Below are 55,256 nucleotides of genomic sequence, written 5' to 3'. Positions count from 1 at the left end.
CGTCCACCAAGGTGATGGCCGTGACCTTGGCCACTTCAACGGCTGGGGCCCTGCCGCCGCCCGCAGGCGCGGCCACGGTGGGTTGATCCACCGAAGCGGGGCGCTGAAACCACCAGGCTGCACCTGAAGCCACGCACACACCGACCACAGCGATCAGGGCATATTTCTTTTGATAAGCCATTGCAAAAATCCCACATCAATGAAACGCAAACAGTTTCCGAATGTAACAGTCTGCCCCTCCAGGCTCACGAGGGAAAACGACAGGCTTGGCGTGCAAACAACGCCCAAAACCAGGATTTACACAGCGTTAACAAGAGGCGCCATCAACGGCCCAAGGCCTTGTCTACACCCTTGTTGGCCAAGGCATCGGCCCGTTCATTGCCAGGATCGCCGGCATGGCCCTTGACCCAGCGCCACTCGATTTGGTGTCCCGCACTGGACACCACATGATCCAGTGCCTGCCAAAGCTCGACGTTTTTGACCGGTTGTTTGGAGGCTGTGCGCCAACCCTTGGCTTTCCAACCGTGGATCCATTCCGTGATGCCCTTGCGCACGTATTCGCTGTCCAAGAACAGCGTGACCTGGCAAGGGCGCTTGAGGGCCTTGAGCCCTTCGATCACTGCCGTGAGCTCCATGCGGTTGTTGGTGGTGCCCAATTCGCCACCAAAAAGCTCGTGCACATGCTGGCCCGATTGGAGCCGAACGCCCCAGCCGCCAGGGCCTGGGTTTCCTTTGCAGGCGCCATCGGTGTGGATAACAACGTGATTCAAGAAATGTCTTTCGAGGCCGATTGAGGGCCGATGGGAGAGTCTGAGCGGGCCAATGGCACCGCCGTTGCAGCGGGCGATCGTACCGTGCGCCAGCGGCGGCCATCGAGCAAGCGGCCTCCCGGCACTCTTTTGGTGGCCAAGATCAGGTACACCCCACCCAAGATGGGCCACCAGCGCTCGCCCCAAGCGTCCAGGCCATCGAGCCGCTGCATCCAGCGCTCGCTGCGCAAAGCGGGGGTCCAGCCCGCAAAGCGGCTGACCTGCACCTCAAAACCCAAAAGGCGCAGCCAGTCACGCAGCCTGCGGTAACCGATCAAGTGGGCCGATTTGTCTTTTTGGTGGCGCTGCGCATGGTCGTATTGCCAGCCCCAAAAGCTCAAGGGGTTCAAGCCGGTGATGAGCACCTGCCCTTCAGGAATCAAAACCCTCGCAACTTCGCGCAAACAAGCATGGGGATCGGCCGAGCGTTCCAGCACATGGGGCAAAACCACCAAGTCGAGGCTGTCTGCAGGCCAAGGCCAGGCTCGGCTGTCAAAATGCAGATGGGCAGGCTCTGCTGCTTCCTGGTTGGCGGTTGCCTCCAGCGCTTGGGGTTCAAACTCGGGCTGTGCCAGCCAGCGATGGGGCATGCGGTTGCTGCGCAAGCCTTGCAAAGCATCCCAGCCCACTTGCAAGGCATGGTAGCCAAACACATCCGCCAGCAAGGTGTCCGCTTGCGCTTGTTCCCAAGCCAGCACGCGATCGACCACTGGCTGACCCAAATGGCCCAACCACGGTGCGTCTGAATACTTGCTTTCTATAATCGGGGACTCCATGAAACTCATCCCATTGCCCGCATTCACAGACAACTACATTTGGTTGTTGCACGATGACCACCATGCCTTGGTGGTGGACCCGGGCGATGCGGCCGTGGTGATGTCTTGGCTTGCCCAAAACCCCCACATCCAACTCGACACCATTCTAGTCACGCACCACCACGCGGACCACACGGGCGGCTTGCGGGCGTTGACCGAACAAACCGCAGCCAAAGTCTATGGCCCCGCCATGGAAGTCATGCCCCTGCCGGTTGAAGGCCTGCAAGGCGGCGACACCCTGCCTTGGCAGGGTCTGAGCTTTGAGGTGATCGAGGTGCCTGGACACACAGCAGGCCACATCGCCTTTTGGGCGGCAATCCCAGGCCAGTCACCGGTTCTTTTTTGTGGTGACACCTTGTTTTCTGGTGGGTGCGGTCGCTTGTTTGAAGGCACGCCCGCCCAAATGCTCGACTCACTGGACCGATTGGCCGCGTTGCCAGAAGACACCCAAGTCTGCCCAGCCCACGAATACACCCTGTCGAATTTGAAGTTCGCTTTGGCCGTTGACCCCGCCAATGCAGCGCTGACCGCCTACCACCAGGCTTGCACCCAACTGCGCCTCAAGGGTTTGCCCACCTTGCCCTCTCGCATCTCGACCGAGCAGGCCATCAACCCCTTTTTGCGAAGCCGCAGCCCGGCCGTCAGCGCGGCAGTTCAAGGGCGGGATGCTCAGGCACAAGACGAAGTCTCCACCTTTGCCGCTTTGCGGGCCTGGAAAAACGGATTCCAATGAACCACCCCACATCCTTGCGATCCATTCGCCGAGCTGTTTTGTTCACAGCTTGGCTGGTCTTGAGCGGGGTCCTGGCTGGCTGCGCCACGCCACCTGCACCAACACCGCCGGGCCCTTCAGCCTCAGCAAAAAAATGGGAGCCAGCCATCGAAGTGCCTTCGGCTGTCACGCTGGACGATGGCCGAGCCGTGTCCCTCAAGCCCAGCAGCAGCTTGGGGCTGACGCCGCCCACCGACATTTGGGAGCGGATTCGCCGCGGTTTTGCAATGCCTGACTTGGACGACGAGTTTGTTCGCAACCGCGAGCAGTGGTATGCCAGCCGCCCCGATTACATCTTGCGCATGACCGAACGTTCGCGCCCCTACCTCTTTCACATCGTTGAAGAGTTGGAGCGTCGCAACATGCCCACCGAGTTGGCACTGCTGCCCTTCATCGAATCGGCATTCAACCCGAATGCCGTGTCTTCGGCCAAAGCAGCCGGCATGTGGCAATTCATGCCCGCCACAGGCAAATACTTCGACTTGAAGCAAAACCTGTTTCGTGACGAGCGTCGCGACGTGCTGGAATCCACCCGTGCGGCACTGGACTATCTGCAAAAACTCTACGGCATGTTTGGCGACTGGCACTTGGCGCTGGCGGCCTACAACTGGGGGGAAGGCAGTGTCGGCCGCGCCATCGCGCGCAACAAGGCCCAAGGCAAACCCACCAATTACAGCGATCTGAACATGCCCAATGAGACACGCTACTACGTGCCCAAATTGCAGGCGGTCAAGAACATCGTGGCCCAGCCCGAAGCCTTCAACACCCAATTGCCGCTGATTCAGAACCACCCTTTCTTCAGGAGTGTGTCCATTGACCGTGACATCGATGTGGCCATGGCCGCGCGTTTGGCGGGCATCAGTGTGGAAGATTTCAAAACCCTCAACCCCTCGATGAACCGTCCCGTCATCTTGGCAGCCGGCACGCCTCAGGTTTTGCTGCCCTGGGACAATGCCACCAGCTTTGAAATCAACCTGCAAAACCATGCCAATCAAAAATTGGCCAGTTGGACGGCGTGGCAAGCGCCCCGCACCATGAAAGTCGATGAAGCGGCCAATTTGGTGAACATGCCGGTGGATCAATTGCGTGCGGCCAATGGCATACCGCCCAACATGCTGGTCAAGGCTGGCTCCACCTTGCTGGTGCACCGCAAAGGCCCACTGGACAGCGATGTGACAGAGCGCGTGGCGGACAATGCGCAACTGGCCTTTGCCCCGGAAATTGTTTTGCGCCGCATCTTGGTGACCGCCCGCAAGGGTGACACCCTGGCCAGCCTGGCGGCAAGGCATGGGGTGAGCGCAGCCAGCATGGCCACATGGAACAAACTCGGCCCCCAATTCAACCTGAAACCTGGTCAAAGTTTGGCCGTTCTGGTGCCCACATCTCAATCCCCCAGACTGAGCCCCAAAGCTGTGCCTCACAAGAAAACTTCGCCCACTGCGGCGCAGCGTCCAGCCCCCAAAGCTGTCAAGCGCTGACCGTTCTCAAGCGGCAAATTTGATTTTGGATTTGCTGGCAAAAGCGTTGGTGTACAAACGTTCCAACGCAAGGCGCCCCATCGGTCCGTACCCCTTCAGGCGGGCCTGAGCTCGCCAAGCATTGAGCACAGGATCGACATCGAACAGGCCGTCTGTGGCATAAGATTCGCGCAGTTTTTCGAACGCACCGAGGTAAATCGCCCTGTCACCCAGCCAATAGGCCGGGGGAGCGGTGCGCAAGATGTCTGCAGGGCCTGCTGTTTGCAACCATTTGAGCGCGTGGACAACTCCATCACTGAGGGCTTGCGCGATCTCGGGTTGACGTTGCAAAAATTCGCTGCGGGCCAACAAACACGCCCCCGGTACATCGCCCGTCATCACCTTTCGTGTGGCAGCCAAGGATCGCGCCTCACCCAAAACGCGCACCTCATTTTTTTGTTCCAGCCAATGCATGACAGGATCCGGGTTGCACAAAGCATCGACCGTGCCATGGCGCAAGGCCTCCACAACACCTGTCGAGGTGCCCACCTCCACAAAGCTCACATCCTCGGGCAGAAGGCCGTTTTGCAACAACCATTGACAGGCCATCCAATGGGTGGCCGAGTCCAGCGCAGAAACGCCAATGAGCGCCCCTTTGAGCTCCATGACCGAGCGCATATGGCTGCCCTTGCGCGTGGACACCCCCAAGGCGATTTGGGGCGTGCGACCAAACTGGACAAAGCCCTGATAGCTCACGCCTTTTTGCTGCAAGCCAAAAAGATGCTCAAACGCACCGGCCACCACATCGGCCTGTCCGCTCAAGGCGGATCCCAAGGCCTTGGAGCCCCCTTCTTGGGGCAGCCATTCCACGGTCAGCCCCGCTTGCCTGAAGTAACCCAACTGCTCGGCCAAGGTCAAGGGCAAGTGGTAAAGACTTTGACGAGCCGCCAAAGCAATGGTGACCCGCGCAGACGACCGCGTAGTCTCTGCAGCAGAGGACAAACCACTGGTCAGCGCGCCCAAAGACGCCAACACAAAGCAACGTCGATCACTCTTGAGCCCGGCCAAAAAACTCTCCACTTGAACATCTGAAATTGGATGCCTCAAGCTTAAATGTGCCGCGTCAAAACCGCATCGGGATCAATCCCGAGCGGGTTTTCACGTAATGGATAGCAAGTATGGGGGGAGGCAAAAATCAGCGACGATCGACCAGCGCATGGGCGATGGTGCCCAAGTCGACGTATTCCAGTTCACTGCCCGCTGGCACGCCACGCGCCAAGCGAGTGACCTGCAGCCCTTGCTGGCGAATCATTTCCGAAATGACATGCGCGGTGGCCTCACCTTCGGCCGTGAAGTTGGTGGCCAAAATCACTTCGCGCACCCAACCATCACTCACCCGTTGTTTGAGTTTGGACAAGCCGATGTCGTGGGGGCCAATCCCGTCCAATGGACTGAGTTTGCCCATCAAAACGAAATACAAACCACGGTAAGTGCCCGTGCGCTCGATGGCCGATTGGTCTGCCGGCGTCTCGACCACACACAGCTGCGTGCGATCGCGTGCGTCGTCCAGGCAGGTGTCACACAGCTCGGCTTCGGTGAAGGTGTGGCAACACGCGCAGTGGCGCACGTTGTCCACCGCGTTTTGCAAAGCGGCGGCCAATTGACGCGCAGTGGCACGGTCGTTTTGCAAAAGCTGAAAAGCCATGCGCTGGGCCGACTTGATGCCCACCCCTGGCAAGCCTTTGAGGGCTTGGACCAAAGTGGCAAGTGCGTGGGTATCAGCCATCTGCGCGTGTGCTGCTCAAAACCATCAGAAAGGCAGCTTCATGCCTGGCGGCAACCCGGCGGTGAGTTTGCCCATTTTTTGCTGGGACACCTCTTCAGCTTGGCGCACGGCATCGTTGAATGCGGCGGCCACCAAGTCCTCCAGCATGTCCTTGTCATCGGCCAACAAGCTCGGGTCGATGGTCACGCGGCGCACATTGTGCTTGCAGGTCATCAAGACCTTGACCATGCCCGAACCCGCTTGGCCTTCGACTTCGACGAAGGCCAGCTCGTCCTGGGCCTTTTTCAAGTTGTCTTGCATGGCTTGGGCTTGTTTCATCAAGCCGGCAAGTTGTCCTTTGTTGAACATGTTGGTTCCTTTGCTAGAAGTGTGAACTGAAGAAAAGGTCAGATCACCTGAAGACTGCCGGGCACAATGCGTGCCCCGAAATCGCGCATCAGGCTCTGGACCATGGGGTCGTTTTCGATCAAGGCCTGTGCGGCCACCATTTTGGCGGCAGCGGCAACGGCCATGCGTTTGGCAGGGCAATCGGCCACGGGACCCTGCTCCACTTGCAAACGCACATTGCCGTGGCCTGCGGCTGCCAGTGCATTTTGCAAGCGCTCCCGACTGGCCGGGTGGTTGAGCGATTCGCGTTCGATGCGCAGCAGCCACTGATCCGCATCGCGGACCATGAGTTGAGACTGCAATGCCAACTCACGCACCAGCGCGGTGATGGCTTCCTGCACCAGCAAGCCTTGCACGATGCCAAACCACACATCGCCTTCAGCGGTGGTCTGCAATGGTGTTGAAGCGGGCGCCTTGGGCACATCCACCCGCGCAGAATCCGATGCCTCGCGCACAGGCAAAGCACGCAAGGCCGCAGGCGGCGCAGACAACACAGGCTCCGGCAAACTGGCTTCGAAAGCGTCGGCGGCGTCATCGCTGGCGTAGTCGCGGGTGTCGGGCAAGTCTTCCCAAGGCGGCGGCTCGGACGCGGCTTGTTGGGGTGAAATCGCCTTGGGTGCAGATGCCACCGGCGTGACAGCCACGGGCTGTGCAATGGCGATCGGTTGGGCAAGAGGCGCGGAGACAGGCGAAGGCGCCTGAACGGCTGCAGGGGTCTTGGCAGGCGCGACGTCAGCTAGCGCTCGCTGGCTGGTTCGCGGACTTTTTTTTTCAGCCGATCCTGCTGGAGGTTTGAAGGCCAGCAAACGCAACAAGACCATGGTCAGTGCCGCATACTCATCGGGGGCCAAGCCCAGCTCGGTCCGCCCATGCAGGCACAGGCTGTAGAGCAATTGGGTTTCTTCTGCCGGCATGGCTTGTGCCAAATCGGCCAAGCCCTGGGTGTCTGGGTCTTCGCCGTCTTGTGCCATGCCAGGCACCATCTGCATCACGGCCATGCGCTGCAAGAGCATGGCCATGTCTTCAAGCGTGGCGGCTGCAGAGACACCCTGCAAGCGCAAAGCATTGACCTGCGCCACCACGGTTGCGCCATCGCCTTCGGCCAGCGCACGGATCAATTGCAAGACGTGACTGCGGTCAACGCTGCCCAGCATCTGCCGCACGCCCGCTTCTTGCAGCTGTCCATTGCCAAATGCAATGGCCTGATCGGTCAAGCTCAAGGCATCGCGCATGGAGCCGCGCGCTGCGCGGGCCAACAAACGCAAGGCTTGTGGCTCGGCACTCAATTGCTCGGTGGCCAGCACGCGGGTCAGGTGCTCGAAGACCGTCTCCGGGGCCATGGGGCGCAAATTGAACTGCAGGCAACGCGACAGCACCGTCACGGGCACTTTTTGCGGATCGGTGGTGGCCAACACGAACTTCAAATACTCGGGCGGCTCTTCCAAAGTCTTCAACATCGCGTTGAACGCGGTGTTGGTGAGCATGTGCACCTCGTCGATCATGAAGACCTTGAAGCGCCCTTGAACGGGTTTGTAAACCGCCTGTTCCAGCAAGCTTTGCACCTCGTCCACGCCACGGTTGGAGGCGGCATCCAGCTCGGTGTAGTCGACAAAACGGCCCGCATCGATGTCGCGGCAAGCTTGGCAAACACCACAAGGCTCGGCCGTGATGCCGCCTTGGCCATCTGCTCCTTGGCAGTTGAGGGACTTGGCCAAAATCCGCGACACGGTGGTTTTGCCCACCCCGCGAGTGCCCGTGAAAAGATAAGCATGGTGCAAACGCTGCTGCACCAAGGCATTGGTCAAAGCCTGCACGACATGCTCCTGGCCCACCATTTCGGTGAAATTGCGTGGGCGGTATTTGCGCGCGAGGACAAGGTATGACATGCAACCGATTCTATCGGGCCGCACAGCGATTCGAAGGCCTACCCGAAGAAAGCTTAAAGACCGCTCAAACCAAGGAAAAAGTCAAAGACCGCACAGAATGCGCCCGCTCCTCGCCTACAATCAGGCCTGACGGGCCTTCCCGCATGGTGAAGCGGCCAACCGGGTCAGGTGGGGAACCAAGCAGCCCTAACTGTGGAGCCAGTGCCGGGGTCAAGGCTCGTCAACTTACACCCTGGTCGTGAGTCATTTTTGTCCACCTTGCTGGCAAGTTGTGATTCACAAGCACCATGACAAAAGGCGCCCACTTGGACGCCTTTTCTTTTGGGTTTCACATCCAGCCGAAGAGGCCAAACGTTTGTTCCGGATGGTCAAGCCATGCGGCGACGCAGCGAGGGGAACGGCAAAGCCTTGACCTTGTTGGAGCTGACCAAACGAGGCGCTTGAGGCGCTGCACGCAGCAACTCGGCCACCAGGGCATCGGCATTCGCATGCGGGCCAACGCGGTTGGATTCAAAGGCCAAACGGGTTTGTTGGGCCATCTGGATCACAAAATTCTGAGGGTAATCCCGAACCGCGAAACCACGCAGGGCCATCACTTTCATGAAGGCATTGGCAGCCTCCTCAACGGCACACTGGTATTCCTTGGAAGTATCTGGCGTCATGTCGACCTCGTTCATTGGATGAAGTTACTCACACATCCTCAACGCGGCTGAATAAGAATCGGAATACACCGAACTCAACTTTTTTTGAAAATATTTTCCAAAACAGCCTGGGCAGCCCTTTTGCCACTGGCCAAACAGGCCGTCAAAAGGTAACCACCCGTCGGGGCTTCCCAATCCAACATCTCGCCAGCGCAGTAAACACTTGGCAGATTTTGGAGCATCAAACCTGAGGTCAGGCCCTCCAAAGCCACGCCACCGGCCGTGCTGATCGCCTCGTCCATGGGCCGGGTCGCTTTGAGCGGCACAGGCAAATTTTTAATCAACTCGGCCAGCTTCTCCGGGGCCGAGAGGGTTTCAGGCGCGCACAGCTCGTACAAAAGCCCCATTTTGACCCCGTCTAAACCCAATCTGCTTTTGAGGTGACTGGACAGGCTGCGGCTGCCTCGGGGCCATTTCAAAGCCGCAAGCACCTGATCTGCCGACTTGTCTGGCAACAAGTCCAAGCACAACTGAGCCTGCCCGTGCGCCAACAAATCGTCGCGCAGCAAGGCCGAAGCGGCATAGACCAAACTCCCCTCAAGGCCGCTTTGCGTGACCACGAACTCACCTTTGCGCTCCAAACGGGCTTGACCTGCCTGCGACGATGGCACCGTGATGGCCACGGATTTGATCGGATGTCCAGCAAATTTGCCCTGAAAGTGTTGGGTCCAGCCCTCGCCATGTCTTCCCAGCACATCAAACCCACAGTTGGCGGGCTTCAAATCATGGATGGGTACGCCGGCTTCACGCAATCGAGGCACCCAAGCGCCGTCAGAGCCCAATCGCGGCCAACTGGCACCACCCAAAGCCAGCACCGTTGCGCGGGCCTTGACGGTCAACTGCTGAACTTGCGGCGTCTGAAAAGTCAAGGCATCGCCCTGCCAACCCGTCCAGCGATGGCGCATATGGAACTGGACCGGCACCCCCGATGAGGGATGGCGCAGTCGGTGCAGCCAAGCCCGCAACAGGGGCGCGGCTTTCATTTCAGTCGGGAAAACACGACCCGAAGTGCCCACAAAGGTCTCAATCCCCAAACCATGCGCCCAATCACGGACGGCTTGTGCATCCATCTGATCGAGCCAGCGGCCGACCTGAGTGGCGCGCTCAGCGTAGCGTTGGCGAAAGGCTGCCGCGTCTTCTGAATGGGTCAAATTCAAACCGCCACGCCCCGCCAACAAAAATTTGCGCCCCACAGAGGGCATGGCGTCGAAGAGGTGCACTGGCACGCCCGCATGCGACAGAACCTCTGCGGCCATGAGGCCCGCAGGTCCTCCGCCAATGACAGCCACTTCTGCCGAAAGAGGTTGCGTAGGCATGACGGCAGAGGATTCGGTAGAAAAAGACATCAAAACTCAAGGTGGCAACACGCGCGTGACAGCGGCGCATGTCTGGATTCTGTCAAAATAGCCGCAACTTTAGCCGCATCTTCAATGTTCACAAGGAAAAGGCCATGGCCAGCGATTTGATCAAACACATTACCGACACCAGCTTTGACGCCGACGTGATCCAGTCGAGCCAACCCGTGGTGGTCGATTTCTGGGCTGAATGGTGCGGTCCCTGCAAAATGATCGCCCCGATTCTGGACGAAGTCGCTGGCGCTTACGAAGGCAAGCTGCAAGTGGCCAAGATGAACGTGGACGAGAACCGCGACATCCCCGCCAAGTTCGGCATCCGCGGCATCCCCACTTTGATGATCTTCAAAGACGGTCAATTGGCAGCCACCAAAGTGGGCGCCATGAGCAAGTCGCAACTGACCGCATTCATCGATCAGCAATTGGCTTGATGCCTGCGCACTTGCGGTGTGAACCGCAGGCCACGCTTTGGAAACCGGGTCATTTGCACCCGGTTTTTGTTTTTGAGCCGTCGGTTAAAAACCTGTCATAATTTCTTCAAGGCAAGCCCAACAGGGATATCTGCTTTGATCACCGGAAGATCCTGCCCCAGACCTCGGGCGGCAACCGGTTCTGAACTCCTCCACCCGGTTTACTGAAGACGATCCCTGACGGATTGTCGATATACAGGCCCAATTCCATGCATTTGAATGAACTCAAGGCACTTCATGTGTCCGAACTCCTGAAGCAAGCCGAAGCGCTCGAAATCGAGAACACCGGCCGCATGCGCAAACAGGAGTTGATGTTTGCCATCATCAAAAAACGCGCCAAAGCTGGCGAGCAAGTCTTTGCCGACGGCGTGCTGGAAATCTTGCCGGATGGTTTTGGCTTCTTGCGCAGCCCGGATTCGAGCTACACCGCCAGCACCGATGACATCTACATCAGCCCCAGCCAGGTGCGCCGCTTTAACCTGCACACCGGCGACATGATCGAAGGTGAAGTGCGCATTCCCAAAGACGGCGAGCGCTACTTCGCGCTGACCAAACTGGACAAGGTCAACGACGATCTGCCCGAGAACAACAAACACAAAGTCATGTTCGAGAACTTGACGCCCCTGTTCCCCAAAGAGCAGATGCGTCTTGAGCGCGACATCAAGGGCGAGGAGAACATCACCGCCCGTGTGATCGACATCATTGCCCCCCTGGGCCGCGGCCAGCGCGCCTTGATCGTGGCACAGCCCAAGTCGGGCAAGACCGTGATGATGCAGCAGATCGCCCACGCCATCACCGCCAATTACCCCGATGTGCACCTGATGGTCTTGCTGGTCGACGAACGCCCTGAAGAAGTGACCGAAATGCAGCGCAGTGTGCGCGGCGAAGTGATTTCTTCCACCTTTGACGAACCTGCAGCCCGCCACGTGCATGTGGCCGAGATGGTGATCGAGCGCGCCAAGCGCCTGGTCGAGTTGAAAAAAGACGTGGTCATCTTGCTCGACTCGATCACCCGCCTGGCCCGGGCCTACAACAACGTGGTGCCATCGTCGGGCAAAGTGCTCTCGGGTGGCGTGGATGCCAATGCCTTGCAGCGCCCCAAGCGTTTCTTTGGCGCGGCCCGCAATGTGGAAGAAGGCGGCAGCCTGACCATCATCGCCACCGCTTTGGTGGACACCGGCAGCCGCATGGACGAAGTGATTTTTGAAGAATTCAAGGGCACCGGCAACAGCGAAATCCACCTGGAGCGCCGCCTGTACGAAAAACGCGTCTTCCCGGCCATCAACCTCAACCGCAGTGGCACACGCCGCGAGGAAATGCTGCTCTCGCCCGAAGTGCTGCAAAAAACCCGCATCTTGCGTCAGTTCATGTACAACATGGACGAGATCGAGGCCATGGAAATGGTCTTGAAGAGCATGAAAGCGACCAAATCCAACGTCGAATTCTTCGACATGATGCGACGCGGCGGCTGATCCCCTATAATCAGCAGGTTTTGCGGAAAGTGCGCTCAGATAGGCTGAGGCGTGGCTACCGTGGTTTACTTTAAGGAAAAACCCATGAAAGAGGGCATTCACCCCAACTACCGCGAAGTGTGCTTCCAGGACATGTCCAACGGCTTCAAGTTCGTGACACGTTCTTGCGTGAACACCAAGGAATCCATCGAAATCGACGGTCGCGAGTTGCCATTGTTCAAGCTGGATACCACCAGCGAATCACACCCCTTCTACACCGGCACCCAAAAGTCGGTCGACAACATGGGCGGTCGCGTGGAAAAATTCCGCAACCGTTTCGGCAAGATTTCCACCAGCAAGTAATCCGCTGGTCGCAATCCCCACAAGGGCAGTCCGGGCAACCGGCCTGCCCTTGTTGCATTGGCTCCCCCCTTTTCCCGCATCTCAGACCTGCTATCTTGTGATCCTGTGAACCAGCCCACACCCGCCATCGTTGCCCAACACGCCGTGCGCCGCCTGCCGCGCTTGGCCTTGATCTTGCTGTGCGCCGCCTATGTATTGCCGGGCTTTTGGGGCCGTGCGCCCTGGAAAGCCAATGACATCGAGTCCTTTGGCTACATGCTTCAACTGGCCAAGCCTGCAGTTGGTGAATGGGTCAGTTGGCTCAAGCCCACTTTGCTGGGCCAGGCAGACGACAGCCTGGCTTTGTTGCCCTATTGGTTGGGAGCTGCAGCCATCCGCTGGTCGCCTGCCGGCTGGGAACACATTTTTGCTCGCATACCTTTCATTGGCATGCTGGCGCTCACGCTGGCCTCCACTTGGTATGCGGTCTATGCACTGGCCAGACACCCTGCAGCCCAACCTGTGGCCTTTGCCTTTGGTGGTGAAGCCAAACCCAAAGACTATGCCTGTGCCCTGGCAGACGGTGGCCTGCTGGCCTTGATGGCCTGCCTGGGTTTGGCCAGGCTGTCGCACGAAACCACACCTGCCTTGAGCCAACTGTGCTTGGCCTCCCTGCTCTTTTTCGGTCTGGCCACTTTGCCTCGCCACCGCATCCAAAGCGGCATGGCCATCGCCATCGGCATGCTCGGCCTGACCTTGTCCGGAGCACCCAGCTTGGCCCTGTGGCTGGGCATGGGTGGCTCATTGATCCGTGCTGTGGCCCAAACCGATCCCGAGCAACGCCGCTTGACCATGCTCGATTTGGGCTTGCTCGCTTTGATTTGCTTGCTGTGCATCACGACCGCAGGCGCACTCGACCTGTGGCGCTGGCGCGTGGTGCCACACCACTTGGTGGATGTGCACATTCTGGCCAAATTGCTGATGTGGTTCACCTGGCCGGCCTGGCCCTTGGCCTTATGGTCTTTGTGGCGTTGGCGCGGCCAATTGGCTCAAGGCTGGCGCTACCCGCACCTGGGTTTGCCCATCTGGTTCTCTTTGGTGGTCATCACCAGCACCTGGCTCACGGGCCTTTCGGACCAAGCCTTGCTGGTGTCTTTACCTGCCGTGGCCACCCTTGCGGCCTTTGCCTTGCCCACATTGCGCCGAAGCCTGAGCGCCTGGATCGACTGGTTCACCTTGCTGTTTTTCAGCGTTTGTGCGCTGATCGTTTGGGTGGTCTGGATCGCCATGCAAACCGGGGTCCCAGCCCAGTCCGCTTTGAACGTGGCCCGCTTGGTGCCCGGCTTTGTGCCTGAGTTTTCCGTCATCACATTCAGCTTGGCGCTGGCCGCGACGCTGGCGTGGGCGGGCTTGGTGAAGTGGCGCATCGGCCACCACCGCACCGCCTTGTGGAAAAGCATGGTGCTGCCAGCCAGCGGCGCAGCACTGTGCTGGCTCTTGGTCATGAGCCTGTGGCTGCCCATGCTGGACTTTGCACGCAGCTACGCGCCGATGGTGAAGAAAGTCACGGCCGTCACCGGCCCGGTGGACTGCCTGCAATATGCCGGCATCAGCCGAGCCCAAGGCGCCGCATTGCAGTTCCATGGCCAACTCAAACTGCTGCCCGCTCAAAAACCCCAAGAACACTGCCGTTGGTTGGTGGTGGACCGTGCCCATCTGCCCCTGCTTTCAACCAAACTCCAGCAATTGGGCTGGACCGAGGCCGGCAAGGCCCGCCGCGTTCAAAGCAAAGAAGAAAGCCTGTTGATCTTCAAACCCAGCGTGGCCTTGCCTTGATCGATGTCTGAGCTAGGCATCATCGCCCGCCATGCGGGCACCGTGCTCATCGGGCAGTTGGCCGTGATCGCTTTTGGCGTGGCCGACACCTTGATCGCCGGGCGCTACAGCCCTCAGGCTCTGGCGGTGTTGTCACTGGCCTCTTCGATTTACATCAGCATCTATGTGGCCCTCAACGGCATGCTGCAAGCCCTCTTGCCTGTATGGGCGCAATTGCGGGGGGCAGGCCGCACAGCCGACATGGGCCGATCGGTGCGGCAAGCGCTTTACATCTGCGCAGGCGCGGCCGTGATCGGCTGCACCGGCTTGTGGTTTTCAGAGCCTTGGTTGCGTTGGACCGATGTCCCCCCTGATTTGTGGCCCGAGGTGAAGGCCTATCTGCAAGTGTTGGCGATCGCCTTGGTGCCATCTTTGCTGTTTCGCATGTACAGCACGTTCAACCAAAGCCTGGGTTACCCAAGGCTGGTGACCTGGTTGCAAGCGGGCGCCTTGTTGGTGAAAGTGCCGCTGTCCTACGTCCTGACGTTTGGCATCGAATCGGCACCCCTTCAATGGGCAGGCATGGGCGTGGTGGGTTGCGCTTGGGCCACCTTGGGGGTAAACGCCTTCATGCTGGGCACGGGCGTCATCTTGCTGCGCACACAAGACATTTACCGGCCCTATCGCCTCTGGCAAAAAATGGAGGCGCCGGATTGGCCGCAACTGGGGCGCTTTTTGCACCTGGGCGTGCCGGCGGGTTTATCCATCATGGTAGAGGTCACCTCCTTCACCCTGATGGCACTGTTCATCGCCCGCCTGGGCGCGGTGTCCTCCGCAAGTCACCAGATTGCCTCGAGCCTGGCGGCTGTGCTCTACATGGTGCCGCTGGCCCTGGGCATCGCCAGCAGCGCACGCACTGGCTATTGGCTGGGCGCTGAACAAGTGCACAAAGCCAGGCAGTCAGCGGGTCTGGGCATTGGCCTATCGGTGGTGGCCGCCTTGATCGGCGCAGGTCTGTTGGCAGCGTTCCGGGCGCCAGTGGCCCAGGCTTTCACCACCGACCCAGGGGTCGCTGCTGCTGCCACGGTCTGGCTCGGCTGGGTCGCGCTTTACCACCTGGCCGATGCAGTGCAAGCCGTCTGCGCTTTTTTGCTGCGTTGCTACCGCATCACCATGGCGCCCTTGTTGATCTACACCGCCTTGCTTTGGGGGTTGGGGCTTTATGGCGGTTACCGCCTGGCCTACCAAGGCTTGGGGTCATGGGTTGCGCGCCCCAGCGTGGACACGTTCTGGATGACCAGCACCATCGCCTTGGCCATCGTGTCCATCTTGTTTGCGGTGCTGGTCTGGAGGGCCACGAGAGACCCTGTGGCCGACCGATGACCAAGCACCCACCATGAAGGCAAAGGCACACTCCCTTCAATTGCGTTATGGTTCTGCTTCCTTTCACACCCACTTTGAGCGCCACATGATCTTAGAAATCGCTGACATCCGCATCCAACCTGGACAGCAAGCTGAATTCCAAAAAGCCATCGAACAGGGCCTGAACACCATCGCCAGCCAAGCCAAGGGCTTTCGCGGCGCCAAGGTCAACCATGGCATTGAAAACCCCGAGCGCTATGTGTTGCAAATTTTCTGGGACACCTTGGAAGACCACACCGTCGGCTTTCGCGAATCCGAGCTGTTCACGCAGTGGCGGGCCATTGTGGGGCCCTTCTTTGCGGCACCACCTCAGGTCGAGTTCTTCAATTTGACGTTCCAGTCTGCCTGATCCAGGGCTTACTGGGCTTCGTGGCCCGCCACCAAGCGGGCCAGCAAATCGACAAATTGCTTTTGCTCAGCGCTGTTCAAAGGCGCCAGGATGCGTGCCTGAACTTCAGCCACAGCGGTTTGCATGCCCACGAGTGCCTCGATGCCTTCGGGCGTGATGACCAGCAGTTTGCGGCGGCGGTCGGTGGCATGGGCTTGCCGGGCCAACCAGCCTTTGGCCTCCAAGCGGCCAATGACCGAGCCCGATGTGGCCGGATCAAACGCCACACGCTTGGCCAAGGTGACTTGGTCGATGTCTGGCGTGTCGCGCAGGGCATTCAAAATCGCATACTGCACAGGCGTGATGTCCGACTCGGCCAGGCACTCGGCAAAAATGCCCACCGCAATTTGCTGCGCTCGGCGTATGAGGTGCCCGGGCGCCGTGGCCACTTCCAAACGCTTGCTCATGCCTGCTGGTCTCCTGGTTCGCTAGGGTTTTCACTGCGCGGCACCTGCGTGCCGACCCTCTATAGTAAGCCCACATACGAACTTTGAAGCACCACCGTGCACCACCCCTGAGAAAGACCGCCATGAGTTTTGTGTTTGACCCCACGCCCGTGGTCTCATTGCCGGTTGTCGGCCAGCAAGACCGCTTTCCCGTCCACCGTGTCTATTGCGTCGGCCGCAACTACGAAGAGCACGCCAAAGAGATGGGGTTCACAGGAAGAGAGCCGCCCTTCTTTTTCCTCAAACCCACCGACAGCCTGGTCGTGGTCGATGCAGGACACACAGGCAGCATGCCTTACCCCAGCGTGACCCAAAACCTCCATCATGAAATCGAACTGGTTGTCGCCATCGGGGTGGGCGGCAAAAACATTTCCGCAGCCGATGCGGTCAAACACATTTACGGCTACGCCGTGGGCCTGGACATGACCCGCCGCGATTTGCAAAACGAGATGAAAAAACAAGGCCGCCCATGGTGCATTGGCAAAGCTTTTGATGCGTCCGGCCCCGTTGGTCCCATCACACGCAAAGAGCAGGCCGGTGACATTGACCGTGCCGAAATCAGCCTGCAAGTCAATGGAACGGACCGCCAGCGCAGTTCGGTGTCCAAACTGATCTGGAACGTGGCCGAGACAATCGAACACCTATCGGCCGCTTGGGAATTGAAGGCAGGTGACTTGATTTTCACAGGCACACCTGAAGGTGTGGCTGCTGTTGTCTCTGGTGACCTCATGGTCGGACAAGTCGAGGGACTTGGCCCATTGAGCGTCAAAATCAAATAATGAAAAAAAGTGCATGGAAATTCTTAAACATGGTGTTTACCCCTAATTAAGCGAAAATTAGTTGCAAGATAATGCATGTCATTGGTTTTGAAATCTGCGTCATGGGTTATCGAACCCAGAAAAAATGTTCGTTCACTGGGTAAACACCAATTAACCGACCGATCGGTTGGTTTTAAGATAATCCCTGAAGATAAACCCCAAAGGAGCTCTCTGATGAAACAACTGTTGAAACAATCCGCCCTCGCCGCAGGCTTGGCACTCGCGGGCTTGGGCGTTCAAGCCCAAACCATCACCTTGAAAGTTCACCACTTTTTGGGCCCTCAGTCGATTCAGCACACCACCATGCTCGGCGACTGGTGCAAAGCCCTTGCCCGTGACTCCAAAGACCGCCTGAAGTGCGACATCTTCCCCGCCATGCAATTGGGTGGCACACCTGTGCAGCTTTACGAACAAGCCCGTGACGGCGTGATCGACGTGGCCTGGACCCTGCAAGCCTACACACCCAAACTGGCCAAATTGGAAGTGTTCGAGTTGCCCTTCATGATGACCAACGCCGAGGCCACCAGCCGCGCCGCTTGGGACTTCGCTCAGAAGTACGCACAAGAAGACTTCAAGGACGTGAAAATGCTGGCTGTGCACGTGCACGGCCCGGGTAACATCTACACCAAGACTAAGGCCGTCACCACCATGGCCGACCTCAAGGGCATGAAAGTGCGCGCACCCACACGTCAGGTCAACAAAATGGTCGCCATGATGGGCGCCACACCTGTGGCCATGCCTGTGCCGCAAGTGCCTGAAGCCTTGTCCAAAGGCGTGATCGACGGCGCCGTGATCCCTTACGAAGTGGCGCCCGGCTTGAAGGTCAACGAGTTGACCAACTTCACGGCCGAAACCGATCGCACCTACAACGCGCTGTACACCGCCGTGTTCGTGGTCCCCATGAACAAGGCCAAGTACGACTCGCTGCCTGCCGATCTGAAAGCGGTCATCGACAAGAATTCTGGTCGCGAAATGTCTGCCTTCTTTGGCAAAACACAAGCGGGCCAAGACGTGCCCAGCAAGAAAGTGTTTGAAGCTTCTGCCAACCAAAAGATCAGCATCATCCCCAAGGCTGAACTGGAAAAGTGGAAGAAAGCCACCGACCAACTGGACGATGCATGGGTGGCTGAAATGACCGGCAAAGGCATGGACGGCAAGGGCATGCTGCAAAGCGCGACCGACCTGATCAAGCAATACACCAAATAAGTCGATTCGATCAACCTGGGCAAAGGCTGTCAGCAGCTGGCCCAGGTTTTTTTACAGCTACGATTGCTTACACTGATGGATGACGCTGCTTCCTCCTAACCGTCCACAGTCAATTCCCCCCACTCCCGTTTGAACAACATGATGTTTTCTCATTATTTAGATCGGCTTGCCCGACTCTGCAGCGTATTGGGAGGTCTCATCATGACCGGCCTGATGCTCATGACTTGTTACAGCCTGATCGGCCGCAACGTTTTTGAAACCGCTTTGATTGGCGATTTTGAATTAACCGGCGTGGGCGCAGGCGCTGCCATTGCGCTGTTCATGCCTCTTTGCCAGCTCAAGCGCGAGAACATCATCGTGGACTTCTTCACCGCCAAATGCAGTGACGCCACCAACTTCAAGCTCGACCGCTTGGGATCCTTGTTCATGACGATCATCTTTGCCTTGCTGTCTTGGCGCTGCGGCGCGGCGGCCATCAATGCCAAAGAAACCATGGGTGCTTCCATGTTGTTGGGCTTCCCAGACTGGATCGTGTTCACCAGCATGTGCATTCCTTTCGGGATCACCGCCGTCATTGCGCTGATGCAGACACTCTCCAAAACAGATAACAACGATAAGGCCGTGTCATGACCCCGATCACTTTGGCTTTGCTGATTTTCGGCATCATGCTGTTGCTCATGGTGATCCGCGTGCCGATCGCGGGCGCCATGTTTTTGGCCGGCACTGCCGGCTTCATCCTCCAAACCGGTGTCACGCCTTACCTGAATTTCTTGAACAACCTGGCATTTGCCCGACTGGCCAACTATGACCTGTCGGTGATTCCGCTGTTCATTTTGATGGGTCACTTTGCCACGCAAGGCGGCATCAGCAAGGCGCTGTTCCAGTTCGCTGCGGCCGTGATGGGTCGTTTCAAGGGTGGCTTGGCCATGGGCGCAGTGCTCGCTTGCGGTGCATTCGGGGCCATCTGCGGCTCTTCCGTGGCTACGGCCGCCACCATCACCGGCGTGGCCCTGCCCGAGATGAAACGCCACGGCTACTCTGGCCGTCTGTCCACAGGCACATTGGCTGCAGGCGGCACGCTGGGCATTTTGATCCCGCCGTCCGTTCCTTTGGTGATCTATGCCATCTTGACCGAGCAAAACATCGCCAAATTGTTTGCGGCCGCCATGATGCCCGGCATCATTGCCATGGTCGGCTACATGATCGCCATCGCCATCTATGTGCGTGTGGTGCCTGGCCAGGCACCTGACAGCGAAGAAGTCGAAAAACTCACTTTCGAATCCCTCAAGGGCATCTTGCCGATTGCCACCATCTTCGTGATCGTGTTTGGCGGCATTTATGCAGGCTTCTTCACCCCCACCGAAGGCGCTGCAGTCGGTGCATCGTCAACCTTTGTGGCGGCCTTGCTCAAACGCGAGTTGACCTGGGCGAAGTTCCTGCATTGCTTCCATGCCACCGCCATCAGCGCGGCCATGATCTTCATGATCTTCATGGGCGCAGACGTTATGAACGCCTCTTTGGCACGCACCCAAGTGCCCGGTCAGTTGGCCGAGTTGGTGGTGTCGATGAACCTGGCCCCACTGATGGTGGTCTCGGGCATCTTGCTGCTGTACGTGGTGCTGGGCGCGGTCATGGACGAACTGTCCATGCTTTTGCTGACCATCCCGATCTTCTTCCCCATCATCATGAAGCTGGACTTCGGCATGACGCCTGAGTACACGGCCATCTGGTTCGGCATCATGGTGCTGATGACGGTGGGCTTTGGCATGCTGGCGCCACCAGTGGGCTTGAACGTGTATGTGGTCAACGGCATGGCCAAGGATGTGCCGCTGAGCGAAAGCTACAAAGGCATCATGCCCTTCCTGATCAGCGACACCCTGCGCACCTTGCTGTTGTTGTTTTTCCCGGGCATCACCTTGTTCTTGATCCCGTACCTGACCTGATCGGACAGTCACGACGGTCCAAGCCTCCACGGTTCGAAACCCTGGAGGCTTTTTTCTGATGGGAAATGGTTAGACTGTGACCGAACCCAAAAACACGAAGCACCCATGATGTTTGGCCGCACCATTCGACACTGCCGACAATGCGGCGCACCTGTTGCAAGGCGCTTGCCCGATGACGGCGACACCAAAGAACGCGCCATCTGTACCGTGTGCCACACGGTGCACTATGAAAACCCCTTGAATGTGGTGGGCACGGTGCCGCATTTGGGCGATCAAGTCTTGCTGTGCAAACGCAACATCGAACCGCGCAAAGGCAAATGGACTTTACCCGCAGGCTTCATGGAGCTGGGCGAATCCACTTCACAAGGCGCCGCCCGAGAAACCACCGAAGAAGCCGGCGCACAGTTCATCATGGAAGACCTGTTCACCGTGATGAGCGTGCCACGCGTCGGACAAGTGCATCTGTACTACCGAGCCCGCCTGACAAGCGATCAATTCGACCCTGGCCACGAAACGATGGAAGCGAAACTGTTCACCGAATCTGAGATCCCTTGGGACGAATTGGCCTTTCGCACTGTGCGCGAAACCCTCGAGCATTACTTTGCCGACCGTGCGCGGGGTCTATTTGGCACGCATGCCTTTGACATTGAATAAAAATCAAACGGTCGGCGTATTTGCCCGTTCGCACTCTCATAATGATGGCGTTGACTTCATTTATTGACATCGAAAAGGCTTAGCATGATCAAGTCCATCTCCGCCCTCCTGACCAGCCTCTTGGCCGCTGTGGCCATGGCCCAAACAGCTTCACCAGCACCAGCCGTACCCCCCGCTGTCGTGCCTGCCGTGACGGCTGCGCCAGCACCCGCCCCTGCGGCAGCGCCTGCAGGCAAAGCCGAAGCTCCCGCCAAGGCAAAAAAAGCTGAAAAAGCGGACAAAAAGGCTGACAAAAAAGCCGCCAAGAAAAGCAAAAAGAGCAAAAAGAAAAACAAGAAGTGATCGCCTGAGCCATCGCTGACCCAGCCATGCGCTGACAGCGCAAGATGGAAAAAGCCACCTTCCGGTGGCTTTTTCCATGGCGGCAGTCCGAGTCTGATCAGACGTCGATGGCCGCAGCCGACCCCGCCTGCTTGCGCAATTCAAACTTCTGGATCTTGCCCGTGCTGGTTTTGGGCAACTCGCCGAACACCACGGCACGCGGCACCTTGAAGCCCGCCAGATGCTGCTTGCAATGCGCCACGATGTCCTCGGGCGTGACCTGGGCGTCGGCCTTCAGCTCCACAAAAGCGCAGGGCGTCTCGCCCCAGCGCGCATCGGGCTTGGCCACCACGGCGGCGGCCAGCACGGCGGGGTGGCGGTACAGCACGTCTTCTACCTCGATCGACGAGATGTTCTCGCCGCCCGAGATGATGATGTCCTTGCTGCGGTCCTTGATCTTGATGTAACCGTCGGGGTACTGCACCGCCAAGTCCCCGCTGTGGAACCAGCCACCCGCAAAGGCTTCTTGCGTGGCCTTGGGGTTCTTCAGGTAGCCCTTCATGGCGATGTTGCCCTTGAACATGATCTCGCCCATGGTCTCGCCGTCTTGTGGCACGGGCAACATGGTCTCGGGGTCGAGCACGCGCACATCGCGTTCCAGGTGGTAACGCACACCCTGGCGGGCGTTCAGGCGAGCGCGCTCGCCAATGTCCAGCGCCTCCCACTCGGGGTGTTTGGGGCACACGGTGGCCGGGCCATAGACCTCGGTCAAGCCGTACACATGGGTCAAATCAAAACCCATGGCCTCCATGCCCTCGATCATCGAAGCCGGTGGCGCCGCACCCGCCACCATGGCTTTGACGCCTGCGGGCACGCCCACCTTCATCTCGGCAGGCGCATTGACCAACAAGCCATGCACGATGGGCGCACCGCAGTAATGCGTCACGCCATGGTTGCGGATGGCATCGAATATCGCCTGCGCATCCACACGGCGCAAACACACGTTGACCGCTGCCCGTGCCGCCACCGTCCACGGAAAGCACCAGCCGTTGCAATGGAACATGGGCAACGTCCACAAATACGCCGCATGCTTGGGCATGTCCCACTCCAGAATGTTGGAGATCGCATTGGTGGCCGCACCCCGGTGGTGGTAAACCACCCCCTTGGGATTGCCGGTGGTGCCACTGGTGTAGTTCAGGGCAATGGCATCCCACTCGTCGCTGGGTAGGCTCCAAGCAAAGTCGGCATCGCCACTGGCCACAAACGCCTCATAAGTCGTTGATCCCAGTTTTTCGCTGGGGCCGGTGTACAGCACATCTTCCACATCGATCACCAAAAGCGGCGTCTTGGCTTGGCGCAGCGCCAACGCCTTTTTCATGGTGCCGGAAAACTCTGGGTCCACGATCACCGCCTTGGCTTCACCGTGGTCCAGCATGAAGGCGATGGTCTCAGGATCCAAACGGGTGTTCAGCGCATTGAGCACAGCCCCTGCCATCGGGATGCCAAAGTGCGCCTCCACCATGGGCGGCGTATTGGGCAGGATCACGGCCACGGTGTCGTTCTTGCCAATGCCAGCCTGCGACAACGCACTGGCCAGCTGGCGGGTACGGCGGTAGGTGGTGGCCCAGTCCTGGCGCCAATCACCGTGCACAATGGCCAAACGCGTGGGATACACCTCGGCCGTGCGTTCGATGAAGCTCAGGGGCGACATGGGCGCATGATTGGCGGGGGTCTGGGGCAAATCCTGGTCGTAAATGCTGGTCATGGTGAATCCTCAAACGTGTAAATCGGGCGATTGGACCCAGTTTGCCTGACCCTGACCTGAAAACACATCGGGCAAAACCTCAGGGCTCGCCCAGATCAGCGAAAATAACCCGATGGCCATCCCCCAGTCTTTCATCCAGGAGTTGCTGTCCCGCGTCGACGTGGTCGAGGTCGTGGGCAAATACGTGCAGCTCAAGAAAGGTGGCGCCAACTTCATGGGCCTGTGCCCCTTCCATGGCGAAAAATCGCCCAGCTTCAGCGTCAGCCCCACCAAGCAGTTTTTCCACTGCTTTGGCTGCGGTAAGAATGGCAACGCCATCGGCTTTTTGATGGAACACGCGGGCATGACCTTCATCGAAGCGGTCAAGGACCTGGCCCAGCAAACCGGCATGCAAGTGCCCGAAGAACAACAGTCGCCCGAAGACCGCGCCAAAGCGGCTGCCCAAAAAGCCAAGCAAGACAGCCTGAGCGATGTGCTTGAAAAAGCCGGACAAGCCTACCGCGATCAGCTCAAAATCACCCCCCGCGCGGTCGACTACCTCAAAGGTCGGGGCTTGTCGGGCCAAATCGCCAAACGCTTTGGCCTGGGCTATGCGCCCGAGGGCTGGCGCTCGCTGGCCAGCATCTTCCCCAAATACGACGACCCGCTGCTGGCCGAATCGGGTCTGGTGATTGTCAACGAGGAAGACGACAAGCGCTACGACCGTTTTCGCGACCGCATCATGTTCCCGATCCGCAACATCAAAGGCGAATGCATCGGCTTTGGCGGGCGGGTCATCGGCAGCGGCACGCCCAAGTATTTGAACTCACCCGAAACGCCGGTTTTCCATAAAGGCCGCGAGCTGTATGGCCTGTACGAAGCCCGCGAAGCTCTGCACAGCGCAGGCTACGTGCTGGTGACCGAAGGCTATATGGACGTGGTGGCACTGGCCCAACTGGGCTTTGCCAACGCGGTGGCCACGCTGGGCACGGCCTGCACGCCCGACCATGTGCAAAAGCTGTTTCGCTTCACCGATGCGGTGGTCTTCAGCTTTGACGGCGACAGCGCAGGCCGCCGCGCCGCACGCAAGGCGCTCGACGGTGCCCTGCCCTATGCCACCGATGTGCGCAGCATCAAGTTTTTGTTCTTGCCCGCCGAGCACGACCCCGACAGCTATGTGCGCGAGTTTGGCCAAGACGCCTTTGCCGAGCAGATCAAGCAGGCCATGCCGCTGTCGCGCTTTTTGATCGAAGCGGCCAGCGCCGACTGCGACCTGCAAACCGCCGAAGGCCGGGCCCGCCTGTCCAGCCAAGCGCGCCCGCTGTGGCAGCTGCTGCCCGAGGGTGCGCTCAAGCAGCAATTGCTGTCAGAGCTGGCGCAACTCATCCAGCTGGAAACGGCAGGTCTTGAAAAACTGTGGGGCCAACAAGCGGCCAGCGACCAGCGCTTTGCGCCCGCTGCCCGAAGTGCTGCTGCCCTTTCGCCTGCTTTACCTGTTTCGGCCAACGCCGCCTTCAGCCAGGCCGCCAGCACCGGGCGCGACGATTACCCGCACTTCGAGCCGCACCATGGCGAGCCGCCCGCTTGGTCTGGCATCACCGGTTTCACGCCGTCGAACGGCAACAACTGGAAAAGCAAGAACCCGAATTGGACACCCGGTTTCAAAGGCAACAGCCGCTTCAAACGCGACCAGCCGCCCCCCTACACTGGCCCGCGCACCATTCCGGCCAGCCGGGCGGACCACGCCGCACGCCTGCTGTTGGGCAATATGGCGCTGTGGGAAACGCTGGCTGGCGAAGACCACGCCATGCTCTGCGCCCTGCCCGAACCGCACGGCCCCCTGTTTGCATGGCTCGAATCGCAGTTCCACGAACACGGCGCATTGGGTTGGTCAGCCCTGCAAAGCGAGATGCAAGCCCAGGCCTTTGCCGAAGATGCCACCCGGTGGATGGCCCAGGACAATCTGGGCACCACCCCCGGCCAAGAAGACGCCACCCCGCCTGAGCCCCAAGAGGCCCGGCAAGAGCTGCGCAGGCTGCTCAACATGATGTTGATCGACCGCCTCAAGCAACTCGAAACCGAAGCCCTGACCCAAGCGAGCACAGGCCAAGACCCTGAAGCCCAACAACGCTGGCGCAGCCTGCACGAGCGCCGCAAAGAGCTCATGGCAGCAGCTGCCATCAACACGGTTCAGTGAAGAACCCCTAAGACATCGCTCGCGGCTGTTCCGCCCGAAACAGAGATTTACTTGCCCACCAACTGATTGAGCTTGTCGGCCTCAAAGCTCTCGTGGGTGGTGGCATCGCGGGGCAGGTGCACTTGCTGGTGGGCGCACAACTGTTCCAGCGCTTTCCAGATCATGGCGATCTGGTGTTCTTGAGCGGCGGCGTTGTCGATCAGGCCACGCATGGCCTGGCTCAGCGGGTCGTCGTCCTGGGTGATGCCATAGGCATTGAACTTCGGTTGTGCGCTCGACACATCGGCGCTCTCGCCCGTCTTGGACGGGATGATGCGGGCGGGAATGCCCACAGCCGTGGCCCCAGCGGGCACGGGCTTGATCACCACCGCGTTGCTGCCAATCTTGGCGCCATCGCCCACTTCAAAGCCGCCCAGCACTTTGGCCCCGGCACTCACCACCACGTCTTTGCCCAGCGTCGGGTGGCGTTTGGTGCCTTTGTAGAGCGATGTACCGCCCAAGGTCACGCCTTGGTAAATCGTGCAGCCGTCGCCAATCTCGGCCGTCTCACCCACCACCACGCCCATGGCGTGGTCAAAAAACACCCGCTCGCCAATCTTGGCGCCAGGATGGATTTCGATGCCCGTGAGCCCACGCGAGATGTGCGAGATGAAACGCCCCAGCCACTTGAAGCCGTGGTTCCAGCACCAGTGTGCTCGCCGGTGCAGCACCAAGGCATGCAAACCTGGGTAGCAGGTCAAGACCTCCCAGGCGGTGCGGGCCGCAGGGTCCCGGTCAAGAATGCACTGGATGTCGGAGCGAAGGCGTGAAAACATGTTGCTAGTCTATCGCTTGCTTTGCGCCGTCTGGATCATCGCTTTGGCCACCCCTCGCAGGATGTGGATTTCTTCGGGGCTCAAGTCGGCCCGGTTGAAAAGTTGGTTCAAGCGCGGCATGAGTTTTTTGGGCGCAGCCGGGTCCAAAAAGCCAATGTCGGTCAGCGCCTGTTCCCAATGCGTGAGCATGCCCGCCACCTGCTGGGCATCAGCCTTGTCGGCCGGGTCGATCACGTCCTGCACCGGAAAGCCGCCCAAGGCCTCGCGCCAGTCGTAGGCAATCACCTGAATGGCCGAGCCTAAATTGAGCGAGCCAAACTTGGGGTTGGTCGGGATCGAGAGCGCCACATGGCAGCGGTAAACGTCTTCGTTTTTCATGCCAAAGCGCTCGGAGCCAAACAAAAAGGCCACGCTCTGCTCGGGCGCGCCGGGTTGGGTCAGTTCGGCAAAGTGCTCACGGGGCGAGCGGGTCGGCGGGCCAAAGTCGCGTGGCGTCATGGCCGTGGCGCACAGGTGGGTCACGCCGTCCAGGGCTTCGTCCAGCGTCTCCACCACACGGGCTTTGTCCAGCACATCGTTGGCACCGCTGGCGCGCTGGATGGTCTCTTCCTTGCGCAGCACATTGGCCCAGCGGGGTTTGACCAACACCAACTCGTCAAAGCCCATGACCTTCATGGCCCGAGCGGCTGCGCCCACGTTGCCGGCATGGCTGGTTTCTATCAGGATGAATCGCGTTTTCATGCCCCGATTGTCCATGCAAGACCCGCAAGCACTGAGACAAACGGCCCCTCATGGCGCAAAAGTGACCCGAAAGGGGCAATTTCGTGGGAAAATCCAGCCTTCGTCAAAGCGATCGTGCCTTGGCCAGTTCTGGTTCTTCACACAATTTATGTCGTCCAATCTCCACCCCATGCTCAACGTGGCCATCAAGGCTGCGCGCGCCGCTGGCGCCATCATCAACCGTGCCGCGCTCGACGTTGAGGCTGTTCGCATCTCGCAAAAGCAAGTCAATGACTTCGTCACCGAGATCGACCATGCGAGTGAAAAAGTCATCATCGACACCCTGCTGACCGCCTACCCTGACCACGGCATCTTGGCCGAAGAATCGGGCAGCCAGCACGGCAACCCGGCCGCTGACCACATCTGGATCATCGACCCCCTGGACGGCACCACCAACTTCATCCACGGCTTTCCCGTTTATTGCGTGAGCATTGCCCTGCAAGTGCGCGGCAAGATCGAGCAAGCCGTCATTTACGACCCCACCCGCAACGACCTGTTCACCGCCACCAAAGGCCGTGGCGCGTTCATGAACGACCGCCGCCTGCGCGTGAGCAAGCGCATCCGCCTGCAGGAATGCATCATCTCGACCGGTTTCCCCTTCCGCAAGGGCGACAACTTCAACCAGTACCTGCGCATGATGGGCGACGTGATGCAACGCACCGCCGGCCTGCGCCGCCCAGGTTCGGCCGCTCTCGACTTGGCCTATGTGGCAGCAGGCTTCACCGACGGCTTCTTTGAAACCGGCTTGTCCCCTTGGGACGTGGCCGCAGGATCGCTACTGGTGACCGAAGCCGGTGGCTTGGTGGGCAACTTCACCGGAGAGTCCGACTTTTTGGAACAAAAAGAGTGCTTGGCCGGTGCGCCGCGCATTTATGGCCAGCTGGTGAGCATTTTGGGCAAGTTCAGCAAGTTCGCGAGCGCCGGTGACAAAGCCGCCGTGCGCGATGCCGTGGACAAGCTCCAGGGCGATGACGCCAACAGCGCCGAAGACACCGCCGCCGAAGGCCCTGACGCCGACAGCGCAGAACCCAAAGACGCTCCCTTCTAAGCCATGACCGCGCTCGACCTGAGTGCCCACACCCCCATGATGGCCCAGTACCTGGGCATCAAGGCGGAGTTCCCTGACACGCTGGTGTTCTACCGCATGGGCGACTTTTACGAGTTGTTCTTTGCCGACGCCGAAAAAGCCGCTGGCCTGCTCGACATCACCTTGACCCGCCGTGGCCAGTCCGCTGGCCAGCCCGTGCTCATGGCGGGCGTGCCCTTTCACTCGGTCGAGACGTATTTGGCCCGGCTCATCAAGCTGGGCGAGTCGGTGGCCATTTGCGAACAAGTGGGCGATGTCGCCACATCCAAAGGCCCCGTCGAGCGCAAAGTGGTGCGCGTGGTCACCCCAGGCACCCTGACCGACACCGAGCTGCTGTCCGACAAGAGCGAAGCGATTTTGCTGGCCGTTCACCAAGCCGCCAAAAACCGCTGCGGCCTGGCATGGCTCAGCGTCACGCAAGGCGTGGTGCACCTGGCCGAATGTGCGCAAGACGAGCTGGCCGATTGGGTGGACCGCATCGCGCCCAGCGAACTGCTGGCCAGCGCGGGCATGACGCCCACCTTTGAACAAAAACTGCGCAGCCTCAAAACCACAGGCCGGGGCAGCTGGGCATTGGCCCTGCGACCCGACTTTCAGTTTGACGCGGGCCTAGGTCAACGTAAGCTGCTCGAGCAACTGCAAGCCGCGTCGCTGGCCGCCTGGAGCGCCGACGCCCTGGCCGACGCCCACGCCGCCGCCGCCGCTCTGCTGACCTATGCCGAACACACCCAAGGCCGCAGCCTGCCGCATGTGCAGCGGGTGCAGGTGCAGCGCTCGGACGCGCTCATTGACCTGCCCGCCAGCACCCGCCGCAACCTGGAGCTGACGCAAACATTGCGCGGCGAAAGCGCTGCCGATTCGCCCACGCTGTTTGCCCTGCTCGACTCCTGCATGACCGGCATGGGCAGCCGCCTGCTCAAAAGCTGGCTGCTGAGCCCACCACGTGACCGCCAGGCCGCGATCGCCCGCCTGCAAGCCCAAGCCGTGTTGCGCGGCGAGAGCGGTGCTGGCCCCTGGAGCAGCCTGCGTGAACAGCTCAAAGGCGCGAGTGATGTGGAGCGCATCACCGCCCGCACCGCACTGCGCCAAGTGCGCCCGCGCGAACTGGTGGCCTTGCGCCATGCGCTGGTGCGTGCGGCGTCGCTGTCCTCACAACTGCAAGCCCTTCAGCCTGAGCCCGGCACTTTGTTGGCCGGCATGGCCCGCTGGCTCACGCCCCCCACGCATTGCGCCGAACTGCTGCAAATGGCCCTGCTCGAAGAGCCCGCCGCGCTGGTGCGCGACGGCGGCGTGATCGCCGACGGCCTAGACGCCGAGCTGGACGAGCTGCGCGGCATCCAGACCAACTGCGATGCTTTCTTGCTGGACCTGGAAACCCGCGAGAAAGAACGCACCGGCATCGCCAACCTGCGCGTGCAGTTCAACAAAGTGCACGGCTTTTACATCGAGGTCACGCAAGGCCAGCTCGACAAAGTGCCGGACGACTACCGCCGCCGCCAGACCCTGAAAAACGCCGAGCGCTTCATCACGCCCGAGCTCAAGACCTTTGAAGACAAGGCCCTATCGGCACAAGAACGCGCCTTGGCCCGCGAGAAGTGGCTCTACGAAGGCCTGCTCGACCAACTGCAGCCCTATGTGCCCGCGCTGACTGCTTTGGCGCAGGCCATGGCCAGCCTGGACGTGCTGTGTGCACTGACCGAGCGCTCGCTCACCCTCAATTGGTGCGCACCCGAGTTCACCAAAGAACCCTGCATCGAAATCCGCCAAGGCCGCCATCCGGTGGTGGAGGCGCGGCTGGCTGAAATGTCCGGCGCCAGCTTCATCGCCAATGACACGGTGCTGGGCACCCGCCAGCGTTTGCAGATCATCACCGGCCCCAACATGGGCGGTAAATCGACCTATATGCGCCAGGTGGCACTGATCGTGCTTCTGGCCAGCATCGGCAGCCACGTGCCCGCCAGCCGCTGCCGCCTCGGCCCCATCGACGCCATCCACACGCGCATCGGTGCGGCCGACGACCTGGCCAACGCCCAATCGACCTTCATGCTGGAGATGACCGAAGCCGCGCAAATCTTGCACAGCGCCACGCCCCACAGCCTGGTGCTGATGGACGAGATCGGCCGCGGCACATCGACTTTTGACGGCCTGGCCTTGGCCAGTGGCATTGCCACGCACCTGCACAACAAAACGCAAGCCTTTGCGCTGTTTGCCACGCACTACTTCGAGCTGACCGAGTTCCCGGCCACCCACACCGCCGCCGTCAACATGCACGTGAGCGCGGCCGAATCGGGTGCGTCGATTGTGTTTTTGCACGAGCTGCAGCCCGGCCCCGCCAGCAAGAGCTACGGCGTGCAAGTGGCCCGCTTGGCGGGTATGCCTGCGGCCGTGCTCAACCACGCCCGCCACGCCCTGAGCGCCCTGGAAGCCGGGGCCACTGAAAGCCGCCAACAGGTGGACCTGTTTGCCGCGCCACCCGAGGCCGAAGCCGCAGGCCCCTCGCCTGTGGAAGCCGCTCTGGCCCAAATCAACCCCGATGCGCTCAGCCCCCGCGAAGCGCTCGATGCCCTGTATGCCTTGCAGCGTTTGCTGCCCAAAAATTAAAGAGTTGGTTCATGACTTATTGCGTTGCCGTCAAAACCCGCGCCGGTTTGGTGTTCCTGTCCGACTCCCGCACCAATGCGGGCCTGGACCAGATCAGCACCTTCCGCAAAATGATCGTCTATGAAAAAGCAGGCGACCGCTTCATGGCCTTGTTGTCGGCGGGCAACCTGAGCATTTCGCAATCGGTACGCGAAGTGCTGCAGATCGAAAAACTGGTCGAGCCCGGCCAGGACGAACCGCTGACCATCTGGAACGCCAAGAGCATGTTCGACGCCACCCGCGTGCTGGGCGCGGCCGTGCGCCGGGTGTACGAGCGCGATGCCGCTGCGCTGCGTGCCTCGGGCGTGGAGTTCAACGTGTCCATGATCTTCGGCGGCCAAATCGGCAGCGAAGGCATGCGCCTGTTCCAGGTCTATTCGCCCGGCAACTTCATCGAAGCGACCGACGAAACGCCCTACTTCCAGATTGGCGAATCCAAGTACGGCAAGCCGGTGCTGGACCGCGTCATCACCCCCAACACCCCGCTGGACGAAGCGGCCAAATGCGCGCTGGTGTCGATGGACTCGACGCTCAAATCCAACCTGTCGGTCGGCTTGCCGCTGGACATGGTGGTCTACAAAGCAGGTAGCCTGCAAACCGACCGCATCATGTGCATCGACGAGCACAACCCCTACTTCCAGATGCTGCGCAGCAGCTGGGGCGACAAGCTGCGCCAGATGTTCGACAGCATCGAAGACCCGATGTGGAACGGCGGCGCGACCGATGTGCCGCTGATGGTGCCTGCCGCCCGCAATGCGCTGCTCAAGAAGATCACCACGCCGGATGAAAAACTGATCTGATGCGCGCTCGGATCGTCTTTTCCCACGGCAACAGCTTCCCGGCCAGCACCTACGGCGTGATGCTGGACAACCTGCGCCAGCGCGGGTTTGAAGTGGCCGCCATTGAGAAATTCGGCCACGACCCGCAATACCCTGTCACCAACAACTGGCCGCACTTGGTGCAGCAGCTGGCGGACTTTGCACGCGCGCAACAAGCCGACGGTACCCCCGCCTTTTTGGTGGGCCACTCGCTGGGCGGCATCTTGAGCCTGATGTGCGCTGCCCGTCACCCCGAGCTGGCACGCGGCGTGGTCTTGATCGACTCGCCCGTCATCGGCGGCTGGCGTGCCACCACCTTGGGCTTGGCCAAACGCACACCGTTGATTGGCTCACTTTCGCCCGGCCGCATCAGCCAAAAACGCCGCAACCACTGGCCCAGCGCCGAGGCCGCGCTCGAGAGCTTTCAGCACAAAAAAGCCTTCACCAAGTGGGACCCGCAAGTGCTGCGCGACTACATTGCGCACGGCACGCACGACGAGGGTGGTCAGCGCGTCTTGAGCTTCGAGCGCGAGGTGGAAACCGCCATCTACAACAGCCTGCCGCACAAGCTCGACAGCCTGCTCAAACGCCACCCGCTCAAATGCCCCGCCGCTTTCATCGGCGGCACACACTCGAGCGAAATGCGCCAAGCCGGCATTGACTTGACCCACAAGGTCGTGAAAGGTCGCATCATGATGCTGGACGGCTCCCACCTCTTCCCGATGGAAAAACCCATCGCTACAGCTGCAGCGATTGAGGCTTCGCTGCGCAACATGGGCGCTTGATCAAGCAGCCCAGGTCACCAAGCCGCTGTAGCTGCTGCCCAGCACCACCAGACCGAACACGATCCGGTACCAAGCAAACACCTCGAAGCTGTTGGTCGAGATGAACTTGAGCAGCCAGCGCACACACACCCAGGCGCTCAAAAACGAAAACACCAGGCCTACCGCAAACATGGGCGCGTCGGCCATGCTGAGCAAGGCACGGTCTTTGTACAGGCTGTAAGCCCCGGCACCAATCAACGTGGGAATCGCCAGGTAAAAAGAAAAATCGGTCGCCGCCTTGCGCGACATGCCCAGCAGCATGCCGCCGATGATGGTCGCGCCGCTGCGGCTGGTGCCCGGAATCATGGCCAGACACTGCACCAGACCCACTTTGAGCGCATCGCGCCATGTCATATCTTCTACTGTGGGAATCTTCGGCCCTTTTTGCTTGAGGACCGCATCAGCAACGCCATCTGTGTTCGATTCAACGGGCACATAAACATAGGCAGATGCATTTCGCCTCTCAACCCACAAAATGATGAAACCGCCAATGATGAAAGTGGTCGCCACCACCTCGGGCGTGAACAAGTTCGCCTTGATCGCTTTGCCAAACAAGAGGCCCAGAAGGACTGCGGGCACAAAAGCAATGAACACATTCAGGGCAAAACGCTGCGCATCGGCGCTGCGCGGCAAGGCCCGCACCGTGCTGCTGATCTTTTGCCAATACACAATGATCACGGCCAAAATCGCCCCGGTCTGGATCGCGATGTCGAACACCTTAGCCTTGTCATCGTCGAAACCCAGCAAAGCCCCCGCCAAAATCAAATGCCCGGTGGACGAGATCGGCAAGAACTCGGTCAAACCCTCGACCACGCCCATCACGGCGGCTTTCAGCAACAACATCAGATCCACAAACGCTCCTCGATAAGTGGGGAGATTATCGTTGCTGGTGGGGGGAATCTCGGCTCAGCACATCACAAGCTATATTGCTCGTTGTGCCACCAACCAAACTTCAGCAAACCGCCCGCCTCGGCGCCTTGGCCATCGCCGCCGTCTGGCTGGCTGTGGCCGGGGTGTTGTACCTGGTGTTTGACCAGATCGAGCAAAAGCGCCAGGCCAGCCTCAAGCCTTATGCGCTCAGCTCGGGTGATTTGGTCATTCCGCGCCAGCGCGACGGGCATTTCCATGTCGAGGGAGAAGTCAACCGACAGCCCGTGCGCTTTTTGGTGGACACCGGCGCCAGCCATGTGAGCGTGAGCCAGGCGCTGGCCACCCAAGCCGGGCTGCCTGAGGGCCAAAGCATCACCTTGCACACCGCCAACGGCCAACGCCCCGGCCAACTGGTACGCAGCGTGCCCGTGCGTGCGGGGCACCTGGTGCTCAACGACACCAGCGTGACTGTGGGCCTGAGCGGTCTGCAACCCGAACAAGCGCTGCTGGGCCAAGCCTTTTTGAAGCACTTTGACGTGGAAATACGCCGCGACGAGATGGTCCTGCGGCAGCGTCCCTGAAAATTGGCCGCCTCATAACCGTTCAAGATGCATGATCAGCGGCGCCCATCGTGCCGACGGTCCCACACACCCCGCACAGGTCCACCATGTTGAGTCCGGTATTGGCCGCGTTCATGGCTCCAATGGCGACCGTCACTGCCATGGCCCCAGCCATGAACCGACGCAGCCACACGGGGCACAAACACCACCCGAGGGGGAGGCGGGGGTGCGTAAATCACACGGGGCGACGGGGCGTAAATCACCGGGCCAGGCACCCCGACTTGGGTATAAACCGGGAAATGGCCGATGCGTGAATGCACCGCCACCGAAGGCTCGACCACCACCGGATGGGCGCAGCCCACTTGTGTGAAGGCAGCGCCCAGCAAACCCAGCACGCAAGCGGCTTTGGACATTGAGTGTTTGACAGAAAAACGCATGGCAGAACTCCTGGTTGCGGGGCGGCCCATTTGAAAAACCGCCGCCCCTGCACCTCAAGCGCGGCAGCCCCGCGTTTGGCCGACCGCCAGGTCTTCACAATGGTGTCCATTCGTAACGTGCCGGGGCGGGTTTCGCCCCTGGCAAGCCCTAAAATCGAGCGCTATGACCGCCCCCACCCCCAACGACACGTCTTCTGACCACAAAGTCAGCAACTTCCTGCGCCAGATCATCCAAAACGACCTGGACAAAGGCACCTATGCCAGCCGCCGCTGGGCAGGCAGCCCGGGCGACGCCGCTCACCACGCTGCGGGCGAGCCCGACCCGGCCAAGATCCGCACCCGCTTTCCGCCCGAGCCCAACGGCTACCTGCATGTGGGCCACGCCAAAAGCATCTGCATCAACTTCGGGCTGGCCAAGGAATACGGCGGCGTGTGCCACCTGCGCTTTGACGACACCAACCCCGAAAAAGAAGACACCGAGTACGTCAACAGCATCATCGACGCCGTGAAATGGCTCGGTTTTGACTGGGCGCAACTCGGCCAAACTGCCGGAAGCGCCGCGCCCTACCAAGCCAGCGACTACTTCGACTTCATGTACCGCGCCGCCGAAGCGCTGATCGAAGCCGGTCACGCCTATGTGGACGAACAAAGCGCCGAAGACATGCGTGCCAACCGGGGCGACTTCGGCAAACCCGGCGTGGACAGCCCCTTCCGCACCCGCACCGTGGCAGAAAACCTGGCGCGCTTCCGCGAAATGCGCGACGGCAAGCTGGCCGATGGCGCTGCCGTGCTGCGTGCCAAGATCGACATGGCTTCGCCCAACATCAACCTGCGCGACCCGGCCATCTACCGCATCCGCCGCGCCACCCACCACCACACGGGCGACACCTGGTGCATCTACCCGATGTACACCTTTGCCCACCCCATCGAAGACGCGCTGGAGCAAATCACCCACAGCATCTGCACGCTGGAGTTTGAAGACCAGCGCCCGTTTTACGACTGGCTGATGGAGCGGCTGTGCGAGTGCAAGCTGTTGGCTGCGCCAAGCCCCAAACAATACGAATTTGCCCGCCTGAACCTGACCTATGTGATCACCAGCAAACGCAAGCTGGCGCAACTGGTCAACGAAGGCAAAGTCAGCGGCTGGGACGACCCGCGCATGCCAACAATAGTGGGCCTGCGCCGCCGGGGCTACACGCCCGAGAGCCTGCGCCTGTTTGCCGACCGCATTGGCGTGACCAAGAGCGACAGCTGGATCGACTACAGCACTTTAGAGGGCTGCCTGCGCGAAGACCTGGAAAACAAAGCCCACCGCGGCATGGCCGTGCTCGACCCCGTCAAGCTCGTGCTGACCAACTGGGCCGAGGCCTTTGGCAGCGACGGCTACACCGAAGCCTGCACCCAACCCGCCCTGCCCCACTCGGCCATAGCCGAAGGCCAAACCCCGCCAGCCGACCGCACGTTCCTGATCGGCAAAGAGGTGTGGATCGAGCGAGAAGACTTTGAAGAAGTGCCGCCCAAGGGCTACAAACGCCTGTTCCCCGGCAACGTGGTTCGCCTGAAAGGCGGCTACGTGATCGAATGCACCGGCTGCGCACGCGACGCGGCAGGCAATGTGACCGAAGTGCACGCCAAGGTGATCCCCGGCACCAAGAGCGGCACGCCCGGCGCCGACAGCGTCAAAGCCAAAGCCGCCATCACCTGGGTGGCCGTGGCCGACGGCGTGCAAGCCGAAGTGCGCCTGTACGACCGCCTGTTTGCCGAAGCGCACCCCGACGCGGGCGGCAAAGACTTCTTGCAATCGCTCAACCCGGACAGCTTGAAGGTCGTTACGGCCTACGTGGAGCCGTCATTGGCCGCCGCGCAACCGGACCAGAAGTTTCAGTTTGAGCGCTTTGGGTACTTTGTAGCGGATCGCTTGGACCATGTGGCGGGTAGCAAGCCTGTGTTCAATAAAGTGACCGGACTCAAAGACAAATGGGCAAAGTGAGCGCCCCTGAACTTAACCATGCTCATCACCACCCTCCCCGCCCTGCGCCAGCTCTACGGCCCCGCCCGTGAGCGTTCGCTCAAGAAGGAAATTCCAGCGCTGGACACGCATGCGGTGCGCTTCATTGGTTTGTCGCCCTTTGTGGTGCTGGCCAGCAGCGATGCGGATGGGCACATGGACGCGTCGCCGCGCGGGGGCGATGCGGGTTTCGTCAAGTTGCTGGACGCTCAAACTCTGCTGGTGCCCGATGCACCGGGCAACAACCGGCTGGACACGCTGGAAAACATCATCGCCACCGGGCGGCTGGGTTTGCTGTTTTTGGTGCCGGGGTTTGACGAGACATTGCGCATCAATGGCCGCGCTGTGCTGTCCACCGACCCGGCCGACTTGGCCCTGTGTGCCGATGCGCGGCGCACGCCTGCGCTGGCCATTCGCGTGACGGTGGCGTCGGTGTATTTGCACTGCGGCAAGTCGCTGATGCGCTCGCAGCTGTGGGATGCCTCGCGCCACGCCGACCGGGCGCAACTGCCCAGCATGGCCGAGATGATGCGCGACCAGATCCGCGCCTTCAAAGGTGAAGAGATCGAGGCCGAAACCCAGGCGCAGATGCTGGAGCGTTACCGGCAGTCGCTCTGATAAGTGGCTTACTTTTTTTGCACCGGATTGGCCAGCAGCAAGTTGGCCGGATAGGCCCGCATGAATTCGCGGGCCTTGTCGATCGGAGCGCTGAGCCAAGCGCCCCAAGCGCCTTCGTTCAAGATGGCGGGCATGCGTTTTTCGTTGCCGTTTTGGCCATAGCGGTTCATCAGCGCGTGGCTGTTGGCGTTGACCGTCAGCAAGGTGAAGCTGGTGATTGCTTCACCGTCTTTGGCCCAGTGTTCCCACAGCCCGGCCACGCCCATGGGTTTGCCGTCCACCCGGGCGATGCGGGTGGGCACGGCTTTGCCGCTGCGCCAGTCGTCTTCCAAAAAAGCCTGCATCGGGATGATGCAGCGCTGGCCTTGGAGCCAGGTCTCGCGCGTGGGCGTGGCGGTGCTCATGGTTTCGTAGCGGGTCACGGCCAGTTTGGTTGAGCGCAGTTTGGCATCCGACACCGACTTGACCCAGGTGGGCACCAGACCGAACTGGCCTTGGGCCAGTTCCATCTGCAGCGGCGCATCGGCTGGCACCGTCAGGGCCTTGCGGATGAAAAAGCCTTGTTTGCGTGGCCAGACTTCTTTGTCCAGCAGGGTTTCAGGGGCCAAAACGCCAAAGGCTTCGGCATACAGGTCGGCACTTTTCAGGCATTCGTATTGGGAACTCATGCGGGGATGCTAACCGACCCACCTTGGCGGACCTGAAGGTGTCGACCTGTAAAAACCAGGCCCAGCGAACTGATACGCTCAAGCCCATGCTGATCCGTTTCAACAAACCCTATGGCGTGCTCAGCCAGTTCACCCCCGAGGGGCGCTGGCAGGGGCTCAAGGACCACATCGACTTGCCCGGTGTGTACGTGGCCGGTCGCCTGGACGCCGACAGCGAGGGCTTGCTGTTGCTGACCGACGATGGCCAAGAGCAAGCCCGCATTGCCGATCCGCGTTTCAAGATGGAAAAAACCTATCTGGTGCAGGTCGAGGGCGTGGTGGACGACAAGGCGCTGACCGCGCTGGCGCGGGGCGTGACGCTCAACGATGGCCCCACCCTGCCCGCCCGCGCCCAAGCCGTGGCGCCACCGGCCGACCTGTGGCCGCGCAACCCGCCCATTCGCGAACGCAAGAACATTCCAACTTCGTGGCTGGAGCTGTCGATTCGCGAGGGCCGCAACCGCCAAGTGCGCCGCATGACCGCCGCTGTGGGCCTGCCCACGCTGCGCCTGATCCGCATCGCCATCGGGCCTTATCACCTGCGTGACCTGCCCACAGGCACATGGCAGCAGGTGGCCTAGGCTTTCAGACACAATCAAGCATCTCTTCAAACCCACAAGGAAAAAACATGTCCGATTTGCTGAACAAAATGCAGTGGCGCTATGCCTGCAAAAAGATGGACCCGAGCAAGGTCGTGCCCCAAGACAAAGTGGACCGCATCGTGGAAGCCGCCCGCTTGGCCCCCACATCGAGCGGCCTGCAGCCCTTTGAGGTGATCGTGGTCAGCAACGCCGCCGTGCGCGCCCAGATCCAGCCCAAGGCCTACAACCAGGCCCAGGTGACCGATGGCTCGCACCTGCTGGTGTTTGCCGCTTGGGACAACTACACCGCCGAGCGCATCAACCACATGTTCGACCTGACCAACGCCGAGCGCGGCGGCACCAACGAAGGCTGGGAAAACTACCGCAAGATGCTGCTGGCCAATTACCCCAGCCGCGATGCCAAGGTCAACTTCGAGCATGCTGCCCGCCAGGCTTACATCGGACTGGGTGCGTCCTTGATCGCTGCCGCTTTCGAAGAAGTGGACGCCACACCCATGGAAGGCTTTGAGCCTGCCGCAGTGGACGAGATCTTGGGCTTGGCTGCACGTGGCCTGCGCAGCGTGGCCATTGTGCCGCTGGGCTACCGCGCCGAAGGCGACTGGTTGGTGGGCCTGAAAAAGGTGCGCCGCCCACGCGAGCAGTTCGTGACCGAAGTCAAGTGATCTGCGTCTGACAGACCACGCAAGTGGGTCTGATCTGCATCCATGGGGGCCTCGGCCCCCATTTTTGTGGGCCGTTGTGCCTTAACATCAAGGCATTCCCACTTTGGGATGACCACCAAGGAAGCATCATGGCCAAAGGCGAACAACGCAGCAACAAAATGGCCAAGAAGCCCAAAAAGGACACGGCGCCTCCCAAGACCTTCACCTCGGACCGCCCCATGGCGCCCACCACGTTTGTGGCCCCACGCGGCAAAGTCAAACCCTCCTGATCCTCTGGCCTGGCCGGCCATCAGCGGCCCCTGAATTTTTCGATGACCCCGATCCATGAAGACGAGCACCTGCTGGTGCTTGCAAAACCCAGCGGTTTGCTCTCTGTGCCCGGCCGCGGCCCGGACAAGCAAGACTGCCTGTCCAAGCGCGTGCAAGACGTCTACCCCGAAGCCCTGATCGTGCACCGGCTAGACCAAGACACCTCGGGCTTGTTGATCATGGCCCGGGGCATCGAGGCGCAGCGCCGCCTGAGCCGTTTGTTTGAGACACGGCAAGTTCACAAACGCTACGTGGCCGTGGTGAGCGGTCACCCCGAGCAAACGCAAGCGGCACAGACGGCCGACAAAGAAGGCTGGCGCACCATCGACGGCCCCATCTTGCTGGACTGGGATCGGCGGCCCATCCACATCATCCACCCCGACGGCAAGGCCAGCCGCAGCCGCTGGCGCGCCTTGCAAACAGGCGAGGCCGCCACGCTGGTGGAGCTGGAACCCGTGACGGGCCGCACGCACCAGCTGAGGGTGCACATGCAAAGCATCGGCCACCCCATGCTGGGCGACTCGCTGTATGCCCCGCCCGAAACCAAGGCGTTGAGCCCGCGCTTGCTCTTGCACGCGCAGGAGTTGGCGTTTCCGCACCCTTTCACCCATGCAGGCATGACGTTCAAATTGCCCGCCGCATGGTCTGCGCACGCACCGTTTTCGACCGCCTGATATCAACTGGAACCTACGGGCGTTGATCTCGCCTACAACTGGTTACAATTCACAGGTTTCGAAAATACCTGTGTGGCTATGCTGTTTGATCAAAATTTGCCGTCTTCGGCGGCACCAAAGCATTCATATTCCAGGGTGTTTTGGACGCTCCATTGGGCTTTAGGCCTCGGCATTGCCCTCACGACTCAGGCGGGCGCCACGCCACAAGACAGCATCAAACAAGCCATCCAGGCCGGTCAGCTGGAGCAGGCCTTGAAAATGGTTCAGCAAGAGCGCCAAAACACCCCCAAAGACGCACAGATGCGGTTCCTGGAAGGCGTCATCCAAGCCCAGCAAGGCCAAACCGACAAGGCCATTGACACCTTCAAGAAGCTGACGGAATCCAACCCCGATTTGTCCGAGGCCTACAACAATTTGGGCGTCTTGTATGCTGCCAAAGGAAAGCTCGAAGAGTCTCGCGCCAACCTCGAAAAAGCGCTGCAAACCCATCCCAGTTACGCCGCAGCCCACCGCAATTTGGCGGACGTGCAAAGTCAGTTGGCCAAACAAACTTATGCCAAAGCTTTGCAAGTGGACAGCAAAGTCAAAAACAGCACCCCCCAATTGACTTTGCTGGGCAGCATCGATGCCCCCAAACGCCCACCGGCCGCCACGGTCGTTGCAGCAGCACCTGCACCCGCGACAGCGCCCGTCGCAGCTGAGGCTGAAACACCCAAAACAGCAGCGGCCGCCATCACAGCCCCCAAGCCCACAACCGTGGCACCACAGGTCACAGCGGTACCGACACCCGCTGCGGCAGCTAAGCCTGTGTCTTCCGGTGCGGCGTCATCCGTCACAGCAGCGGCCAAACCCGTGCCGCCCCCGCCTGCAGCCCCCGTGGTGGCAGTGCCCAAGCCAGAGCCCACAACCCCCAAAGACGATACGTCAGCAAAGCAAGCCAAAGCCGATGCCGCTGACATCCGCAGTGCTGTGGCGGCCTGGGCCAAGGCATGGAGTCAAAAGGACATGAACCGCTACCTGGCGGCCTATGGCAGCAGCTTCACGCCACCCGAAAAAATGACGCGCGCCAAGTGGGAAAGCGATCGCCGGTTGCGCATCCTCTCCAAGAAAACCATCAGCGTTGACATCAAAAACCTCAAGATCGAAGTGTCTGGCAGCAAGGCTACAGCCCAATTCCAGCAGGTCTATGAGTCGGACAACTTCAAAGGCAACAGCCACAAGACCCTGGAGTTGCTCAAGCAAGGTGACCGATGGCTGATCACTCGCGAGACGGTGAATTGAGCTTGAACCGATTGCCCCATCGACAGGCAGGACGTCAATCGAAAGGCTTTTGGCGCCTGCGGTGGGCGGTGCCATCTTTGTTGGTGATCGCCTGTGGCGTGGCTGCATGGACTTTTTCTGATCACCGGGGTCTGGCCGAAAGTTGGCAACAGCGTTTTCACACTTCTGCGCCTGCCCTGCGCTGGAAATTGGAGTTCGACCCCAGCACACCAGCCACCGTGATCCAGGCCCAAGACCCCGAAACCTTGGTCCGACAAATTTACCAACACTTGGGTGAAGGCGAGCGTTCACAGGCCTTGGAGACGGCACGCGCACTCGCCACGCAATTTCCAAATTTTCAATTGGGGCAGTTGTTGTACGCTGACTTGCTCAACATCAGCGCCCTTCAGCCTTTGCAAGGTTCAGACTTGGACATGGATGCCCAGCCGTCGGCCATGCGGCGCCTGGAAGAATTGTTGCTGGAAGCCAAGCGACGCATCACCCGCCCCTCACCGCAAGACCTTCAAGGCCAAGTTCCCGCATCGGTGGCCTTCTTAGCCGCAGAGCAACCCTATATTGCGGCCGTCGATGCCTCCAAGTCCCGCCTTTATTGGTTTGCCAACCGCACCGGACAAGATGGGCTACTGAAGTTGGAACTCATCAAGGAAACCTATGTCTCTGTGGGCATCAATGGCGTCGGCAAAATCAAAGAAGGCGATGGCAAGACACCCCTGGGCGTTTATTTTGTCCAACGAAAACTGCCCGGCGCAACCTTGCCCGACTTGTTTGGCGCTGGTGCATTGACGTTGAACTTCCCCAACGCGGTGGATGCGATGCGCAACAAAACCGGCTCGGGTATTTGGTTGCACGGCACACCCAGCGCGCAGTATTCCCGAGCGCCAGAAGCGACCGATGGCTGCGTGGTGATGGCCAATGCCGACATGGACGAATTGTTGCGCTTGCCTGATTGGCGAATGACACCGGTGGTGATTGCCGACAAACTCGATTGGATCCATGCCGGTCAGTCTTCATTGGCCTACAAGAGCTTCAAGCCGACCTTGGAAAATTGGCGATCTGACCGCCTAAAAGCCGACATTGTCAAACTGAAAACCTATTACAGCCCGCGCTTCGAGCGTGACGCTTTGGACTTCGACCACTGGTGGCCCAAGCTGGCCCAAAATGTATCGGGTCAACGCAAGCCCCTGCAAGTTGTTTCAATATTGCATTGGAACGATGGCGAAGACACCATGGTCGTGACCATGAGCGATCAAACCAGCCATCACAAGGGACAACCGCTCTATTGGCGGACTTATTGGCAACAAGAAGAGGGCCAATGGAAGTTGGTCTTTGAAGGTCCCGCTTGAAGCGGCTTGGCAGGCATGACCGCAGATCTTTTATTTTTCAATGCCCGCATCACCCCCGACGCCTGCTTTGACGCTTGGCGCGAGCAAAGCCTGCTGACCAGTCTGGAGCAAGGCGGTTTGCAGTGGCCCAGCTCTTGCCGCAATGGCACTTGCCGCACCTGCATCGGCCACCTGGTTTCAGGCCAAGTGCGCTACGACATGGATTGGCCTGGACTGACCCAAGAAGAGCGGGCCGAAGGCTGCGTGCTGCCTTGCGTGGCCATCCCCGTGAGCGACGTGGTGCTCAAGGACCCCTTCAGCGATTGATAACGGCGGCAAGCGGCTGAAACCGACGGACAAAAGCGGGACCGCTCAGGCCACGCCTGTCCTTTACTCGTCGATGCCCAGTTCCTGGATCTTGCGGGTGATGGTGTTGCGTCCAATGCCCAGCTTTTGCGCCGCCTCGATGCGCCGCCCCCGTGTGGTCGACAAAGCCGCCTGAATCAGGCTGGTTTCAAAGCGACGGCTCAGCACATCCCACACATCGGTGCGACCGCTGTTGAGCAAGGCCAGGGCTTCTTCTTCGAGGCCCGATTCCCACACGGCACTGGGGCTGGACGCCCCCATGCTGGCCGAAACAGGCACGGCGGCCACAGACACCGCCTCGGGTGCCGTTGCGGCGGGCGCCATCGCCTCGGGCACGGCAGGGCTTGCGGTGGCCAGCACTTCGGGCGGCAAATCCTTGAGCTCAATGACTTGCGCTGGGGCCATCACCGTGAGCCAGTGGCAGATGTTCTCCAACTGCCTCACGTTGCCCGGGAACTGGAACTGGCCCAGCTTGTCCATGGCCGTTTCGGAGATCCGCTTGGGCTCCACACCCAGCTGCTGCGCACTGCGCTGCAAGAAGTAACGCGCCAGCATGGGCACGTCCTCGCGCCGCTCGCGCAGCGCAGGCAAGCGCAAGCGGATGACGTTCAGGCGGTGAAACAAGTCTTCGCGGAACACGCCTTGTTTGACGCGCTCTTCCAAGTCTTGGTGGGTGGCGGCAATCACGCGCACATTGGCCTTGACGGCGCTGTGCCCGCCGACGCGGTAGAAATGGCCATCAGACAAGACACGCAACAAGCGGGTTTGCAAATCGAAGGGCATGTCCCCGATCTCGTCAAGGAACAAGGTGCCGCCATCGGCTTGCTCAAAGCGGCCACGGCGCGAGGCCTGAGCGCCTGTGAAAGCGCCCCGCTCGTGACCGAACAATTCGCTTTCCAGCAGGTCTTTGGGGATGGCGGCGGTGTTGATCGCCACAAAAGGCTGGTTGGCGCGTGGCGAGTGCTTGTGCAGCGCGTGCGCCACCAGCTCTTTGCCCGAGCCCGACTCGCCCGTGATCAGCACGGTGACATGGCTTTGGGCCAAACGGCCGATGCCTCGAAACACGTCTTGCATGGCGGGCGCCTGGCCCAGCATTTCGGGGGCCTCCACCAGTTTTTCTTCGGCCACGTCTTCACGTTGGCTTTCACCGACGGCGCGGCGGATCAGCTCGATCGCTTTGGGCAAGTCAAACGGCTTGGGCAGGTACTCAAAGGCCCCGCTTTGGAACGCGGAGACGGCACTGTCCAGGTCGGAAAACGCCGTCATGATGATGACGGGCAAACCCGGCATGCGCTGCTTGATGGTGGCCAACAGGTCCAGGCCCGAGCCGCCGGGCATGCGGATGTCACTGACCAACACTTGAGGGCCGTCACGCCCTTCTTCGGAGTCCAAGGCTTTCAGAACTTCACGCGGGTTGGTGAAGCTGCGCGTGGGCAAGCCTTCGCGCAGCAATGCTTTCTCAAGCACAAAGCGGATGGATTGGTCATCGTCTACGATCCAGATCGGCTTCATCTGCGGGGGCTTTCTTTGGTTCAGGGCAACGGAATCAAAATTTTGAAGTCCGTACGACCGGGCTCGCTCTCACACTCGATCATGCCGTGGTGTTGTTGCACAAAGGTTTGTGACAACGTCAGCCCCAGGCCCGAGCCGCCTTCGCGCCCCGAGATCAACGGGAAGAAAATGCGGTCCTTGATCGAGTCTGGTACGCCAGGCCCGTTGTCGATGACATGCAATTCCAATGCCAGGCGGTAACGCTGCTTGCCAAACGTGACTTGCCTCAAGATCCGGCTCTTGAAAGTGATCTGTCCATCGCCTTGCGAGATGCGCTCTGACAAGGCCTGCGCCGCGTTGTGCGAAATGTTGAGCACCGCCTGAATCAACTGTTCGCGGTCCCCCCGGAACTCGGGGATCGAGGTGTCGTAATCGCGCACGACCTTCAAGCCCTTGGGGAACTCGGCCAGGATCAGGGACCTGACGCGCTCACACACCTCGTGAATGTTCACATCGCCCACCACATGGGGCCGGCGGTGCGGCGCCAGCAGGCGGTCCACCAGGGTCTGCAAGCGGTCCGCCTCGTGGATGATGACCTGGGTGTACTCGGTGAGTTCTTTGCTGCCCAGCTCCATCTCGAGCAATTGGGCCGAGCCACGGATGCCGCCCAAGGGGTTCTTGATTTCGTGCGCCAGGTTACGGATCAGCTCCTTGTTGGCCAGGGCCTGCTCCAGCAAGCGCTCTTCGCGCTCTTGGCGGGTTTGCTGCTCGACCGGCAGCAACTCGATGATGACCTCTTCGGGCCGGTCTGAGGGGGCCACGATCATGTGCACGGGCAAGGCATCGCCGTGGTGGATGCGGTTGAGCAAGGCCTCGTAGCGCAGGGCCGCAAATTCGTTCGAGCGGGCGCCGATCAGCGCATTTTTCAGGGGCTGAGGGTCTGCAAAAAAGTCGGGCAAATAAGCGCCGTTCAGGCTGCGGCGGGACATGCCCATCACGTCTTCCAGGGCGGCGTTGACGAAACTGATGTGCCCTTCGCCTTCGATCACGGCGATGGGGGTGGCCAACAAATCGAAGGCCTGAAAACGGGAAACGGGTAAAGACATGGTCTTTCTCAAGGGTTGGCGGCCACAGGGCGGCGGGCCAGCTCGCGCTGCAAACTGTCGATGTCGCGCTGGTTGCGCTCCAGGGCGGCTTTCACGGTCAAGGTCTTGTCGGCTTGCTTGGCCGTCTCCGAGTCTTTGAACGCCTGCTGCAGCTGCGCTTGCTGCTGCTGGGCTTGGGCCAGCTCCTGCAACAAGATGGCGCGTGCTTGCACATCGCGCTCACGCTGGGCGGCTGGCGGCTCACGCACCGCGTCTGCTTTGGTGCGTTGCCCGGGCACCAAGGCGGTGCCACCCTCCGAAGTGGTGCGTGCCGGTAAAGGGCCTGCATTGGGGCGCGTGCCTTCGATCACCGTCACAGCGGGTGGCACATGGATGCGCACACAATCGGTTCGGCCCTGTGGCGAGTTGGTGTACTCCTGACCGCAGCGGTAAATCGCCCCTTGCGCAAAGGCGGGCAAGGCCAGGCAGCCGAGCCCCAAAACGCTCAGCACATGGCAAAAAAAAGGACGACCGAAGCCGTCCTTTTTTGCACTGCTGTGCGTCATCCGCATGGGATTACAGAGAGTAGTACATGTCGTACTCAACAGGCGAGACTTCCACGCGAGCGCGGGTGACTTCTTGCATCTTCAGGTCGATGTAGGAGTCGATCCAAGCGTCGGTGAACACGCCGCCTTTGGTCAAGAAGGCGCGGTCGTTGTTGAGTGCGTCCAAAGCCTGGTCCAAGCTGGAGCAAACGGTCGGCACCAACTTGTCCTCTTCTGGAGGCAGGTGGTACAGATCTTTGGTGGCAGCTTCGCCGGGGTGGATCTTGTTTTCGATACCGTCCAAGCCAGCCATCAACAAGGCAGCGAAGCCCAGGTAGGGGTTGCACAATGGATCGGGGAAACGGGCTTCCACGCGACGAGCTTTGTCAGAAGCCACGTTGGGAATGCGGATCGAAGCGGAGCGGTTCTTGGCGGAGTAAGCCAATTTCACGGGCGCTTCGAAGTGAGGAACCAAGCGCTTGTAGCTGTTGGTGCCAGGGTTGGTGATCGCGTTCAGGGCGCGAGCGTGCTTGATGATGCCGCCGATGTAGTACAGGGCGAGTTCAGACAAGCCAGCGTAGCCATTGCCTGCGAACAGGTTCTTGCCGTCTTTCCAGATGGACTGGTGCACGTGCATGCCGGAGCCGTTGTCACCAGCGTAAGGCTTGGGCATGAAGGTGGCGGTTTTGCCGTAGGCGTTGGCCACGTTGTGGATCACGTACTTTTGCAACAGTGTCCAGTCGGCACGCTCAACCAAGGTCGAGAACTTGGTGCCGATTTCGCACTGGCCAGCACCGGCCACTTCATGGTGGTGCACTTCGACGGGGATGCCCACGGATTCGAGGATCAGGGACATTTCGCTGCGCATGTCGTGCGTGCTGTCAACGGGAGGCACTGGGAAGTAGCCGCCTTTGACGCGAGGACGGTGGCCGGAGTTGCCGCCTTCGATCTTGGTGCCGCTGTTCCATGGGCCTTCGGCTTCGTCGATGGCGTAGAACGTGTTGTTAGGCTCGGTGCTCCAACGCACATCGTCGAACAAGAAGAATTCGGGTTCTGGACCGAAGTAGGCGGTGTCGCCCAGGCCAGATTGCTTGAGGTAAGTCTCAGCGCGCTTGGCGATCGAACGTGGGTCACGCTCGTAGGCTTTGCCGTCTGTTGGCTCGATCACGTCGCAGATCAAAACCAAGGTGACTTCTTCAAAGAAGGGATCGATGATGGCGCTGTTGGGATCGGGGATCAACAGCATGTCGGAGGCTTCGATGCCTTTCCAGCCGGCGATCGAAGAACCGTCGAAGGCTTGACCGTCTTCGAACTTGCTTTCGTCAAACTGCGACACAGGCGCAGTAATGTGCTGCCACTTGCCACGGGTATCGGTGAAACGGAAGTCAACGAACTTGACTTCGTTCTCTTTCACCATCTTCATCACGTCTGCGACGGTCTTGGCCATCAAATTCTCCTGGTAGGAAGGGGTTGGTTGAACGTACTGTCAGGTCTTGCAGTTTCTGTGCCAGCTTGGGCACCGAACCTGCGACCTAGAACAACGCATGATTGTGCCTTCACAGAAGGCCAAATCCGCAGCCAGAGGTCAAAAAATGCCAAACCCAAAATGCACCAATGAAGTGCAATTATGACTTAATTTGGTGCATTCAAACTTTACGCACCAATTCGGGGCCATACTGCAAGCCAAACGGCTCCAGCCCAGAACGCAAGTCGGCGTAAGCCACTTCGACAGCCTCGGGTTCGCCCTTGACGCCCAGCTCGATGTGGCGCCCCCATTGCGGGTGGTCCACACTGGGCAGGCTGAAAACTTTCACGCTGGGGTGGCTCGCTTCGATGGTCTGCATCAGGGGTGTCAGGGTCGCCTCCATCGAGCCAAACAGGATCACCGACTTCTCCACATGCGCGTTGCGCTGAAAGAAATCGCTGTAATGCGCGTCCAGCACCGACTCGATCATTGGCCAGGCCATGACCGGAAAACCGGGCACAAAGTGCACCGTGCCGCCGCCTGGCCCGTCGCACGAGAAACCGGGGATCTTGTTGTACGGGTTGCGAATGATGCGGGCACTCTGGGGGAACACGCCCATGTTCAAGCGGTGGATGTTGTCATGGCGATCAGGCTCATAAGGCACGCCCTGCTCGCGCGCCGTGTCCTGCATGCGCTCACGGATCAAGGCTTCGGCCTCGGGGTGCAGTGCCAAAGGCTGCCCCAGGGCTCTGCCTGCGCACTGGCGCGTGTGGTCGTCGGGCGTGGCGCCAATGCCGCCGCAGGAAAACACCACATCGGCCGATGCAAAGGCCCGCGCCAGCGCAGCGGTGATGCGCTCAGGCGAGTCGCCGTGGTACTCGGCCCACGACAGACTCAGGCCCCGTGCGGCCAGCAATTCGATCACTTTGGGCAAATGCTTGTCGGCACGTTTGCCCGAGAGGATTTCATCGCCAATGATGATCACGCCAAAGGTCGGCGTGGACCTGGAGGCATCAGGATTCGGAGCGGTGTTCTGGGAGTTCATGGGTCGATGCTAAACGCTCTGTCGCATGCGGCGAAGGCGTGACCGTCGTGGCCGTGACATCCAGCACGTCGCCCCCAGCTTCATCGCGCAGACCATGCAAGGCGGCCAGTGCAAAGTGAGCAAACCACAGCGATGAAAACGCGAACACCAGGGTGTAGATCCAAATGGCCACGGGGATCAGGATCACAAAGGCAGCTGCAAACAAGGCCCCCGAGGCCCAGACCAGGCTGGGTGCCGCACCCATCAGACCAGTGATCACACCCATGGCCAACAGCGCCATGCGGTGACGGGCCATCAAGGTGCGCCGCTCTTCTTGGCTGGCAAACTCAGCCAGCACGTCAAACGCCATGACCCGGTAGGTGAGCCACCCCCAAATCAAGGCGGGCAAAAGCATGGCCAAAGGTGGCACCAACCACAAGGGCATGGTCAGCAAAAAAGCGCCCAGCGCCAGCACCACCGAGCTCAATGACCATGCCAAACTGTGCAGGCCAGTGGCCCCTTGCTTGCGCTGCATCGGCGCAAAGCGCCGGACCATCACCATGCGTGTCAAGGCGGGTGTCATGAAAAAAGACACTGCCAACAAACTGACCACCACCACCAAGGGCGTGACCGTGAAAATCACCATGAGCGGCGCCACCACCGTTTTCAGGTTGGCAAAGCCCACCCCTTCGAGCCAGCGCCAGACCCCCTCAAGCCCGCTGGAAACTTCCAGCCAACGCTGCACCTGCAGCACGGCACCATCCCAATACATGTAGCCCAAGAAACCCGATAAACCGACGGTGGTGAGCAACGGCAAAAGCGACAGCCCAATGACCCGGGGCATCAGGCAATACATGGCGGCACGCCAAAAGGAATCCATCAACAGTTTCATGGGGGAAAGCTTAACAGCTGGCCTTGTGCCAACAGGGTTCAGGCCCTGCCGAACAAGCGCAGCAACCCTTGCCACTGCTGCGCCCAAAAGCCTTGGCCATAGTCACGGCCCAGTTCCACCTGATCGCGCACGCCTGTGGGGTCGTAGCGCTGCTGGAAGTCGGCGGTGCCAAAGAGCATGTCCCACCAGGGCAAGAGCACACCAAAATTGCATCCGCCCAAGACCTTGCGGCCTTGCACGTCAAACTCGTGACCGATGCCAATGCTGTGGTGCCTGCGGTGAAAACGCGGGCTGACCCACAGGCGCTCGCCCACACAGCCAAACCAGATGCGCACATTGGCGTGCTGGAAGTTCTCGCTCAGCTGGCTGATCGCCACCAGAGCCACAAACTGCCCCGGCCCCACACCCACCAACATGGCGATGACGGCCAACAACAGGCTGGTCAACATGTCGTCCAGCAGGTGGTTGCGGTTGTCCGACCACATCGTCATCTGACGCTGGGCATGGTGCATGGCATGCAAGGCCCACCAACGATGGGACTGGTGCTGGGCACGGTGGATCCAGTAGTGCACGAAGTCAAAGAACACCAGGTACAGCACAAAGCTCACGGCCGCCTGATCGGTCACGCCGGGCCACAGTTGATCGAGGTGCCAGGTGGGCAAGCCCCAAGCGCGCAAAAGACCCCAGGCGTTTTCAAACCAGTTCTCGAGCGTGAAGAACATCACCAACTTGAACACACCCAAGCGGTGGATGAGGGTGTAGAGGATGTCCACCTTGACGGCGCGTGCATCGCTGACGGGCTCCACCGGCCAGCGCTTTTGCAAGGGCGCGATCACCACCAACATGACGGCAATTTGCAGCAAGCCCAACACCAGCCAACCGGTTCCTTCGTAGGCGATCTCGAGCAAATTGCCCTGCCCTGCGGCATAGGTCAAGGGCTGAACCACGGCCTCGAACAGCCACTGCTGCAAGTTAGCGAATGCGTCGGTCAAATCGTCCATGCGTCATTGTGCTGCGGCCAGAGTGCCCGAGAGCTTCAAAGGATTTTTTGCAATCCAGTCTTTGTACTGCGGGTGCTCACGCAAGGTGGCAAAGCAAAAACCCTTGGCTTTGAGGCCCTCGATCAACGGCTCCAGCACCGCGGGTGCCCACGGGTCTTGCCGAGACCAGATGCCCAGATGCGCCATCAAGATGTCGCCCGATCGGATCTGGCGCAACGCTTTTTGCAAGAGCTGCGCGTTGGGAAATTTGTCGCTGGGCAGTTCATCGCCCAAAAAGCCGGCTTCGGCCCAGCCCACATGGGCATAGCCGCATTGGCGTGCCGCTTGCAGCAAAGCCGGCGATGTTTTGCCGCCGGGCGCCCTGAACAAGGGCAAAGGCTTTTGACCGGTCAGTTCCTGCAAGCGCTGGGCGGATTGCTGGAGGTTGTCGCAGTATTGGGCGGCAGACCATTGCAAATCTTGCCCAGCAAAGGCGCCTGAACTGGGCCGGATTTTGAATGCCCCTGCGGATGCGCCTTGGAGGTCAGCCCGCCAATAAGCGTGATCCCAGGTGTGCGAAGCAAAGGCATGGCCTTCGTTGCCGCGCTCGCGCCACCAGTGGGCCCAGTGCTGCCCCAAAGTGCCATCGCCTTCTCGGGTTTTTTCGTGGGCCGCAAAAAAGGTCACTGGGACCTGCTGGCGCTTGAGCACCTGGTCGATCAAAGGGGCCACGCCCATGTGGCCTGTGTCAAAGGTCAAGTAAATAGGCCGGGTGCAAGCGGCGGTTTGCGCCAACACCTGCGAAGACAGCGCCAGCAGCAGCGCTGCCGTCCATGCTTTACTGGCGTGGCGCATGGTCCAGTGTCCAGACACCATGGGGCGATTTGCCCACAGGAACCTGCTTGATTACTTTGCGCGTGGCGATGTCAACCACCGTGAGCTTTTTGGCCCAGCGCGAGGCCAGCAAAATCAATTTGCCATCGGCAGTCACTTCCATGCAATCCGGGCCCGATGGGCCGGGAAATTCGGCCACCACCTGCAAGCTGGTGTAGTCGATCTGGCTGATGGTGTTGGCCACGCGGTTGCTGACCAGCGCGTGCTTGCGGTCACCCAAGGCCCGGAAAGCATGCGCGCCTTTGCCTGTGGGTAATTTCTTCACCAAGCGCGGCTGTGCGCCGCTGATGTCGTACACCTCCACGCCATCGCTGGCCGTCAAGCCCACCAGCAAGAGCTTGTCGTCGGGCGTGCCAAAGACGTCCGCTGGCATCTTGCCCACTGGCGTGACGGATTTGACCGCTTGGGTGCCCAGATCGATGGCCATCAGCTCATCGCTGTCTTGGATCGACACCCAGACCGTGCTGCTCTTGCTGTCGATCCACAAATGGCTGGGCGTCTTGCCTGTCTTGATGCGCTTGGCCAAGGTGGCGTTGAGTCCATCCCAGCGGTAAATGTCCACATGGTTGAGGCGGTTGGCCGCCGTCACGAACCATTTCATGTCGGGCGAAAAACGCAATTGGTAGGGGTCCAGAATGCCGGAAACCGTGCGCTGAATCTTGGCCGTGCGGGGATCGATGAAGGTCAGCGAGTCACTGGCGGCATTGGCGACGATGACCGATTTTTCGTCGGGCGTCAGGTACAGGTGGTGCGGCTCTTTGCCCGTGGGGATGCGTTTGGTTTCGGTCCAAGTCAGCGGATCGATCACGCTGACATTGCCGTCCAAAGAATTGAGCACAAACACAGGCGCAGGGGATTGGGCTGCGGCAACCATTTGGTAAAAACAAAGGGCCAGCAAACCCAAATAACGGGAAAATCGGTACAAAACAATCACGCGACAAGCTTTCTAGAAGTTACCAAGTGTAATCGGCCCTTCTCAAGGACTCCTGATGCAAGTCATCTCTTTGCAGCACATCGACATCCTGGGCGTGCGCCTGGAAGTCCAAATCCTTCAAAACGAAGACCCCCCAAACGGGCCCACCCTGATTTTTTTGCATGAAGGCCTGGGCAGCGTCGCATTGTGGCGCGACTGGCCGGCCCAGATGTGCCAGCGCCTGGGCTGCTCGGGTCTGGTCTATTCGCGCCAAGGCTATGGCCAGTCGGACCCCACACCCGATGTGCGCGGTCCCTCACGCATCGAGTGCGGCCAACGCCACGGCCGACTGCGGCCCGATTACATGCACCGCGAAGCGCTGGAGGTTTTGCCAGCGCTGTTGAAAACCTTGGGCATCGCGCGCCCCATCTTGGTCGGTCATTCTGACGGCGGCACCATCGCCCTGCTCCACGCAAGCCAGCACCCCGTGGCCGCTTGCATCGTGATGGCGCCCCATGTGATGGTCGAAGACATCTCGGTGCAAGCCATCACCACCGCCCGAGAGGCCTTTGAGAACGGCCCCCTGCGCCAACGCTTGGCGCCGTTCCATGCCGATGTGGACTGCGCCTTTTGGCAATGGAACGATGCTTGGCTGAGCGATGGTTTTCGCAGCTACGACATCCGCAAAGAGATTGAAAGCATCAAGGCCCCCTTGCTGGCCATCCAGGGCGAGACCGACCCCTACGGCACCATGGCCCAAATCGACGACATCGCAAAGCATGTTCCGCATGCGCAGTTGCTCAAGCTGATGGATTGCGGACATTCACCCCACCGCGACCAGCCCGAAGCGGTAGTGCAAGCGGTGCAAGCTTTCATGCATGATTTGTAGGTCGGCGGCTTCAGCCCCGACATGAGACCGAGCCAAAGCCAACGGTGTCGGAGCTGAAGCTCCGACCTACCCCACTCTGGTGAGCAAAGCCATCAAGCCCTGAGCAAGGCCAGGTCGTCCTCGGTCAACCAGCGCCATTGACCAGACGGCAGATCGTTCAACACCAAACCACCGATTTGTGAACGGTGCAGGCCCTCAACCCGATTGCCCACCGCAGCCACCATGCGTTTGACCTGGTGGTATTTGCCTTCGGTCAGGGTCAGCTTCAGGTGCAATTCGCCCACCGCTTCGCAAGCGGCGGCTTTGACAGGCTTGGTGTCGTCGTCGAGCACCACGCCCGACAAGAGCTTGGCCACCATCTCGGGGGTGATGGGGTGTTTGGTCGTGACCTCGTACACCTTGGGCACATGGTGTTTGGGCGAGCTCATTTTGTGGATGAACTTGCCGTCGTCGGTCAGCAGCAGCAAACCGGTGGTGTCCTGATCGAGCCGGCCCACGGCCTGCACGCCCTGCACCGCGGCCTTTTGCGGGCGTTGGCGCAAAGGACCGGGCAGCAAGGTGTAGATGCTCGGCCAGGTCGAAGGCTTTTGCGAGCACTCGGTGCCAGCGGGCTTGTTCAGCAACACATAGGCGTGCTCCTTGAAGGGCCAGTCGGCACCTTGCACTTTGAACACCAGGCCCTCGGGCTCATAAAATTCGCCCGCATCGGTGACGACTTCGCCGCCCACTTGGACATGACCTTGTTGAACCAGACCGGCACACACACGGCGCGTGCCAAAGCCCTGGCTGAACAAAATGTCTTCCAGGCGCATGGGTTTGAGGGATTTGGCTTTCATGGGGCATGATTGTCGCCGCTAAACCTTGTCCACTTTGCAGGAGACCCGCCCTATGAGCGCCGCCCTTGACACATTGAGCCGCATGACCGATGCCCTGACCGCCAGCAGCCGGGGCGACTTGTCGCAAAGCGAGATGATCAGGCTGTGGCGCAGCGTCGGCGCGACCCTGCCCTTGCCTGACAAATATGGCGAGGTGCTGGGCAACTTGCTCGACCGCATCGAGGCCAGCGCCCTGTTCAGCGAGGAAAGCTGCTCGTTCAGCCAAAAAGACCTGCTGGCCAGCTTGCAAATGTGGGCCGACAAGGCCCGGGGCACGCTGTCTGCGTCGTAGGTCGGCACCTTCAGGTCCGACGCTTGCGCGATCAGCAAAGGCCCTATGTCGGGGCTGAAGCCACCGACCTACCTTCCACCTGTAGGTCGGCACCTTCAGGTCCGACGCTTGCGCGATCAGCAGATGCTCCCTGTCGGGGCTGAAGCCGCCGATCTACTGAACACACCAACGACAAGGGGCCCCGAAGGGCCCCTTGTGTTGTGCAAAGCAGCGGATTACTTCAAGGCCTTGAAGCGCACGCGCTTGGGCTTGGCGCCCTCTTCGCCCAGACGCTTTTTCTTGTCGGCTTCGTACTCTTGGTAGTTGCCGTCAAAGAACACCCACTGGCTGTCGCCTTCGGCGGCCAGGATGTGGGTGGCGATGCGGTCCAGGAACCAGCGGTCGTGGCTGATGACCATGACCGAACCGGCGAATTCCAGCAGCGCGTCTTCCAAGGCGCGCAAGGTTTCCACGTCCAAGTCGTTCGACGGTTCGTCCAGCAGCAACACGTTGCCGCCTTCTATCAGCGTTTTGGCCAAGTGCAGACGGCCGCGCTCACCGCCTGAAAGCATGCCGACCTTCTTTTGCTGGTCGCCACCGTTGAAGTTGAAGCGGCCGCAATACGCTCGGCTGGCCATCTGGAACTTGCCCACGTTGATGATGTCGAGGCCGCCCGAGACGTCTTCCCAAACGGTTTTGTTGTTGTCCAGGTCGTCGCGGTTCTGGTCCACAAAGGCCATCTTCACGGTCTGACCGATCTTGACTTCGCCGCTGTCGGGCTGCTCGCGGCCCGAGATCAGCTTGAACAAGGTTGACTTACCGGCGCCGTTGGGGCCGATGATGCCGACGATGGCGCCCGCAGGCACCTTGAAGCTCAGGTTGTCGATCAGCATGCGGTCGCCAAAGGACTTGCTGACGTTCTTGAACTCGAACACTTCATTGCCCAGACGCTCGGCCACAGGGATGAAAATTTCCTGGGTTTCGTTGCGCTGCTGGTATTCGTAGTCGCTCAGCTCTTCAAAGCGGGCCAAACGGGCCTTGCTCTTGGCTTGACGACCCTTGGGGTTGGCGCGGGCCCACTCCAATTCCTTTTTCATGGCCTTGGTGCGGGCGTCTTCGGTGCGTTGCTCTTGCTCCAAGCGGGCTTCTTTTTGCTCCAGCCAGGTGGAGTAGTTGCCCTTGTAGGGAATGCCGTGGCCACGGTCGAGTTCCAAAATCCACTCGGCGGCGTTGTCCAGGAAGTAGCGGTCGTGGGTGATGGCCACCACAGTGCCCGAAAAGCGCTGCAGAAATTGCTCCAGCCAGTCCACCGATTCGGCGTCCAAGTGGTTGGTCGGTTCGTCCAGCAGCAGCATGTCAGGGCGCGACAG

The 55,256-nt window shown here is 60.2% G+C and carries 58 protein-coding genes and 1 other RNA gene (2 of these 59 running past the window's edge); 32 read left to right on the top strand and 27 right to left on the bottom strand.

The features are described 5' to 3' along the window. The 3 genes from QLQ16_RS05105 to QLQ16_RS05095 all read right to left on the bottom strand — a co-directional run. Positions 1-181, bottom strand: partial view of an efflux RND transporter periplasmic adaptor subunit gene (locus QLQ16_RS05105; RefSeq protein WP_283223615.1) — the beginning only. It extends 1,142 nt beyond the left edge of the window; only the first 181 of its 1,323 coding nucleotides appear in the window; it begins with the start codon at positions 179-181; its stop codon lies off the left edge, out of view. 142 nt (positions 182-323) lie between these two features. Then, entirely contained in the window at positions 324-770 is a 447-nt protein-coding gene (gene rnhA / locus QLQ16_RS05100; RefSeq protein ID WP_283223614.1) for a ribonuclease HI, read from the bottom strand. Then, positions 767-1,585, bottom strand: coding sequence for a class I SAM-dependent methyltransferase (locus QLQ16_RS05095; RefSeq protein WP_283223613.1), 819 nt, complete (start codon positions 1,583-1,585; stop codon positions 767-769). The genes rnhA and QLQ16_RS05095 overlap by 4 nt, the downstream gene beginning before the upstream one ends. Here QLQ16_RS05095 and gloB point away from each other — a divergent pair. Both gloB and QLQ16_RS05085 read left to right on the top strand, forming a co-directional pair. Continuing rightward, positions 1,584-2,357 (top strand): hydroxyacylglutathione hydrolase, encoded by a 774-nt coding sequence (gloB, locus tag QLQ16_RS05090; protein WP_283223612.1) that lies wholly within the window; start codon positions 1,584-1,586, stop codon positions 2,355-2,357. The two genes, QLQ16_RS05095 and gloB, sit on opposite strands and share 2 nt — an antisense overlap. After that, positions 2,354-3,874, top strand: coding sequence for a transglycosylase SLT domain-containing protein (locus tag QLQ16_RS05085; RefSeq protein WP_283223611.1), 1,521 nt, complete (start codon positions 2,354-2,356; stop codon positions 3,872-3,874). The genes gloB and QLQ16_RS05085 overlap by 4 nt, the downstream gene beginning before the upstream one ends. 6 nt (positions 3,875-3,880) lie before the next feature. Here QLQ16_RS05085 and QLQ16_RS05080 read toward each other — a convergent pair whose 3' ends face one another. From QLQ16_RS05080 to dnaX, 4 genes are all read right to left on the bottom strand, one after another. Then, a complete protein-coding gene (locus tag QLQ16_RS05080; RefSeq protein ID WP_283223610.1) occupies positions 3,881-4,921 on the bottom strand; it encodes an ABC transporter substrate-binding protein in 1,041 nt (346 codons plus the stop codon). A 127-nt stretch (positions 4,922-5,048) separates the two neighbouring features. Continuing rightward, the gene (recR, locus tag QLQ16_RS05075; RefSeq protein WP_283223609.1) at positions 5,049-5,639 is read right to left on the bottom strand and encodes a recombination mediator RecR; all 591 of its coding nucleotides are present in this window, start codon (positions 5,637-5,639) and stop codon (positions 5,049-5,051) included. A gap of 24 nt (positions 5,640-5,663) precedes the next feature. Beyond that, entirely contained in the window at positions 5,664-5,987 is a 324-nt protein-coding gene (locus tag QLQ16_RS05070; protein WP_283223608.1) for a YbaB/EbfC family nucleoid-associated protein, read from the bottom strand. 38 nt (positions 5,988-6,025) lie between these two features. After that, complete coding sequence (gene dnaX, locus QLQ16_RS05065; protein WP_283223607.1) at positions 6,026-7,912, bottom strand: DNA polymerase III subunit gamma/tau; 1,887 nt, start codon at positions 7,910-7,912, stop codon at positions 6,026-6,028. Between the two features lie 128 nt (positions 7,913-8,040). On the opposite strand from dnaX, the gene ffs reads away from it, so the two are divergent. Beyond that, positions 8,041-8,137, top strand: an RNA gene (gene ffs, locus QLQ16_RS05060) — signal recognition particle sRNA small type. A gap of 143 nt (positions 8,138-8,280) precedes the next feature. On the opposite strand, the gene QLQ16_RS05055 is transcribed toward ffs, so the two are convergent. Both QLQ16_RS05055 and QLQ16_RS05050 read right to left on the bottom strand, forming a co-directional pair. Further along, positions 8,281-8,574 (bottom strand): hypothetical protein, encoded by a 294-nt coding sequence (locus QLQ16_RS05055; RefSeq protein WP_283223606.1) that lies wholly within the window; start codon positions 8,572-8,574, stop codon positions 8,281-8,283. A gap of 74 nt (positions 8,575-8,648) precedes the next feature. Then, positions 8,649-9,959, bottom strand: coding sequence for a TIGR03862 family flavoprotein (locus tag QLQ16_RS05050; RefSeq protein ID WP_283223605.1), 1,311 nt, complete (start codon positions 9,957-9,959; stop codon positions 8,649-8,651). A gap of 104 nt (positions 9,960-10,063) precedes the next feature. Between QLQ16_RS05050 and trxA the strand changes: the two genes are divergently transcribed. From trxA to QLQ16_RS05020, 6 genes are all read left to right on the top strand, one after another. Next, positions 10,064-10,396 carry a thioredoxin TrxA gene (gene trxA, locus QLQ16_RS05045; RefSeq protein WP_283223604.1) on the top strand — a complete coding sequence of 111 codons (333 nt, stop codon included), beginning with the start codon at positions 10,064-10,066 and terminating at the stop codon, positions 10,394-10,396. A gap of 248 nt (positions 10,397-10,644) precedes the next feature. Continuing rightward, on the top strand, positions 10,645-11,907 hold the full coding sequence (rho, locus tag QLQ16_RS05040) for a transcription termination factor Rho (protein WP_283223603.1): 1,263 nt from the start codon (positions 10,645-10,647) through the stop codon (positions 11,905-11,907). Between the two features lie 84 nt (positions 11,908-11,991). Next, positions 11,992-12,249, top strand: a complete 258-nt coding sequence (locus tag QLQ16_RS05035) for a type B 50S ribosomal protein L31 (RefSeq protein WP_283223602.1) — start codon at positions 11,992-11,994, stop codon at positions 12,247-12,249. A 105-nt stretch (positions 12,250-12,354) separates the two neighbouring features. Further along, complete coding sequence (locus QLQ16_RS05030) at positions 12,355-14,064, top strand: hypothetical protein (RefSeq protein ID WP_283223601.1); 1,710 nt, start codon at positions 12,355-12,357, stop codon at positions 14,062-14,064. Positions 14,065-14,067: 3 nt separating this feature from the next. After that, on the top strand, positions 14,068-15,426 hold the full coding sequence (locus QLQ16_RS05025; protein WP_283223600.1) for an MATE family efflux transporter: 1,359 nt from the start codon (positions 14,068-14,070) through the stop codon (positions 15,424-15,426). Between the two features lie 85 nt (positions 15,427-15,511). Then, a complete protein-coding gene (locus tag QLQ16_RS05020; RefSeq protein WP_283223599.1) occupies positions 15,512-15,814 on the top strand; it encodes an antibiotic biosynthesis monooxygenase family protein in 303 nt (100 codons plus the stop codon). 8 nt (positions 15,815-15,822) lie between these two features. Here the strand turns inward: QLQ16_RS05020 and QLQ16_RS05015 are convergent, their stop codons facing one another. Beyond that, entirely contained in the window at positions 15,823-16,260 is a 438-nt protein-coding gene (locus QLQ16_RS05015) for a MarR family winged helix-turn-helix transcriptional regulator (RefSeq protein ID WP_283223598.1), read from the bottom strand. 122 nt (positions 16,261-16,382) lie between these two features. Here QLQ16_RS05015 and QLQ16_RS05010 point away from each other — a divergent pair, with 122 nt between their 5' ends. The 6 genes from QLQ16_RS05010 to QLQ16_RS04985 all read left to right on the top strand — a co-directional run bounded on the left by QLQ16_RS05010 (position 16,383) and on the right by QLQ16_RS04985 (position 21,262). After that, entirely contained in the window at positions 16,383-17,078 is a 696-nt protein-coding gene (locus tag QLQ16_RS05010) for a fumarylacetoacetate hydrolase family protein (protein WP_283223597.1), read from the top strand. Between the two features lie 213 nt (positions 17,079-17,291). Then, the gene (locus QLQ16_RS05005; RefSeq protein WP_283223596.1) at positions 17,292-18,323 is read left to right on the top strand and encodes a TRAP transporter substrate-binding protein; all 1,032 of its coding nucleotides are present in this window, start codon (positions 17,292-17,294) and stop codon (positions 18,321-18,323) included. A gap of 201 nt (positions 18,324-18,524) precedes the next feature. Beyond that, positions 18,525-18,953 carry a TRAP transporter small permease gene (locus QLQ16_RS05000; protein ID WP_283223595.1) on the top strand — a complete coding sequence of 143 codons (429 nt, stop codon included), beginning with the start codon at positions 18,525-18,527 and terminating at the stop codon, positions 18,951-18,953. Then, on the top strand, positions 18,950-20,266 hold the full coding sequence (locus QLQ16_RS04995) for a TRAP transporter large permease (protein ID WP_283223594.1): 1,317 nt from the start codon (positions 18,950-18,952) through the stop codon (positions 20,264-20,266). The genes QLQ16_RS05000 and QLQ16_RS04995 overlap by 4 nt, the downstream gene beginning before the upstream one ends. 105 nt (positions 20,267-20,371) lie before the next feature. Further along, positions 20,372-20,920 carry an NUDIX hydrolase gene (locus QLQ16_RS04990; protein ID WP_283223593.1) on the top strand — a complete coding sequence of 183 codons (549 nt, stop codon included), beginning with the start codon at positions 20,372-20,374 and terminating at the stop codon, positions 20,918-20,920. An 84-nt stretch (positions 20,921-21,004) separates the two neighbouring features. After that, entirely contained in the window at positions 21,005-21,262 is a 258-nt protein-coding gene (locus QLQ16_RS04985; RefSeq protein ID WP_283223592.1) for a hypothetical protein, read from the top strand. A gap of 97 nt (positions 21,263-21,359) precedes the next feature. On the opposite strand, the gene QLQ16_RS04980 is transcribed toward QLQ16_RS04985, so the two are convergent. Continuing rightward, positions 21,360-23,006, bottom strand: a complete 1,647-nt coding sequence (locus QLQ16_RS04980) for an acyl-CoA synthetase (protein ID WP_283223591.1) — start codon at positions 23,004-23,006, stop codon at positions 21,360-21,362. Positions 23,007-23,118: 112 nt separating this feature from the next. Here QLQ16_RS04980 and dnaG point away from each other — a divergent pair, with 112 nt between their 5' ends. Beyond that, positions 23,119-25,182 carry a DNA primase gene (dnaG, locus tag QLQ16_RS04975; RefSeq protein ID WP_283223590.1) on the top strand — a complete coding sequence of 688 codons (2,064 nt, stop codon included), beginning with the start codon at positions 23,119-23,121 and terminating at the stop codon, positions 25,180-25,182. A 47-nt stretch (positions 25,183-25,229) separates the two neighbouring features. Here dnaG and cysE read toward each other — a convergent pair whose 3' ends face one another. Beyond that, positions 25,230-25,997, bottom strand: coding sequence for a serine O-acetyltransferase (gene cysE / locus QLQ16_RS04970; RefSeq protein ID WP_283223589.1), 768 nt, complete (start codon positions 25,995-25,997; stop codon positions 25,230-25,232). Between the two features lie 9 nt (positions 25,998-26,006). Then, positions 26,007-26,738: an RNA methyltransferase gene (locus QLQ16_RS04965; protein WP_283223588.1), complete on the bottom strand. Its 732-nt coding sequence runs from the start codon at positions 26,736-26,738 to the stop codon at positions 26,007-26,009. Between the two features lie 148 nt (positions 26,739-26,886). On the opposite strand from QLQ16_RS04965, the gene QLQ16_RS04960 reads away from it, so the two are divergent. From QLQ16_RS04960 to QLQ16_RS04945, 4 genes are read left to right on the top strand one after another with little or no spacing between them, the layout of a single operon-like run. After that, on the top strand, positions 26,887-27,825 hold the full coding sequence (locus QLQ16_RS04960) for an inositol monophosphatase family protein (protein WP_283223587.1): 939 nt from the start codon (positions 26,887-26,889) through the stop codon (positions 27,823-27,825). A 3-nt stretch (positions 27,826-27,828) separates the two neighbouring features. Beyond that, on the top strand, positions 27,829-30,465 hold the full coding sequence (mutS, locus tag QLQ16_RS04955; RefSeq protein ID WP_283223586.1) for a DNA mismatch repair protein MutS: 2,637 nt from the start codon (positions 27,829-27,831) through the stop codon (positions 30,463-30,465). 11 nt (positions 30,466-30,476) lie between these two features. Beyond that, a complete protein-coding gene (locus QLQ16_RS04950) occupies positions 30,477-31,304 on the top strand; it encodes a proteasome-type protease (protein ID WP_283223585.1) in 828 nt (275 codons plus the stop codon). After that, positions 31,304-32,107 (top strand): alpha/beta fold hydrolase, encoded by an 804-nt coding sequence (locus tag QLQ16_RS04945; protein WP_283223584.1) that lies wholly within the window; start codon positions 31,304-31,306, stop codon positions 32,105-32,107. The genes QLQ16_RS04950 and QLQ16_RS04945 overlap by 1 nt, the downstream gene beginning before the upstream one ends. On the opposite strand, the gene QLQ16_RS04940 is transcribed toward QLQ16_RS04945, so the two are convergent. Continuing rightward, complete coding sequence (locus QLQ16_RS04940) at positions 32,108-32,998, bottom strand: undecaprenyl-diphosphate phosphatase (protein ID WP_283223583.1); 891 nt, start codon at positions 32,996-32,998, stop codon at positions 32,108-32,110. It abuts the gene before it with no gap. A gap of 83 nt (positions 32,999-33,081) precedes the next feature. Between QLQ16_RS04940 and QLQ16_RS04935 the strand changes: the two genes are divergently transcribed. Next, positions 33,082-33,597 carry a retropepsin-like aspartic protease family protein gene (locus tag QLQ16_RS04935; protein ID WP_283223582.1) on the top strand — a complete coding sequence of 172 codons (516 nt, stop codon included), beginning with the start codon at positions 33,082-33,084 and terminating at the stop codon, positions 33,595-33,597. 35 nt (positions 33,598-33,632) lie between these two features. Here the strand turns inward: QLQ16_RS04935 and QLQ16_RS04930 are convergent, their stop codons facing one another. Further along, positions 33,633-34,013 (bottom strand): hypothetical protein, encoded by a 381-nt coding sequence (locus tag QLQ16_RS04930; protein ID WP_283223581.1) that lies wholly within the window; start codon positions 34,011-34,013, stop codon positions 33,633-33,635. A gap of 163 nt (positions 34,014-34,176) precedes the next feature. On the opposite strand from QLQ16_RS04930, the gene QLQ16_RS04925 reads away from it, so the two are divergent. Both QLQ16_RS04925 and QLQ16_RS04920 read left to right on the top strand, forming a co-directional pair. Further along, on the top strand, positions 34,177-36,003 hold the full coding sequence (locus tag QLQ16_RS04925; RefSeq protein WP_283223580.1) for a glutamine--tRNA ligase/YqeY domain fusion protein: 1,827 nt from the start codon (positions 34,177-34,179) through the stop codon (positions 36,001-36,003). Between the two features lie 18 nt (positions 36,004-36,021). Further along, positions 36,022-36,639, top strand: a complete 618-nt coding sequence (locus QLQ16_RS04920) for a pyridoxamine 5'-phosphate oxidase family protein (protein WP_283223579.1) — start codon at positions 36,022-36,024, stop codon at positions 36,637-36,639. Between the two features lie 8 nt (positions 36,640-36,647). On the opposite strand, the gene QLQ16_RS04915 is transcribed toward QLQ16_RS04920, so the two are convergent. Beyond that, complete coding sequence (locus QLQ16_RS04915) at positions 36,648-37,307, bottom strand: SOS response-associated peptidase (protein WP_283223578.1); 660 nt, start codon at positions 37,305-37,307, stop codon at positions 36,648-36,650. Positions 37,308-37,393: 86 nt separating this feature from the next. On the opposite strand from QLQ16_RS04915, the gene QLQ16_RS04910 reads away from it, so the two are divergent. The 7 genes from QLQ16_RS04910 (at position 37,394) to QLQ16_RS04880 (ending at position 42,523) form a co-directional block, all read left to right on the top strand. After that, positions 37,394-37,927, top strand: a complete 534-nt coding sequence (locus QLQ16_RS04910) for a pseudouridine synthase (RefSeq protein ID WP_283223577.1) — start codon at positions 37,394-37,396, stop codon at positions 37,925-37,927. Between the two features lie 47 nt (positions 37,928-37,974). Next, positions 37,975-38,610, top strand: coding sequence for an NAD(P)H-dependent oxidoreductase (locus QLQ16_RS04905; protein WP_283223576.1), 636 nt, complete (start codon positions 37,975-37,977; stop codon positions 38,608-38,610). 128 nt (positions 38,611-38,738) lie between these two features. Further along, a complete protein-coding gene (locus QLQ16_RS04900; RefSeq protein ID WP_283223575.1) occupies positions 38,739-38,879 on the top strand; it encodes a hypothetical protein in 141 nt (46 codons plus the stop codon). Between the two features lie 42 nt (positions 38,880-38,921). After that, the gene (locus tag QLQ16_RS04895) at positions 38,922-39,593 is read left to right on the top strand and encodes an RluA family pseudouridine synthase (protein WP_283223574.1); all 672 of its coding nucleotides are present in this window, start codon (positions 38,922-38,924) and stop codon (positions 39,591-39,593) included. Between the two features lie 135 nt (positions 39,594-39,728). Further along, positions 39,729-40,874 (top strand): L,D-transpeptidase Cds6 family protein, encoded by a 1,146-nt coding sequence (locus QLQ16_RS04890; protein WP_283223573.1) that lies wholly within the window; start codon positions 39,729-39,731, stop codon positions 40,872-40,874. Then, positions 40,844-42,217 (top strand): L,D-transpeptidase family protein, encoded by a 1,374-nt coding sequence (locus QLQ16_RS04885; protein ID WP_283223572.1) that lies wholly within the window; start codon positions 40,844-40,846, stop codon positions 42,215-42,217. Before QLQ16_RS04890 ends, QLQ16_RS04885 begins: the two co-directional genes overlap by 31 nt. A 15-nt stretch (positions 42,218-42,232) precedes the next feature. Next, a complete protein-coding gene (locus QLQ16_RS04880) occupies positions 42,233-42,523 on the top strand; it encodes a 2Fe-2S iron-sulfur cluster-binding protein (protein ID WP_283223571.1) in 291 nt (96 codons plus the stop codon). A gap of 63 nt (positions 42,524-42,586) precedes the next feature. Here QLQ16_RS04880 and ntrC read toward each other — a convergent pair whose 3' ends face one another. The 9 genes from ntrC to QLQ16_RS04835 all read right to left on the bottom strand — a co-directional run bounded on the left by ntrC (position 42,587) and on the right by QLQ16_RS04835 (position 51,812). Beyond that, the gene (ntrC, locus tag QLQ16_RS04875; protein ID WP_283223570.1) at positions 42,587-44,074 is read right to left on the bottom strand and encodes a nitrogen regulation protein NR(I); all 1,488 of its coding nucleotides are present in this window, start codon (positions 44,072-44,074) and stop codon (positions 42,587-42,589) included. A 20-nt stretch (positions 44,075-44,094) separates the two neighbouring features. Then, a complete protein-coding gene (gene glnL / locus QLQ16_RS04870) occupies positions 44,095-45,159 on the bottom strand; it encodes a nitrogen regulation protein NR(II) (RefSeq protein ID WP_283223569.1) in 1,065 nt (354 codons plus the stop codon). Between the two features lie 8 nt (positions 45,160-45,167). After that, on the bottom strand, positions 45,168-45,704 hold the full coding sequence (locus QLQ16_RS04865; protein WP_283223568.1) for a hypothetical protein: 537 nt from the start codon (positions 45,702-45,704) through the stop codon (positions 45,168-45,170). 10 nt (positions 45,705-45,714) lie between these two features. Beyond that, entirely contained in the window at positions 45,715-47,130 is a 1,416-nt protein-coding gene (gene glnA / locus QLQ16_RS04860; protein ID WP_283223567.1) for a type I glutamate--ammonia ligase, read from the bottom strand. A gap of 199 nt (positions 47,131-47,329) precedes the next feature. After that, positions 47,330-48,193 carry a competence/damage-inducible protein A gene (locus QLQ16_RS04855; protein WP_283223566.1) on the bottom strand — a complete coding sequence of 288 codons (864 nt, stop codon included), beginning with the start codon at positions 48,191-48,193 and terminating at the stop codon, positions 47,330-47,332. Next, positions 48,162-49,064, bottom strand: coding sequence for an EI24 domain-containing protein (locus QLQ16_RS04850; RefSeq protein WP_283223565.1), 903 nt, complete (start codon positions 49,062-49,064; stop codon positions 48,162-48,164). Before QLQ16_RS04850 ends, QLQ16_RS04855 begins: the two co-directional genes overlap by 32 nt. A gap of 38 nt (positions 49,065-49,102) precedes the next feature. Beyond that, positions 49,103-50,065 carry a sterol desaturase family protein gene (locus tag QLQ16_RS04845; protein ID WP_283223564.1) on the bottom strand — a complete coding sequence of 321 codons (963 nt, stop codon included), beginning with the start codon at positions 50,063-50,065 and terminating at the stop codon, positions 49,103-49,105. A gap of 3 nt (positions 50,066-50,068) precedes the next feature. Next, complete coding sequence (locus QLQ16_RS04840; RefSeq protein WP_283223563.1) at positions 50,069-50,899, bottom strand: polysaccharide deacetylase family protein; 831 nt, start codon at positions 50,897-50,899, stop codon at positions 50,069-50,071. Then, the gene (locus tag QLQ16_RS04835; protein ID WP_283223869.1) at positions 50,883-51,812 is read right to left on the bottom strand and encodes a YVTN family beta-propeller repeat protein; all 930 of its coding nucleotides are present in this window, start codon (positions 51,810-51,812) and stop codon (positions 50,883-50,885) included. The genes QLQ16_RS04840 and QLQ16_RS04835 overlap by 17 nt, the downstream gene beginning before the upstream one ends. Before the next feature lie 115 nt (positions 51,813-51,927). On the opposite strand from QLQ16_RS04835, the gene QLQ16_RS04830 reads away from it, so the two are divergent. After that, positions 51,928-52,740 carry an alpha/beta fold hydrolase gene (locus QLQ16_RS04830; protein ID WP_283223562.1) on the top strand — a complete coding sequence of 271 codons (813 nt, stop codon included), beginning with the start codon at positions 51,928-51,930 and terminating at the stop codon, positions 52,738-52,740. A 92-nt stretch (positions 52,741-52,832) separates the two neighbouring features. Here QLQ16_RS04830 and QLQ16_RS04825 read toward each other — a convergent pair whose 3' ends face one another. Beyond that, positions 52,833-53,552, bottom strand: a complete 720-nt coding sequence (locus QLQ16_RS04825) for a pseudouridine synthase (protein WP_283223868.1) — start codon at positions 53,550-53,552, stop codon at positions 52,833-52,835. 157 nt (positions 53,553-53,709) lie between these two features. On the opposite strand from QLQ16_RS04825, the gene QLQ16_RS04820 reads away from it, so the two are divergent. Further along, positions 53,710-53,907: a hypothetical protein gene (locus QLQ16_RS04820; RefSeq protein WP_431310385.1), complete on the top strand. Its 198-nt coding sequence runs from the start codon at positions 53,710-53,712 to the stop codon at positions 53,905-53,907. A 215-nt stretch (positions 53,908-54,122) separates the two neighbouring features. Here the strand turns inward: QLQ16_RS04820 and ettA are convergent, their stop codons facing one another. Continuing rightward, positions 54,123-55,256: the 3' portion of an energy-dependent translational throttle protein EttA gene (gene ettA, locus QLQ16_RS04815; protein WP_283223560.1), read on the bottom strand. Its footprint extends 528 nt past the window's final position; only the last 1,134 of its 1,662 coding nucleotides appear in the window; its start codon lies beyond the right edge, outside the window; the stop codon is at positions 54,123-54,125.

Origin of the sequence: Limnohabitans lacus (genome assembly GCF_030053395.1) — a bacterium.
Taxonomy (GTDB): Bacteria; Pseudomonadota; Gammaproteobacteria; order Burkholderiales; family Burkholderiaceae_C; genus Limnohabitans_A; species Limnohabitans_A lacus.
This window is presented reverse-complemented; position numbering and strand designations above follow the sequence as displayed.

Excerpts from the sequence above, each read along its gene's own strand:
- QLQ16_RS05010 (WP_283223597.1), top strand. The coding sequence starts at position 16,383 with ATGAGTTTTGTGTTTGACCCCACGCCCGTGGTCTCATTGCCGGTTGTC.
- QLQ16_RS04885 (WP_283223572.1), top strand. The coding sequence starts at position 40,844 with ATGGCTGATCACTCGCGAGACGGTGAATTGAGCTTGAACCGATTGCCC.
- QLQ16_RS05020 (WP_283223599.1), top strand. The coding sequence starts at position 15,512 with ATGATCTTAGAAATCGCTGACATCCGCATCCAACCTGGACAGCAAGCT.
- QLQ16_RS04920 (WP_283223579.1), top strand. The coding sequence starts at position 36,022 with ATGCTCATCACCACCCTCCCCGCCCTGCGCCAGCTCTACGGCCCCGCC.
- QLQ16_RS04965 (WP_283223588.1), bottom strand. The coding sequence starts at position 26,738 with ATGAAAACGCGATTCATCCTGATAGAAACCAGCCATGCCGGCAACGTG.
- QLQ16_RS04960 (WP_283223587.1), top strand. The coding sequence starts at position 26,887 with ATGTCGTCCAATCTCCACCCCATGCTCAACGTGGCCATCAAGGCTGCG.
- glnA (WP_283223567.1), bottom strand. The coding sequence starts at position 47,130 with ATGGCCAAGACCGTCGCAGACGTGATGAAGATGGTGAAAGAGAACGAA.
- QLQ16_RS04850 (WP_283223565.1), bottom strand. The coding sequence starts at position 49,064 with ATGAAACTGTTGATGGATTCCTTTTGGCGTGCCGCCATGTATTGCCTG.
- QLQ16_RS05025 (WP_283223600.1), top strand. The coding sequence starts at position 14,068 with ATGTCTGAGCTAGGCATCATCGCCCGCCATGCGGGCACCGTGCTCATC.
- QLQ16_RS05015 (WP_283223598.1), bottom strand. The coding sequence starts at position 16,260 with ATGAGCAAGCGTTTGGAAGTGGCCACGGCGCCCGGGCACCTCATACGC.
- QLQ16_RS04950 (WP_283223585.1), top strand. The coding sequence starts at position 30,477 with ATGACTTATTGCGTTGCCGTCAAAACCCGCGCCGGTTTGGTGTTCCTG.
- gloB (WP_283223612.1), top strand. The coding sequence starts at position 1,584 with ATGAAACTCATCCCATTGCCCGCATTCACAGACAACTACATTTGGTTG.
- rho (WP_283223603.1), top strand. The coding sequence starts at position 10,645 with ATGCATTTGAATGAACTCAAGGCACTTCATGTGTCCGAACTCCTGAAG.
- ntrC (WP_283223570.1), bottom strand. The coding sequence starts at position 44,074 with ATGAAGCCGATCTGGATCGTAGACGATGACCAATCCATCCGCTTTGTG.
- QLQ16_RS04835 (WP_283223869.1), bottom strand. The coding sequence starts at position 51,812 with ATGGTTGCCGCAGCCCAATCCCCTGCGCCTGTGTTTGTGCTCAATTCT.
- QLQ16_RS04905 (WP_283223576.1), top strand. The coding sequence starts at position 37,975 with ATGTCCGATTTGCTGAACAAAATGCAGTGGCGCTATGCCTGCAAAAAG.
- QLQ16_RS05035 (WP_283223602.1), top strand. The coding sequence starts at position 11,992 with ATGAAAGAGGGCATTCACCCCAACTACCGCGAAGTGTGCTTCCAGGAC.
- dnaG (WP_283223590.1), top strand. The coding sequence starts at position 23,119 with ATGGCCATCCCCCAGTCTTTCATCCAGGAGTTGCTGTCCCGCGTCGAC.
- recR (WP_283223609.1), bottom strand. The coding sequence starts at position 5,639 with ATGGCTGATACCCACGCACTTGCCACTTTGGTCCAAGCCCTCAAAGGC.
- QLQ16_RS04900 (WP_283223575.1), top strand. The coding sequence starts at position 38,739 with ATGGCCAAAGGCGAACAACGCAGCAACAAAATGGCCAAGAAGCCCAAA.
- QLQ16_RS04825 (WP_283223868.1), bottom strand. The coding sequence starts at position 53,552 with ATGCGCCTGGAAGACATTTTGTTCAGCCAGGGCTTTGGCACGCGCCGT.
- QLQ16_RS04945 (WP_283223584.1), top strand. The coding sequence starts at position 31,304 with ATGCGCGCTCGGATCGTCTTTTCCCACGGCAACAGCTTCCCGGCCAGC.
- QLQ16_RS04855 (WP_283223566.1), bottom strand. The coding sequence starts at position 48,193 with ATGAACTCCCAGAACACCGCTCCGAATCCTGATGCCTCCAGGTCCACG.
- QLQ16_RS05085 (WP_283223611.1), top strand. The coding sequence starts at position 2,354 with ATGAACCACCCCACATCCTTGCGATCCATTCGCCGAGCTGTTTTGTTC.
- QLQ16_RS04995 (WP_283223594.1), top strand. The coding sequence starts at position 18,950 with ATGACCCCGATCACTTTGGCTTTGCTGATTTTCGGCATCATGCTGTTG.
- QLQ16_RS05005 (WP_283223596.1), top strand. The coding sequence starts at position 17,292 with ATGAAACAACTGTTGAAACAATCCGCCCTCGCCGCAGGCTTGGCACTC.
- QLQ16_RS04840 (WP_283223563.1), bottom strand. The coding sequence starts at position 50,899 with ATGCGCCACGCCAGTAAAGCATGGACGGCAGCGCTGCTGCTGGCGCTG.
- QLQ16_RS04930 (WP_283223581.1), bottom strand. The coding sequence starts at position 34,013 with ATGCGTTTTTCTGTCAAACACTCAATGTCCAAAGCCGCTTGCGTGCTG.
- cysE (WP_283223589.1), bottom strand. The coding sequence starts at position 25,997 with ATGTTTTCACGCCTTCGCTCCGACATCCAGTGCATTCTTGACCGGGAC.
- QLQ16_RS05070 (WP_283223608.1), bottom strand. The coding sequence starts at position 5,987 with ATGTTCAACAAAGGACAACTTGCCGGCTTGATGAAACAAGCCCAAGCC.
- QLQ16_RS04915 (WP_283223578.1), bottom strand. The coding sequence starts at position 37,307 with ATGAGTTCCCAATACGAATGCCTGAAAAGTGCCGACCTGTATGCCGAA.
- glnL (WP_283223569.1), bottom strand. The coding sequence starts at position 45,159 with ATGTCTTTACCCGTTTCCCGTTTTCAGGCCTTCGATTTGTTGGCCACC.
- QLQ16_RS04985 (WP_283223592.1), top strand. The coding sequence starts at position 21,005 with ATGATCAAGTCCATCTCCGCCCTCCTGACCAGCCTCTTGGCCGCTGTG.
- mutS (WP_283223586.1), top strand. The coding sequence starts at position 27,829 with ATGACCGCGCTCGACCTGAGTGCCCACACCCCCATGATGGCCCAGTAC.
- QLQ16_RS04910 (WP_283223577.1), top strand. The coding sequence starts at position 37,394 with ATGCTGATCCGTTTCAACAAACCCTATGGCGTGCTCAGCCAGTTCACC.
- QLQ16_RS05095 (WP_283223613.1), bottom strand. The coding sequence starts at position 1,585 with ATGGAGTCCCCGATTATAGAAAGCAAGTATTCAGACGCACCGTGGTTG.
- QLQ16_RS04830 (WP_283223562.1), top strand. The coding sequence starts at position 51,928 with ATGCAAGTCATCTCTTTGCAGCACATCGACATCCTGGGCGTGCGCCTG.
- QLQ16_RS04990 (WP_283223593.1), top strand. The coding sequence starts at position 20,372 with ATGATGTTTGGCCGCACCATTCGACACTGCCGACAATGCGGCGCACCT.
- QLQ16_RS05055 (WP_283223606.1), bottom strand. The coding sequence starts at position 8,574 with ATGACGCCAGATACTTCCAAGGAATACCAGTGTGCCGTTGAGGAGGCT.
- QLQ16_RS05000 (WP_283223595.1), top strand. The coding sequence starts at position 18,525 with ATGACCGGCCTGATGCTCATGACTTGTTACAGCCTGATCGGCCGCAAC.
- QLQ16_RS04925 (WP_283223580.1), top strand. The coding sequence starts at position 34,177 with ATGACCGCCCCCACCCCCAACGACACGTCTTCTGACCACAAAGTCAGC.
- QLQ16_RS04845 (WP_283223564.1), bottom strand. The coding sequence starts at position 50,065 with ATGGACGATTTGACCGACGCATTCGCTAACTTGCAGCAGTGGCTGTTC.
- dnaX (WP_283223607.1), bottom strand. The coding sequence starts at position 7,912 with ATGTCATACCTTGTCCTCGCGCGCAAATACCGCCCACGCAATTTCACC.
- QLQ16_RS04865 (WP_283223568.1), bottom strand. The coding sequence starts at position 45,704 with ATGACGCACAGCAGTGCAAAAAAGGACGGCTTCGGTCGTCCTTTTTTT.
- QLQ16_RS04895 (WP_283223574.1), top strand. The coding sequence starts at position 38,922 with ATGACCCCGATCCATGAAGACGAGCACCTGCTGGTGCTTGCAAAACCC.
- QLQ16_RS05050 (WP_283223605.1), bottom strand. The coding sequence starts at position 9,959 with ATGTCTTTTTCTACCGAATCCTCTGCCGTCATGCCTACGCAACCTCTT.
- QLQ16_RS04880 (WP_283223571.1), top strand. The coding sequence starts at position 42,233 with ATGACCGCAGATCTTTTATTTTTCAATGCCCGCATCACCCCCGACGCC.
- QLQ16_RS04980 (WP_283223591.1), bottom strand. The coding sequence starts at position 23,006 with ATGACCAGCATTTACGACCAGGATTTGCCCCAGACCCCCGCCAATCAT.
- QLQ16_RS04820 (WP_431310385.1), top strand. The coding sequence starts at position 53,710 with ATGATCAGGCTGTGGCGCAGCGTCGGCGCGACCCTGCCCTTGCCTGAC.
- trxA (WP_283223604.1), top strand. The coding sequence starts at position 10,064 with ATGGCCAGCGATTTGATCAAACACATTACCGACACCAGCTTTGACGCC.